Source organism: Occallatibacter riparius, from assembly GCF_025264625.1.
GTDB lineage: Bacteria > Acidobacteriota > Terriglobia > Terriglobales > Acidobacteriaceae > Telmatobacter > Telmatobacter riparius.
Window position 1 is genome coordinate 173,015 of record NZ_CP093313.1, and the last position, 57,671, is coordinate 230,685.

Here is a 57,671-nt window from a genome sequence, read left to right on the forward strand (position 1 = left end):
CATGGCCTTGCTCCGATCCCGACGGATGTTCGGCCTGGGTTAAAGGTGCAGACCCATTTGGCGGAGGTCGATCCGTTCGTTTCCGCCGAACAAAGAGCCCTATGGGCTGAATCGGCACAAGCGGCTGACCTCTGGATCGAGAACCATAGCTATTCAGATACAGGCCATTTCTTTACAGATTCCAACTCGATCGACTACAACGCCCCTGCCTCGGAACTCGCATGGAAACGAGCCTTAGATTTTCTGGATCGACTGTGATCAGCTTGCACGGTAATCGAGGTCTTGAAGGAATCTATCGAGCGATTACGACTTCAGCGCGAAGGAAGCTCAGCGCAGCGGTTGGCCGATGCCAAGCAGATTTCCCTCACTGTCTTTGAACCAGGCGCCCCTCTCACCGATCCCCCTGCTGGGATAGTTTCCTGCGATTTCAGCGATTCCATTCACGGTCTTAAGACCGGGAAGATCGTATGTTTCAAAAACGACGCCACGCGCCTTGAGTACTGCCATGGTCGCCTCGATATCATCAACTTCCCAGCCCATCTGGGTGTGGCTGCCCGATGCTTCTCCTGAAGATTCGAACAACACAAAGAAGCTGTTGCCGCTCCGGTAACGAAGGCCGCCGGGTCGCTGCTCAATTGGCTCCATGCCTAACTTGTCTGAATAGAATTTGCGAGCACGGTTCAAATCCCGCGCTGGGAGCCGGGTAGCCACATCACTCTCATTAAGCATCTGCACCCTCCTATCGCCAATTCCATCATCAATTAGAGGCCGCAGATCACGTGCCCGCTTTGTTGATATGAAGATCGCTGTAAAGCATCCCATTCAATTGTTGACTTCAGATGGGATGAGAAGGCCGGTCTCCGGCGGGATGCGTTAAGCTCCCAAGTTATCGACGCGCTCGAGGGCGCATGAGATAAGGAGACCGGCCATGAAGAAGGCTAGCACTACGGCATCGCGCCGGAGCGGAAAACTGCCCGATGGACAGCTGACCATCGGGCTGGATCTGGGTGATCGATCGAGTTTCTACTGTGTCCTGAACCGAGCAGGCGAGGTGATTCAGGAGGAGAGAGTCCCAACCAACCCGGAAGCGATGAGGAAGAGGTTCGAGAAGATGCCAGCGAGTCGGATCGCGCTGGAAACGGGAACGCATTCGCCGTGGGTGCGTCGACTGCTCACGGAGTTGGGACACGAGGCGATCGTGGCGCATTCGCGTAACGTGCGTCTGATCGGAGAGAGCCGGCGCAAGGACGACCGGCTGGACGCGCAGGCTTTGGCCAGACTGGCCAGAATCGACCCGAAGTTGCTCTCGCCGATCCAACATCGTAGCGCCCAGGCGCAGGCAGATCTGACGGTGATCCGGGGCAACCTGCAGTTGCGGACCCAACTCTTCAGTCGTAGACGAACCGAAGCCCTTCGGGTTGCGGCCGCGGATCCGCTCTCCAAAAGACTTCGTCAGCCTCGTGCCGCGCAGACCAGCGCCGTTCTTGCGCGGACTAAGGCGTAGCGCGCTGGCTCCCATGCTGAGTGCCCTTGAAGCGATCACCGCCAGGATTAGAGAGTACAACGTTCAGATCGAAACGCTGGCGGAACAGAGCTATCCGGAAGTCGCGCTGCTCAAGCAGGTGAAGGGCGTCGGCACGCTGATTGGGTTGACATACGTGCTGACGCTGGAAGACCCAAGGCGGTTTCGAAAGAGCCGCGATGCAGCCTGTTACGTGGGACTGCAGCCGGGCAGACGGAACTCCGGGCAGAGCGAGCCTCAGCTCCATATCACCAGGGAGGGAGATTCCTATCTGCGCATGGCGCTGGTGCAAGGAGCACAACACATCCTGGGTCCATTTGGAGAGGACTCCGATTTAGGGAGATGGGGACTGAAGCTGGCGGAGCGTGGAGGCAAGAGAGGCAAGAGACGGGCGATTATCGCCGTCGCACGCAAGCTGGCGGTACTGCTTCATCATCTCTGGATCAGCTGCGAGGAGTATGAGCCGCTTCACAATACGGGAAAGCGCAGACCGGTAGCGGCATAGTTCAGACAGGAAGCTTGAACGGAGCGAGGGAGTGCAAGCTCCTGATGCTCTCTCCGAATTGTTTCGGGACTGACAGCGAACACAAACTCAATCTTCGGTGACAGCTCTTTCAGAGCTCGAGACCGCAAATGGATGTCTAGTTCTGCAAGGATGCCCTATTCCGCTGACTCTGACCGGCATCCTCCCGGCTCATGCGCTCAATGGGGGTCTTGCGCGCCTCTGAACGATCGGAGAGGTAAGAGCAGATTGCCTTTTGACGGCCAGTCGAAGGTAATGCACTGGCCAAGGCCATCCGGCCCATCGAACAGCGTCGTTGCCACCTTCTCGTAGCGCGTCATTACATCGCTCCACGGGTTGTTGTAGCCATGTACGAACAAGCAGACATGCTTTTGCTCGTCAGGAGGTGTGGGGATGCCATCTTTGACGACTGGCGGGAACGTGTTCTGCACCACTTCCACCAGTTTCTTACGGAAATCATCCGAACCAACCGGCAGCCAATCGGCCGCCGAGGTCGAAGTTCCGCCGTCGCGAAGCACGCAGTAGCTGAGGGTTCCCATATCGCCGCCAAATTGGCCGTTTTCCTGAATGGTCCGATTCGTGATCAGCCAGCGCACACGTGCCTCCTCGTTCAAGGGATGTTGGGGAGTGTGACCCATCTTAAGCCGCCATCCGCAGCGATGCACAGAAAAATGAAATGCGCCTTTCTATTCCCTACTGCCTATTCCCTACTCCCCGTCTTCTACTCCCCGCTTCTGTACAATGTGCCCAAGCTGTTCCCTTACAGGAGCCCCCATGCGGCCGTCCTTCTCGCTCGGAATCGAAGAAGAGTACCAGACCGTCGACCCTGTCACGCGCGATCTCCGCTCCCACATCGAAACCGAGATGCTCGCGCAGGGCAAGATGCGCCTCGAAGAGCGCGTCAAGGCCGAGATGCATACCTCTGTCGTCGAAGTCGGCACCCGCGTTTGCCGCAACATCCAGGAGGCCCGCGAAGACATCTACGACCTGCGCCGCCAGATGATCAATCTCACCGAGGAGCACGACCTCAAGCTCGTGGCCGGCGCCACGCACCCATTCGCCGACTGGCGCACCCAACAGATCTACCCCGACCCGCGCTACCACCAGGTCGTCAAGGACCTCCAGCTCGTAGCCCGCGCCAACCTCATCTTCGGCCTGCATGTGCACGTCGGAATTGAAGACCGCGAGATGGCCATCCGGCTCATGAACTCCATGCGCTACTTCCTGCCACACATCATGGCGCTGGCCACCAACTCGCCCTTCTGGCTCGGTCTCAACACCGGCTACAAGGGCTATCGCGCCAAGGTCTTTGAGAACTTCCCCCGCACCGGCATTCCTGACGCCTTCTCCAGCTACTCCGACTTCGACCAGTACGTGCAACTCCTCGTCAAAACCAACTGCATCGACAACGCCAAGAAGATCTGGTGGGACATCCGCCCGCATCCCTTCTTCAACACCGTCGAAGTTCGCGCCTGCGACATCCCGCTGCGCGCTGAAGAGACTGTAGCCATCGCCGCGCTCATCCAGGCCACGGCGGCTTACCTATGCCGCCTGCACGAGAGCAACCTCGACTTCCGCCAGTACGCGCGCCCTCTGCTGATGGAGAACAAATTCCGTGCCGTGCGCTACGGCCTCGACGGTAAGCTCATCGACTTCGGCCGCCAGGAAGAAGTACCGCTGCGCGACCTCATCGAGGAATACCTCGTCCTCGTCGATCGCGAAGTCGACGAACTCGGCAGCCGCGAAGCCATCGAAGGCATCCGCAAGATCCTGCACACAGGCACCGGCGCAGATCGCCAGTTGAAAGTCTTCGAAGAAACCAACGGCGACCTCAAAGCGGTAGTCGACTACATGATCCAGGAAACCGCCGAAGGGCTTTAGCTATCACGGGTCGATAGCCTCCTGAGTCATACCGGTCGCATACTGCTGCTCTCCTGTAGCATCGGATCAGCCGTGCAGCCATATCGAACCTGGAGGGGAGAAGAATCAGTGACGAGAAACGAGGCATTGAACCTGGCCATCCATTGGATCGCGGCATGGAACGCCCATGACCTGGACCTGATCATGAGTCATTATGAGGACTCGGTGGAGTTGACTTCGCCCGCTGCCGCCCAGTTGTTAGGCACGCCGGATGGCACCGTGAAGGGAAAGGCAAATTTGAGAGCTTACTTTCAGCGAGGGCTGGAAGCCTACCCTGAGCTCACCTTTCACCTTGAGAATGTGTTGGCGGGTCTAAATAGCGTCGTCCTTTACTACGCGAACCAGAAGAAGACACATACGGCAGAGTTCATGGAATTTTCAGCGAGTGGAAAAGTGGCTCGAGTCATAGCCCACTACAGCGCGTAAACAGAGAGATCGCGCATATCAGACGCCTCGATTTCGAATCTATTGCCCCAACCCGCTCCCCATCACCAAGCACATATTCACACGGTTGTTACAGCACCTTCATCCGAACGAAAGATCTCCTCCTAAGAGTGTCTTTTGGAGGAGATTCCCCAAATGAACAGAACTCTGCGGTTCATCTGCGTCGCAGCCGCTATCGCTGTGGCTGCTACGGCTCTGCCGGCGCCCACCTTTGCCTTTGGCGACAACGGAAACGGAAATGCCTATGGCAAAAACAAAGACTATCCTTACGGCGCTGAGCAAACCAGCAGCCGTCCTTACTCCATCGGACTGTGGGGCGATCTTCCCTACTCCCAGTCGCAAGCCGATGCGATCCCGACGGTCATCCAGGACATGAACTCACAGGACCTGGCCTTCACCGTTCAAGACGGCGACCTGCGCCAGGGCAGCGGCGTTCCGTCCTGCGCCGACAACACCTCCAATGGCGTTGGTGGCGTCGTCGATAACGGCAATATCTATCAGCGCGGCCTAGCCTACTTCAACGCGTTGCGCGCTCCAGCCATCTTCACGACAGGCGACAATGACTGGACCGATTGCGACCGCAAGAGCCTGGGATCTGAGGCGAGGAACTCGCTCAAGATGCTCGACTACGAACGGTCCCTGTTCTTCTCCACCCCCTACACACTCGGCCAGAACAAGTTTCTTCAGGAAGTGCAGTCCGCGCCGACCTGCAAGGGCTTTCTCACCGGCACCGACGGGCCCACCGCCGATAAAACGCAGAGCGAAACCTACACCTACAAGGACGTTGCCTGCGTTGAAAACCGCCGTTGGATCGTGGGCAAGGTGATGTACGCAGTGTTGAATATCCAGGGCTCCTGCGACAACCTCTGCGACGACTACCCTGATCCCGTCGAGCACGGGGCACGCATTGCCGCGGACATCGCCTGGATGCAGAGCACCTTCCAGACCGCCATCGACCAGGGCTGCGTTGCGATCATGTTCATTTCGCAGGCGGACCCCGGCTGGGATGACACGGACGCGACTCGCGCGCCCACGCGTAATCCTCAGACCCTCGTTGAAGACGACTCCGCCAAAGCCACTGACGGCTACGGCGATTTCCTTCGCGCTCTCCGCACCCAGGTGATCGCTTTCGGGAAACCCGTCGCTTACGTAAACGGCGACTCGCACTATCTCCGCGTAGACAAGCCGCTGCTCGACACCACTGGCAAGCGCGTCGTGAATTTCACGCGCGTCGAGACCTTCGGCGACCACCAGCCCGCTCTCGGTGACGTGAACTGGCTCAAAGTGAACGTGGACCCCTCCAGCCGCGAGGTCTTCTCCTACGAGCCGCAGGTCGTAAACCGCGACGTTCTGGTTCCCTGAAACGGCTCCTGCACCTGACCACAAAGAAAATCGGCGAACCCGCCCTATGCGGTGTTCGCCGATTTCTTTTGAGAGACCCGCAGGCTCAGTCGAGGCTGATCCCAAGCGCATCCGCGGTGTGTGGCCCCACCTCGCCATCAGGTGTCAGTCCCTTTGCATTTTGGAATGCAATCACCGCCGCTTCCGTGTGGCTCCCGAAAACGCCATCACTCTTGCCCGGGTTGAAGCCGGCGTCGCTCAGGGCCTGTTGGATACGGGCGACAACAGGGTCAGTCGTCGTATCAGTCGTCTGCCTGTAGATCTTCGCAGGCGCGGCCAGCGCGGGAGCAGCCGGTGCCGCATCCGGATCTGCATAGGAGATGCCGGGAACCAGAATCCCAAAATCCCAGCGGCGGTTCGCCAGCGATCCCCTGATCACTCCGTCTGCCGATGAATGCGCTTCCACCGTTCCGCCGCGGCCATCGGAAAGCACAATGTGTCCGCCCAGCCCATTGGGAACTGCCAGGCGAAGAACCGCAGCGCCCGGAATCTTCGCTGCCTGCTCTACTGGAATGATCTTTCCGAATCGAGTCGCGTCCCGCCCCCAATAGCCGGTGAACGCGTCAGCGGTTGCGGGGTCTCCATCATCGCTGGCGCAGCCATAAAGAATGCCCGCGCTCTGAAAGACGGCCCACGAAACAAGCTCAGCGCAATCCCACGGGCCTCTCCAGTCGGGATTGTCTTTGGGCACGTTTGCGCCCAGATGGTAAGGATTGCCGACCTTTGTCGACGCAGTGTTTACAAGATCGCTTCCGGTCGCGGAAGACACTGGAATGGCAATGGCTCCCATGGATCCTCCTTGCTTTCGAGACTTGATTTTCAGACGAATGGACTTTGCGGCAGAGTGAGGCTCTGCTCGTTGTTTCAGCTTCTGCTCAACCAAATGCGCTTGCCTGGCTCCCCCGTGACTCGGCTGCGCCCCCAAGCCGGCATCGCATTCTTGAGTAGATGTACCCCATGCCCTCACTTTGTGACGAGGGCACGCCCTGGCTCGTACTGGGGAAAACTCAACGCTTGCGAGGCTGGAGACTTTTAGCAGCTAGTCTGCCTTTACCCCCAGCGCCGTCGCCGGCACCGTCACGCTGCCAATCCGCCCTGAATTCACATCCACCACAACCACGCGCAGCGATGCCACCGTAGTTTTCGGCTGCAGCGCGATTCGCTGGTCGAACGTCAGCCCCTCGCTCACGGCGTGCTGATATGTCGCCGGCTTCAAGTGCAGCCCAACGGTCTGCCCGGTCACGTGCGCCTTGCGTCCCGTCTCATCGCGCTGAATCAGGAAAATATCCAGCTTGCCTGACCACAACTGCTGCCCTGTCGCCGCGCCGTTCGCATGCGCAAGCTGCTGCTGCGTCAGGTCCAGATCTGTCCCCGCGACCGTCACCCGCAGCGCGTGCCCCGCCGCATCCGTCACCGGCTGGGCGCTCACCGCAATTTCCTGCGCATCGGTGGGCTCCCACACTGCCTGTGCGAATCGCTCCTTCAGCGTAGTGGGCTCTTTCTCGTACTGGTATCCCGTGCGGAAGCGCAGCGTAGCATCCTTGTGCCCCACCAGCTTCACGGTCAGACGGTGATACTGCCCGTCTGCGGCCTCGCTTGGCGTGAACCCCAGTAGATAGGTCGCCCGACTCTCCTCCTCAACGCCGTCCAGTTCGCCCAGAATATTGCTCGACCGCCGGAAAGCCTTGCCACCCGTAGCCTCCGCCACCTCGCGAAACACGCCCTGGATTGGCTTGATGTCCTGCTGCAACTGCGCCGTCAAGCGCCCGGCGCGCGGGTCGCGGTTCTGAGCAAAGGGATTCGCGTCAGGTCCGGCCGTCATCTCGGCCCCTTCCATCTGCTTCTCCAAACCGGGCGGTCTCTGGAAGGCCGGCGACAGCTCCACATTACGGTTGCCGATATTGGCATTGATCGTGCTCGCTTCCAGCCTTGACGCATCCAGCGGATACACGCTCGCATGTGCGTCGTTCATGGCCTCCTGCGTGCGCAGCGCGATCGGTTCAATGTACTTCGATTTCTTGTCCACTGAAACCGACATACGGTTCCAGTCCGCCAGCGCGTTGTCGCTCGTCACCCACACCACGCTCTTGTGCCCCGGCATCGGCGCGAGATGGCGTCCAATGAGCACCAGTACATCCAGCGCATTCGGCCCGGGATTGCTCCCCATCTCCCGCAGCTTCGGGTCTGGCGCCTGCATGTTCGACTGCGAATCCAGCGTAAAATTCCCGTTCACGCTCAGCATGTCTTCAGGGCTGTGGACATACTCCATCGTCTGCCGGTTGCGATCTTCCATATCGCGCGCATTCAGCAGGTCCTGCGCCGAGGGCATCCACTTCGCCAGTCGTGCCGCCACGCGCGCGTGATCCGTCGTGGCCTCTTCCAGCACCTGGTAGCCGTGATAGCGCATCACATACAGCGCCGCGCGCTCATTCGCCGGCAACTTCTTCAGGAACTCCAGCATCTGCCGCCGCGCGTCCACCAGGTCGTTCCAGATCAGGTTCGAGGGATCCACCACAAACACGAGCGTGTTCACCTCGCTGCCTGCTACCACCTTCTTCTCGTCGCGATTCGAAAACGTCGGCATCGCACCAGGCTTCTCCTGCGAAGTCGCGGCGGGTGTTGTCGCCCCTTCCCAATCCATCTGACTGAACGAGCGAAGGTCCTGCTTCACTCCGTTGTCGTAAACTTCAAAATCCTCCCGCTTCAGCCCCGTGATGGGATGTCCCTTCTTATCCAGCGCCACCACGTTTACATCCACAAGGCGCGCATTCAGGTGCAGCACAAACCCGCTCGACGCCTGCCCGGCCTGCGGTTCCGTCGCGCGCGCCGCGTTGTCCGGCAGCGCAGCCGTAGCAGTCGCCGAAATCTCCGACGCGTCTCCGCCCGTCACTCCAATCACTGCCTCGCCCGCCGGAGCCGCCACATCCGAAAGAACCTCATCCGCCGGTTGCCCATCAGCCTGCGTCGTCGTAGTGGCCGCAGCAGTCGGCAGCGTCGCATCGGGAGCCATCTTTGCCGTCTTCTCCTCCGCCTCGGTCAAAATGCGCGTGTCCCCGCGGAACAGGTGATACTGCCCGAACTCCGTGTGGTTCAGCAGCAGTTGCGGCGGCCCGTTCGCCGGGCGATTCACACCACTCCAGTCCGGCGCAAGCTTCAGAACGCGCCCAACCGAAATCGATACGCTCCGCGTCGGAGCCACATACACCTTCCCCCCCAACTCCACCGGTGCATACTCCACCGCAACGTCCGCGCGCGTCGTCGGATCCGTCGGCGCCAGATCCGCCTGCAACGCCAGCCGCACAATCGTGCCCGTCTGCGGATCCACCGCGATCTCCCCGTGGTACCCTGTCATCTCCTGGAACTCGTTCGTCTCCAGCCCGAACTTCAGCACCGTGCAGCAATACCGCACCTGGTAGTGCGACTTCTCGCGGCTCACCTGGTACCGGAACACTGCCACCGGGCCCGCAGCTCCCTCCTCCCAATGGCTCCACGCCAGCTTGTTATTGGCCGCGTCCAGCAGCACCTGCGTAAGAATCGGACCGAACACGCCCCACGTCCGCAGCCCCTGCTCTGGCCCCGTCTTCTTCGCGCTTGCTTTCTCCGGAACCGCCTCCACCCGTTCTTCGCCATTGCTGTACTGCAGCACCGCGTGCGTCAAACGCACCGCTCGCAATCCGCCAAAGTCCGCCGCCTTGTCTTCCGGTCCCGGAGCGCTCTCGAAATGCGTCACCGTGCGCGATGCGGAAAAATGCGGAAGCTGAGTCACGGTATCAGTGACATACTGCACGGTCAGCCCGAGGATACGGCGCTGCTCCGCCACATCCGGCGCGGCCTTGGCCGGAATCTCCCCCGCCGGCAAAGCCAGAAACGCCGCCCGGTCCGCCACACCCAGGAGCGTGCGCTGCGCCTTGGGCCCCTGCAGCCCCGCCAGCGCCTTCGCCAGGCGCGCTTGCGACAGCCGCTCGGTCAGCTCGAGGTCATAGATCTCTGCCGCGGCATCGGTGTCGGGCAGGTTCTGCGCCTGCGCCACCGCCTTTTCCAGCTCGTCCGCCGTAACTTTCTGGACCGCGAACGCCGGCACTGACCCCGCCAGCCAGGCACTTATGACTCCGATGAAGATTGCTCTGCGCATCGCGCCGCCCCCCGGAACGTATTCCACGGACCCATGCAGTTCCGCGCACCAGGAGGGGAAGAGGAAGGTGAGCACACCCCGGCGCCGCGAAATTTAGACACCGCCATTCTATGCCGGACTGTGCGCGTAGTTGTCACGATGTTGCGATCCGGCCGCTGCCGAGACTGAAAGATAGAAACAGAATGAAGCGAAAAAAGGCAATTCCCAACTTAGCCTCCGAGCCAGTCACCGCACCCACTTCATCCCTCGTCAACCGTGACCGCGATCACAGACCGCCGCATTCAGGCTCGTATAGCCTACCTTCAAAGGTAGTCTTGTAGCCACGGAGAAACCTGTATTAACTAGAACAGAACTGGGGTTACTAGAAAATTAGCTACCCCTCCCCCTGTTTTTGCTTCTCCTTACATTCGCCAAATTTTGCGTAACATTCTGATGATAAGAATCTTATTCATATTCTGAATATCATAGAGGTCCGACTTGGTCCGAAAACAAAGACCTCCACAAATTTACTGATGTATTAACATCTTTCCACCGCGCCCGGCGCTTAAAAACCCAGCTCGTGCACCACGCTTCGAATCCGCTCCGCGCTCGCCTGCAATCCCGTCTCCTCGTCCACCGTCATCGGAATCGGCAGCGGCGGCTCAATCCCGCGGCAGCTCACAATTCGCGGAACGCTCAGGCACACATCCTCCATCCCGCGAAAACCCTGCAACCGTCCGCTGACCGCGAGAACGCGACTCTCGTCGTACAAAATCGACTCCAGGATGTTCGTCACTGCCAGCCCCACTGCGTAGTTGGTCGCGCCCTTGCCCTGGATCACTTGGTATGCGGCCTCCTTCACGTTGCGGACAATCTCGTCCTTGTCCTTCGCCGCCAGCCGACCATGCCCCTGCACCGCCCACTGGTTCAGCGGAATCGACCCGATCGTCGCGCTCGACCACAGCGGAATCTCCGTGTCCCCATGCTCCCCCGCAATATACGCGTGCACATTCTGCACCGCGACGCCACAGTGCTTCGCCACCAGGTAGCGGAACCGCGAGCTATCAAGCACCGTCCCCGACCCGATCACCCGGTTCCACTCGAACCCTGTAATCTTGATCGCCAGGTCGGTGATCACGTCCACGGGATTCGTCACCAGCAGCAGCATCGCGTCCGGCGCCACCCGCACCACGTCAGGCAGAATCTTCTTGCAGAGATTCGCATTGGCCGCAGCAAGGTCCATGCGTGTCTCGCCCGGCTTCTGCTTCGCGCCCGCGGTCATCACCACCACATCGCAGTCGCGCAGAACCTCCACGTCGTCCGACCCATCCACCATGGCTTGTGGCGCGAACAAAAGCCCGTGGTTCAGGTCGAGCACCTCGGCATCCACCTTCGACTTCGCAATGTCGAACAGGCTGATGTGCCGCGCCACGCCGCGAATCATCGCCGCATACGCGATCGTCGCGCCCACGCTTCCCGCGCCGATAATCCCCACCTTGCGCCGCGTAGAGTTGCGCCCGCCATTCCGGTTCGGCGCAGACACCTCGCCCGCGCCCGCCAACACCTCTCCTGCCAATCCGCCGTTCTCGCTCGCCATATGTCGGTCGACCTCTCACCCCGAGTCTACTCAATGCAGCGCCGGTCTTCGTCGCGTCCATTTAATCTGGGAGCGCATACTCAGAGGACTTCATGGACATCCTTCTGCCCACGCTCGGCAGCGCCGGAGACGTGCATCCCGCCATCGCGCTCGCCACCGCCCTCAAGAGCCGCGGCCACAACGTCACCGTTATCACCAATGAATACTTCTCCGCGCAGATCGAGTCCGCCGGCCTCGGCTTCATCCACCTCGGCACCCTCGCTGACGCCGAGCGCATCATCGCCGACCCGCGTCTCTATAGCCCCACAAAGTCCTTCGACGTCATCGCACAGATGGTCATCCTCCCCAACCTCGAGCCGCTCTACCGCATCCTCGATACCCACCGCACACCCTCCACGGTCATCGTCGCCTCCACCATCTGCCTCGGCGCACGCATCGCCAGCGAAAAGCTCGGCATCCCCATGGCCACCATCCACCTGCAACCCTCGGTCATCCGCAGCCTGACCGACGCCGGCCGTCAGGGCCGCATTCCTATGGGCCCCTCCGCGCCGCTCTGGTGGAAGCGCTTCATTTACAAACTGATCGACGGCCTCTACATCGACCGCCAGCTCGCGCCTTCCCTCAATCGCTTCCGCACGTCTCTGGGCCTGCCGCCGATCAAGCGCATCTTTGCCGAATGGCTGCACTCTCCCCAGCTCGTCCTCGGCCTCTTCCCCGAGTGGTGGGGACCGATCCAGCCCGACTGGCCCGTCGCCCTCCGCCTCACCGGATTCGTCCTCCACGACGCCGCAGGCCACTACGATATCCCGCCCGAGGTGGAAGACTTCCTCGCCGCCGGCCCGCCGCCCATCGTCTTCACCCCCGGCTCGGCCGGAGCCAATCTCCACACTTTCTTCCGCGAGTCCGTAGCAGCATGCCGCCTCACCGGCCATCGCGCCATGCTCGTCACCAGCTTCCCAGATCAGCTTCCGCCCGATCTGCCGCCCAACGTGCGCGCCTTCCCCTACCTGCCCTTCAGCCAGATCCTTCCTCGAGCGGCCGCACTCGTCCACCCCGGCGGCATCGGAACCATCGCCCAGGCCGTTCGCGCAGGAATTCCCCAGCTCGTTGTCCCCTACGGCAACGACCAGCCTGACAACGCACTCCGTCTCGAGCGACTCCGCCTCGGCGTCAGCATCTACCCGGAGCGCTACAAGGCCGCCCGCGTAGCCCGCGCGCTGCACGCCCTGCTCGATTCTCCGGAAATCAAGGCCAACGCCCTCCGCTATTCCGCCCGCATCGACACCGACGCCGCCCTGAATCAGGCCTGCGACGCCATCGAACAGCTCAGCCAGCATCAGACACGCGCCTGATCGCCATCACCGCCCGTGCCATCTCGTTTGCGAGCGCACGGAATCACAGTTCTTTAGCCCGCTCGGGAATATTCCCTGCATTTCACGGTTATTGATCGCGGGAGATGTCGCGCGCTCGTGGATTGCCACATCCGGCCGTCATCTCGCTCAACTCTCAAATAAGGAGGGGGTCGCCGTGTCACGCAGAAATCTTCCCTTTGTGTTTCTGTGCTTCGTATTGGTGCAACTCGCAATTCTGCCGCGTGCGTTTGGGCAGGTGACTGACGATGCGCAGCCAAACGTCCGAGTCAATCCTGTCATCGAATGGAACCGGGAGCTCCTTGTCATTCTCCGTACGCCGGGGGCCCAGCCGGCGACGATCCACTCCACCCGAAGCTTTGCCATGCTGCACGCCGCCATCTTCGATGCGGTCAACGCCATCGACAGGTCCTATCACCCCTACGCACTGCATCTTTCGTATGTGCCGCGAAGGGCCTCAACCTGGGCTGCCGCGGACCAGGCTGCGCACGATGTCCTGGTCGCGCTATATCCTGCTTTTTCGCCCTCGCTCGATTTGGAACTCCAACAAGATCTCGACCAGCTCCCTAACGGCAAGAGGAAGACAGAAGGCGTCGCAGTTGGAGAAGCGGCCGCCGCCGCGATCATCGCTCTGCGAGAGGACGATGGATCTTCGGCGACATTCCCGCCTTTTGTACCCACCAGTCAGCCGGGAAGCTACCAACTGACACCGCCCAATTTTGCGCCCGCAGATTTCGTTCAATGGGCGAGCGTCAGACCATTCGCGATCGATTCTGCAAGCGAGTTTCGCCCCGCCGCTCCGCCCGATCTCACCAGCGACCGCTATACGCAGTCCTTCAATGAAGTGAAAGACTTTGGTTCCGCGGCAAGCACTCTGCGCTCGACGGATCAGACCCAGATAGGAAAATTCTGGAACGGCAACATTCAGGATTTCTGGAACGAGATCGCTCAGACAGCGGCCACTCAACATGAACTGGGCATCCTGCGGAGCGCGCATCTGTTTGCAGTTCTGAATTTCGCGCTGGCCGACACGGCAATCGCGTTCTTTGATGCAAAGTACACCTACGATCTGTGGCGGCCGGTGACAGCCGTCCAAATGGCCGATACCGATAATAACCCGGGCACCGAGGCGGACAGCACATGGCAGCCCCTATCGGTCAAGACGGCACCTGATCCGTCCTATCCCGGCGCACACAGCGCCGTCAGTGCGGCGGGCGGCTGGGTACTCCGCGAATTTCTCGGAAACGCGATCCGCCTCGACGTGACATCGGAGTCGCTCCCCGGAGTTACGCGGCACTTCAGCAGTTTTTCTGATGCGGTCGCGGAAGCCGGCGTGAGCCGTATCTATGCCGGCCAGCATTTTCGGTTCGACCATGAGGAAGGGTTGCATCTCGGCGATCGCGTAGCCCACGCCGTGACCCTGAGCGTCCTTCAACCGCGACGAGATTGGAGGTAGCTCTCGCAAGGGAGCTGCTTCTTGCATCGCTAACCCGTCAGGCCCGCAGGGCTATCGTCTATCGATTTTAGGCTCGTGCTACAGGCTGAGGACTGATAGCTGATGGCTACCTCACGGATGCCCCTGCGCGCCCGCGGCCACGTCAATCCCATGCTTCAGCAGCTTGAGAATCGACCCAAGGCTCTCCGTGGCGCCGCGCTTGCTACCCGGTAGGTTCACGATGATGGTGGCACCCTTCAGCCCGCAGACTCCGCGGGAAAGCCACGCGAACTGGTTCTGCGCCGCGCCCATCGCCCGCATCGCTTCGGCCAGCCCCGGCGCTTCACGGTCGATCACGCGCCGCGTAGCCTCCGGTGTGCGGTCGCGCGGGCCCAGCCCCGTTCCGCCGGTGGTCACAATCAGCGCCGCTCCGTCGTTTGCGAACTGCTCCAGCAGCACCGCAATCGTGTCCTCTTCATCGGGAACCAGCGCCGTCTCGACCGTAGCCTCCGGCCACTGCTCGTGCAGCAGTTCGACAGTCGCGGGTCCGGCCGTATCCACAGCCTCGCCCCGCGAACAGCGATCCGAGATGGTTACAACCGCGAGCAGCATACGCGTCACCTACTCCGCTTTTGCTCCAACTATTCCTATTGTGTGCAGCCACGTTTCCACCATCTGCGGCCATCCGGTCACCGGCAGTTTCTGCACCTTGCGAAGCCCGTATCCGTGCCCACCCTCAGCATAGATGTGCAGTTCCGCCGGCACCTTCGCCTTTTTCAGTTGCAGAAAGTAGTTCGTCGCATTCTCCACGTGCACCGGGTCGTCCTCGGCCTGCACGATGAATGTGGGCGGTGTCTGCTCCGTGGGATTGATCTCCGGATTGGTCTCCATGTTCTTTTCATCCAGCGCCAGGTACCCCGGATACACAACTACCGCGAAATCCGGACGGCAGCTCTGATCGTCGGCCGCGTCCACGCGATCATAAAGCCGCTTGTCGAAATGTGTGCTGATCGCTGCCACCAGGTGCCCGCCCGCTGAAAAGCCGAGCACACCCACCTTGGCCGGATCGATGTTCCACTCCTTCGCCTTCTGCCGCACCAGCCCAACTGCGCGCTGCGCATCCTGCAACGCCGCCGGCGACTTCGGATACGGCCCCGAATCCGGCACGCGATACTTCAGCAACACGCACGCGATGCCCGCGCCGTTCAGCCAGTCGCACACCTCCGTGCCTTCCAGATCAATCGCGAGGATGTGATACCCACCGCCCGGAAACACTACCACCGCCGGACGCGGCCCCGACGGCCCTCCGTCCTTCGGCGCGTAGTACGTGATCGTCGGCACCGAAACTTTCCCAAGCCGGATCAGCGGCTTGCCCGCGATCAGGTTGTCCTTGGCCGTAGTTGTATCGGCCTCAGGCGCTGCTTTCGGCGCATTCGGCACTACCGGCACGCCATTCGGCCAGATGGGAATCTGCGTGTGCCCCGCCGCTGGCTGCCAGCCCGATTGCGCGAACACCGAAGCACACGACAACGCCACCACTGCAAGAGCAAGACTGCGCATATACATCAGGAGATCTCCCGAAAGATGTCGCAGCGATCATTGCAGCACTACCAGCCTCGCCGCAAGCTGAAGCGCACTCTACGGCTGCCACTCTGTCACTACGGCTTTGCCCCCGGCGGCACCAGCAGCGTGAGCTTCTCGCTGGTCATCTCCATGCGCACCGGCGCGTGCCCCAGCACCTCGCCATCGGCCTCCACGAACAGCGGCCCCTGCGCATCCGGCGCGGCAACGCACTCCACGGCCTTCGCGGTAATCAGCTCCACGTCCTTTGAGAACGTCTGCCGCCCCGCCATCACCGCCAGCAAGAAACGAAGATAGCTCAGCCGGCTTCGCGTCTTGAACGCCACCAGCGAGAGCTCGTTGCTATGCAGCGTTGCTCCCGGCGCAAGCTGCCCCAGCGCTCCGCCAAACGACCGAATCCGGACCGCGAGAATCTGCGATGCATGCAACGTCGCTCCTCCGCCGTTGCCGTCGTCCACCCTCACCTCGAACAGCGGAAACGGGTGACTGGCCCAGATGCGGAACGCCTCAATCATGTAGAGCACGTATCCGAGCCGGCGCTTCAGCGCTGGATCCATCCTCGCCATCAGCAGCGCGTCCGGGCCCACGCCCGCGGCCACCGTAAAGTAGCGGCACTCCTGCGAGCCATCCTTGGCGCGATAGCTGATTCTGCCCACTGGCACCTCAACCGGCCGTGCCTCCAGCAGTCTCTGAATCGCCTTCTCCGGCGATCCCGCCAGGCCCAAGTCCGCCGCCAGCGCGTTCGCGGTCCCCAGCGGAAGCACCCCCAGCGCAACGCTCGTTCCCACCAGCCCCTGCAACACCTCGTGCACCGTGCCGTCGCCGCCGCACACCAGCACCGTGTCGCAGCCGTCTGCTACAGCTTTGGCCGCCATGGCCGACCCGCGTCCCGGCCCATCGATCACCAGGTGATCGACCTCCATGCCCGCCCCGGCCAGCGCAGACGCGGCCTTACGCACGGCACTTCTGCGCACCGGCGACACCGATCCCGAAGCTGGATTCTCAATTAGCGCAACTTTGCGCATGGATCTCTCGGCAGCCGTTCCGCCGGACAACTCAGCCACTTCCATTCCGCAACCCTTCTTGCTTCGATGCGGCAAGTCCCGCCCGAGCCCAGTCCAGGCCCGCGCCAGAATCCCGTGAACTTCGCCTGCCCCAGACACGTAATTCAACTACAATTGCTGCCCGGAAATCCAGAAAGGATGTCGGAAGTTCCGAATGTCCCATGACTCTCTGTGCACATAAGCTCTCCTCCCGCCTTCTTCCTGCCCTGTTGCTCGCCTCTAGCGCCTTCACCAGCACCGCCCTCTGCCAGAACAACCCGGCAGACACAACCAGCACCGCGCCCTACAAAAACGCCGCCCTTCCCGTCCCTGACCGCGTCGCCGACCTGCTGTCGCGCATGACGCTCGAGGAGAAAATCGACCAGATCAACTGGGGCTGGCTGCAGAAAGTTGACGTGGTCGATCCCACCAACACCTACACCGCTGAAAGCGCCCGCAAAGCGCTCGGCGCGGAGTGGGGCGGCGACATCCAGCTCACCCCGCGCAACGCCGCCATCCTGCGCAATGCCGTGCAGCGCTACCAGCTCGAGAAGACGCGCCTCGGTATCCCCGTCATCTTTCCCGGCGAAGCCCTGCACGGCTACATGGAATACGGCGCCACCAGCTTTCCGCAGGCCCTCGGCCTCGCCAGCACCTTCGATCCCGCGCTCGTCAAGCGCATCTTCACCGCTATCGGCGACGAGGCCGGCTCGCGCGGCTCCGGCCAGGTCTTCTCGCCCGTCCTCGACATCGCGCGCGACCCGCGCTGGGGCCGCACTGAAGAAACCCTCGGCGAAGACCCGTATCTCGTCTCGCGCATGGGCGTTGCCGCCATCACCGGCCTGCAGGGCGACACGTACCTCATCGATCGACACCACGTTCTCGCCACCGCCAAGCATTTCGCGGTGCACGGCGCCCCCGAAGGTGGCACCAATACCGCGCCCGGCAACTACTCTGAGCGCGTCATCCGCGACAACTTTCTCGTCCCCTTCCAGGCCGCCGTGCAGGAAGCCCACGTGGGCTCCGTCATGGCCTGCTACAACGAAATCGATGGCGTCCCCTGCCACGCCAATCACTGGCTGCTCGACAAAGTCCTGCGCCAGGAGTGGGGCTTCGACGGCTACATCTCCTCCGACGACAATGGCATTCAGATGCTGATGGACACGCATCACACCGCGCACGATATGAACGACGCGGCTCGCCAGGCGCTCGATGCCGGTGTCGACTTCGACGTCTCCGATGTCCCTGTCTATGCCCGCCTCGGCGATCAGGTGAAAGCCGGCGCCGTCTCCATCGCCCAGGTCGATCGCGCTGTCTCCCGCATCCTCGCCACCAAGTTCCGCCTCGGCCTCTTCGATCATCCCTACGTCGATCCCGACTATGCCGAGCGCATCAACAACGGCCCCGAGCATCGTCAGCTCGCGCTCGAGGCCGCGCGCAAGTCGCTCGTCCTGCTCAAGAATGACAAGAACATCCTCCCCCTCGACCTCGCCAAACTCAAGGCCATCGCCGTCATCGGCCCCAATGCGGCCGACCTCCACATCGGCGGCTACAGCCGCGATCCCGGCTTCGGCATCAGCGTGCTCGACGGCATCAAGGCCCGCGTCGGCGACAAGGCCAAAGTCCTCTATGAAAAAGGATGCAAGATTACCACAGCTCCTGAAGGCTTCAGAGGCTGGTGGGCCGATAACGTCGAGCTGGTCGACACCGCATCGCAGGCCGGCTCCATCAAGGCCGCGGTCGATGCCGCGCGCAAATCCGACGTAGCCATCGTCGTGGTCGGCGAAAACGAAAGTACCAACCGCGAAGCCTGGTCTGAGGGCCATCGCGGCGACCGCGACTCGCTCGATCTGCTCGGCGCGCAGAACGATCTCGTCAAGGCCGTCGTCGAAACCGGCAAGCCCGTCATCGTGCTGCTCATCAACGGCCGTCCGCTTTCTGTCAATTACATCGCCGAGCACGCCGCCGCCATCTTCGAAGGCTGGTACATGGGCGAAATGGGCGGGCAGGCATTTGCGGAAGCTGTCTTCGGTGACATCAATCCCGGCGGCAAGCTGCCCATCACCTTCCCGCGCACAGTGGGCGCGCTGCCCGACTTCTACAACCACAAGCCCAGCGACAATCGCAGCTACGAATTCAGCACGCGCAAGCCGCTCTTCGCCTTCGGCTCCGGCCTCAGTTACACCACCTTCAAGTTCGACAACCTCAAAGTCGAGCCGCAGCAGATCCTTCCCGGCGCAACTGCGAAAGTCACGGTCGACATAACCAACACCGGTTCGCGCGAAGGCGATGAAGTCGCCGAGCTCTATCTGCACCAGCGCGTCGCATCCGTTACTCAACCTGTCATGAAGCTCACCAGATTCGAGCGCCTCACGCTCAAGCCCGGCGAAAAGCGCACCGTTGAATTCAGCGTCACGCCCGACATGCTGAAGATCTGGGACATCAACATGCACCACGTCATCGAGCCCGGCGTCTTCAATCTCATGGTCGGCCCGAGTTCTGACGACACCAAAACCGTCAAGCTCACCGTCGCCGGACTCAACGGCGAAACCGGCAAGCCCATCTCCACCGCACCCATTCCGTCTAACTCCGAGTCAGGCATAGTCAGCACGTTCGATGACGGCAAGGTCGCCGCGAATTACGGCATGTGGATCGCCGCCGGCGACAGTATGAACGGCGGCAAATCCAAGTCGTCCATCGCCATTGTCGAGCCCGGCGCTCAAGCCAGCAAAGGCGCGCTGCAGATCAAAGGTGAAAACATCGAAGGCGGCCCGTTCATCTTCTCCGGCGCGCTCTACACGCCGGGCGCAACGCCCATGCAGCCCGTAAACCTCTCCAGCAAGAAGGGGATCAGCTTCTGGGCCAAGGGCGACGGCGGAACCTACACGGTACTCTTCCTTACCGAATCACGCAGCGGCCAGTCCGGTGAGATACCCGGAATGACGACCTTCGTCGCCGGTGCCGAATGGAAGCAGTACACCTTCCCGTTCTCCACCTTTGAAACCGACGGCAGCGACCTCACCGGCATCGGCTTCATCTGCATCACCGACCCCGGTAAATTCCAATTCGCCATCGACCAGGTCGAAATCAAATAACCCTCACATTCTCCGTGCTCCATCCTGTCGACTTTTTCTGTCGACAGGGTGGGAAAGCACAAATCTCGCCGTGCCCCATCCTTGCGATGTCTTTGCTTTTGTCGCAAGGGTGGGAGAGCACGAAGCCACCGAGAAATCGCACAAACAGCCGCCGCAACCCGCCAGGAACAACTTTTCCGGCATCCGTTTGCATCTTTGTTGAATAGGTGGGGCTGGCAGCAAGTTGAGCCGGCTCCACCGTCCAAGCGGAGAGCGCCATGGTCGTACTGTTCTTTATTCCTATTTTGATTCTCGCTATCGTGGCCGTGTTTCCGGCGTGGCCCTACAACCGCAACTGGAGCTACTATCCCAGCGGCGGCCTCGGTGCCATTCTGCTGCTGACCATCGTGCTCCTGTTTATGAATCGAATTTAAAGCAAGCTATTCTACGCGGCTAAATTACAGTTGGGCCCTCGCAACGGCGAAGCGATCGATGCACGGCTTCGCCTAAGCGAGATTCATATCGCCGGCAAAATCTTCCCCGTACAAGAACCAAACCCGATCCTCGGCAGGCCATCCTTTTCCGCAAACGCGCGGAAGATCACCTCGTCGCCATCTTCAAGAAACGTGCGCGTCTCGCCTGTCGGCAGCTTCACCGGGTCGCTGCGATGCTTCATCTCCAGCAGGCATCCTTCCGATCCCTGCTCCGGCCCAGAGATCGTCCCCGTCGCCAGCAGATCGCCCGCGCGCAGATTGCACCCGTTGCTCGCGTGATGCGTCACGAGCTGCGCAACCGACCAGTACAGATCGCGCAGGTTCCCCCTGCTCACGCGCATCGGCTCAATCTTCTCTTCACCCATCCGGCGCGACTGGATATACACCTCGAGCGAAACCTCGATCGCATCTCCGCCGCCAGCCAGATAGGGCAGCGGCGCAGGATCGCCTTCCGGCCGCGCCTGCATCGGCACTCGATATGGCGCGAGCGCCTCCAGCGGCACCACCCACGGCGAGATCGTCGTCGCAAAATTCTTCGCTAGAAACGGCCCCAGCGGCTGATACTCCCACGACTGCACATCGCGCGCCGACCAGTCATTCAGCAGGCACAGCCCGAACACGTGCTGCTCCGCACCGCCAATCGCAATCGGCTCGCCCAGCGCATTCCCCTGCCCGATGAAGATGCCGATCTCAAGCTCATAATCCAGCGAACGCGACGGCCCGAACGCCGGCTCATTTGCTTGCGCGGGTTTCGTCTGTCCGCTTGGCCTGCGAATGTCCGCGCCGCTGACCACAATCGACGACGCACGCCCGTGATACCCAATCGGTACATACTTGTAATTCGGCAGCAGCGGATTGTCCGGCCGGAAGAGCTTTCCCACCCGCGTCGCATGATGAATCGACGCATAGAAATCCGTGTAGTCGCCAATCTGCGCCGGCAGTTGCATCTCCGCGTCGCCCATCGGCACAAGCATCGCCGCGACCTTCCGCTGTGTCTCTGCGTCAGCACTCTCCGCCAGCAACTCCGTCACGCGCCGGCGCAGCGCAGACCATGCCCCCGGCCCAAGCGCCATCAACGGATTCAGCGTGGTGGCCGTGCACGCATCCACCACGTCATCCGGCAGGTCCGCCAGCAGGCTCTCGCTCGCCGCGCTTCGCAGATCAAATATCTGATCGCCAATCGCGACGCCAATGCGCGTCGTATGCGCGTGCGTGAAGACCCCATACGGCAGGTTGGCCAGCGGGAAATCAGTCTTCGCATCGTTCGCCGAAGCCACCCAGCTTTTCAAAGCCATCCCAGCGCCTCCAGATCCTGAACCGGCTCGGCAAACGAACACGAGCCAAAGCTAGTGAAGAATTGTCGCACCTCGCGAACCTGCCCTGCTGTCCACCGAAAATCGTGAACACCGATCTCGTCGTCTGTGATCGCAAACGCTGCTGCGTCCTGCTCCTCCAGGATCCGAACGGCACCCTCGACGCTCGCGCCAAAGCGCAAAGCCGCAGCAGCGCACAGCACGTTGAGGAAGCCATGCATTACGCCGCTCGGGCTGTCTTGTGCATACGTCAGCCGATGCTTTGAGCGCAGCGGGTGGTGCAGTCCCGCTGTCGCCTTGAACGCCACGCAACGATCGGCCAGCAGAAACATGCGCTCCGCAATTTGTCGCGCCGTCGGAAACGCGTCCGCCGTTACGCCGCCCATCCGCAGCTTGGCCCGCACCCCCACGGCCGCAATCGCGTCCACTGTCGAAGTGCTTCCCTCCGCGATCGGAATCTCGACGTAGCACTGGACCTCTTCCGGCAGCAGTTCACAGGTGCGCGCGATCCGCAGCGGCTCGCAACATTTGATTTCGACGGCCTCAATGCACTGGCCGGTGCTGCGATGTCTCGCGATTGCGGTGAAGTCCGCATCCGGCGCTGCCAGCACGATCAGCCGCAGGCCCGACAGCGCTTCACCAGCAGTCTCGCGCAATTCGCCGAGCCGCGCCAGGTCCACAATGAAGCCGGCCAGCATCCACGCATTTTTCTGCGAGCGATAGTCGAGGTAGTTGCGCACCGCCGTGCGCATGTCGAGCGAAGCCGGTGGAAACAGCCCCGCATAGTCAATGAGCCCTGAGAGCGCGGACGTAATCGCGTTCATGCGCCGTTCGATGCACCGCCAGGATTGAAATGTTTCTTGAGTCCCTGCCAGCATTCAAAGTACTCGTGCTGCAGAATTCGCGCATTCATCGCAAACTCCGTCGGCCGCACCGCCAGCTGCGTTTCGAACATGAATGCCAGCGTATTCCCCAGGTACTGCGGCTTCAGCTCCGCATTGCTGGCGCGCTCAAACGTCTCCGCGTCTGGCCCATGCCCCGCCATGCAGTTGTGCAGGCTGGCGCCGCCCGGCACAAATCCCTCCGCCTTGGCGTCGTACGCGCCGAACACCAGCCCCATGAACTCATTCATCAGGTTGCGATGAAACCACGGCGGCCGGAAGGTGTGCTCCGCCACCATCCACCGCGGCGGAAAAATCGCGAAGTCGCAGTTCGCCGTCCCCGACGTATGCGATGGAGCAGTCAGCACCGTGTAAATCGACGGGTCAGGATGATCGAACGAAACCGTGTTGATGCAGTTAAACAGCGCCAGATCGTATTTGTACGGCGCGTAATTTCCATGCCAGGCCACGACGTCCAGCGGCGAGTGATCGATGAACGCGTCCCACAGCCGCCCCAGAAACTTCGCCGTGATGTGGAACTCGCCCTCGCGATCCTCAAACGCTGCAACAGGAGCCTTGAAATCCCGCGGATTCGCCAGGCCATTCGCGCCGATCGGCCCCAGCTCCGGCAGCCGGAACGCGAGCCCATAGTTCTCGCAGATGTACCCGCGCGCCTGCTTCTCTTCCAGCACCACGCGAAACTTCACGCCCCGCGGAATCACGCATATCTCACCCGGCGCAACCTGCAAAATCCCAAGCTCCGTGTGGAACCGAACCACGCCCATCTGCGGCACGATCAGCAGCTCGCCGTCGGCCGTGTAGAAGAACCGGTCCTCCATCGAGCGATTGCACGCATAGAGATGAATCGCCAGCCCCACCTGCATCGCCGGATCGCCATTGCCGCCCAACGTCACGATGCCGTCGACGAAATCAGTCGGCGCATCAGGCACCGGCAGCGGATCCCACCGCAACTGGTTCGGTGACGTCGGCACCTCGTTGAACGGCCCGCTCCGAATCAGCTTCGCCTCCATCGGTTCATAGGGCCGATGCGTCACCGACGGCCGTATGCGATACGTCCAGGTGCGCCGGTTCACCGCGCGCGGCGCAGTAAACGGAGTGCCACTGAACTGCTCCGTATACAGCCCCAGCGGATGCTTCTGCGGCGCGTTCTGCCCTTCGGGCAGCGCTCCCGCCACAGCTTCCGTTGCGAACTCGTTGCCGAATCCCGACTGATATGCAGACCCGGCCGCTACCCGCTGCTCGGGCTCAAAGACTGCCGCGCTCGACTCGCTGCTCTGCTTCATGCATCGCCTCGTAGATCTGATCGAAACTGTTTACCGCGAACAGCACCTTCTGCAACTCATCCACCTTCACCGGTGTGTTGAGCACTTCATCCAGGCTGAAGTCGTGGATCGCGCAGCCGCCGTTGATCACGTTCTGGCACTCGCCCGCCGAGCTGATCACGCCGCTCCCATACGCCTTGATCTCGCCATCCTGCCGGATCAGCCCGAATTCAACGGTATACCAGAACAGCCGCCCCAGCTTCTCCAGAATCATCTGATCCTGGACGGCCGCGCACACGCGCCCGTAGTGCTCCAGAAAGTCTCCGAACACCCGGTGCGCATGCATCGGCACATGCCCGAACACGTCGTGAAAAATATCCGGCTCCGGCGTGTACTCGAGCGACTCGCGGCTGCGCAGCCACGTCGTCGTCGGAAACAGCCGGTTCGCCAGCATCTCGAAAAACGCCGGCGCGGGCAGAAATCCGCTCACCGGCGTCGAACTCCACCCGGTGCGCGGACCCAGCCGCTTCGTAATATCCGCAAGATTCGGCAGCCTATCCGGCTGCAGCCCAATAATCTGAAAGCCCTCAAGGTACTCGCGCGCCGCGTGCCTCTCAACATTGGGAAGCACGCGGCCCACAAGTTCCGCCCACACCGCATGTTGCTCCGGGGTGTACGCCGCGTACACCTGTTGAATTAAATATGGAGCAGCAGCGGTCAGCGTAGCGGTAGCCATAATGTTTCTCCTCGCACAGGATTAAAGGTTCCCGCGCAACTGCTGTTCGCGCTCAATCGCTTCAAACAGCGCCTTGAAATTTCCCTTCCCAAAACTGCGGCTACCCTTGCGCTGAATAATCTCGAAAAACAGCGTGGGCCTGTCCTCTACCGGCTTCGTGAAGATCTGCAGCATGTATCCCTCGTCATCGCGATCCACAAGGATGCCCAGCTTCTCAAGCTCCTCGATCGGCTCGTCAATCTTGCCCACGCGGTCCTGCAGCTCCGTGTAATACGTATGCGGCACACGCAGAAACTCCACGCCCTGCTCGGTCAGCTTTGTCACCGTGTGCAGAATGTCGCCAGTCGCCAGCGCAATATGCTGCACGCCCGGCCCCGGATAAAAGTCGAGATACTCCTCCACCTGCGACTTCCTCTTCCCCTCCGCCGGCTCGTTGATGGGAAACTTCACATACCCGTTCCCGTTCGCCATCACCTTCGACATCAGCGCCGAATACTCGGTCGAAATGTCCTTGTCGTCGAAGTGCTGATAGAGGCTGAAGCCCATTACGTGGGCGTAGAACTCCACCCACTTGTCCATCTCGTGCCAGCCCACGTTGCCCACCATATGGTCGATGTGAAGCAGGCCCACTGGCCGCGCAACATGATCCTCAGCGATGGCCACATACCCCGGCATGAACGGGCCGTTGTACTCGCCCCGCTCCACAAACGTGTGAATCGTGTCGCCATAGGTGCGTATGCTCGCCAGCACCACCTGCCCGTTGTCATCCTGCTTCACATGCGGCTCAGCCGCGCTGATCGCGCCGCGGCTCGTGGTCTCCCGCCAGGCCTTGCGCGCATCGTCCACCCACAGCGCCACCACCTTCACGCCATCGCCATGGCGATGCACATGCTCGGCGATCGGATCGCTCCAGCGCAGCGGTGTCGTCAGCACAAACCGCACCTTGCCCTGCTGCACTACGTACGAAGCGCGATCGCGCTGCCCTGTCTCGGGCCCCGCATACGCCACCAGCTTCATGCCAAAGGCCGAGCGATAAAAGTACGCAGCCTGCTTTGCATTGCCCACGTAAAACTCCACGTGGTCTGTGCCTTTCAACGGAAGAAAATCGCGTTGGGAATGGATGTGTTCTGCGGCGGAATGCGATGCAATAGAAGCCGATGCGGTTGTACCCATGTGTTGACCTCGCGCCGTAAGTGCAGGGGAGTGAAAGGGAAAGGGGACGCACTCCGGCTTTGCAAAGAATAGGCAACATCCAACATCAGCGAACAGGCCGGATCGAAGAAAATCCCGCCCGTTAGCCTAATGATCTTAGGGAGATCAGCGGCGAGGGTTTACGATTGCTGACGAGTTGCAGCGAGGATTACCGGCCATGTCCCATAAGCATCTGCCCAACGTCGTAGAGCTCGACGCCATCGCCTGGAAGATCATCGAAGCGCTCCAGCGCAACGCCCGCATCACCTTCGCCGAGTTGGGCCGCAAGGTCGGCCTCTCCACGCCCGCTGTCGCTGAACGCGTACACCGCCTCGAAGAAGCCGGCGTCATCACCGGCTATCACGCCTGTGTCGACGGCTCCAAACTCGGCGTGCCTATCCGCATCCTCATGCGCCTCACCATCCCCGGAGGCGACCTGCAGATCAGCCGCACCGTCACCGCCATTAAGGAGCTCGGCGAAATCCGCCGCTGTCACCGCGTCACCGGCTCCGAGTCCTTCATCCTCGAGGCCGACGTCGTCTCCATCCGCCACATGGAAACGCTTATCGACCGCCTCTCCGCGCTCGGCGCAACCTCGACGTCGACCATCCTCAGCTCCCCGGTCGAGCGCCGCGAATACACCGCCAAACAAATCGAAAGCTACGACAAGTTCCTCTAACTGCAACTTCTCCCAGTACCCGCCCGCCTTCCTTCTGCGCTTAGCTCATATTGGATCGAACACACAGGAGCCCGCGCATGCCCACGGACGAACTCGCCATTCACACATCCAGAAACGAAGCAAAGGCCATGGTCCTCGTGGGCCTGGCCGAGATCTGCCGCAAGATCGCCGACCACCCCGCTATACCCGACGACATGCGTGCACAGGCCGCCAACTACGTAAGGCAGTACGAGTTTCTTCTCCCCGTCAAAGGCCAGGCAAACTCTGACGAGCACTACTGGGGCGAGACGCTGCTCCTCCAGATCACCGGCTTTCTGCCGAAGATCCTCGAGTTGCAATCCTGGCCCGCCGTCCGGTAACCCGCCAGCAGGTCACCAGCTCACCGGCAGAAATGGCACCATTTCCTGTTCTTCGATAAACTGAATACAGGAATCTCCACCCATGGCATTTCCCCACGTTCCCCTCGCGACATCGGCCGTCTCCTCCATCATCGGCTTCATCGGAGTGATGATCTGGCGTATCCGCGAGACGCAGACCGCCGTCACGATCCGCAAGATCGTCATCCCTCCCATGGGCATGGCCACCGGCTTCTGCATGTTCATTGCGCCGCCCTTCCGGGTGCCGTGGCTCTGGGCGCTCATCGCGTTCGCCATCGGAGCCATCCTGCTGGCCTGGCCGCTGCTCGCCACCTCGCGCCTCATCCGCGACGGCGACGCCATCAAGATGAAGCGCAACGGCGCGTTCTTCGCCGTCGTCGTCCTCCTCGCCGCCATCCGCTACTTCGCCCGCGGCTACTTCGACACCATCATGACCCTCGAACAGACCGCCGCCCTCTTCTTCGTGCTCGCCTTCGGCATGATCCTCCGCTGGCGCCTCAGCATGCTTCGCGAATACCGCATGCTCACCGCGCAGTAACGTCTCGACGCATCGGCCAATAGGCTTCGCCCTTGGCCCCTTCCGGCAATTCATCACGAAGCAAAGCGATGACCGCACGCCCCAACTCGACAACGGGCGCGGTAGCCACTTCGTTTAAACCGCGGGTATAAATGCGAAGGTCATCCACAAAGGGCCAACTGACAATCTCCTCTGCAGGAATGCAATTTCTCCTCGCGACCGTATCGCAGGCTTTCTCTAGAAGCGAGATGACTGAACTCCGCTGCTCTGCTGACCAGTGCTCATCTAAGTGGAACCCGAAATCTCCGATAACGGCCCACACGCGCCAGTCCGATATAGCTTTGGACAGCCATTCCGTTTTTGCCTCCGCGCTCTCCTGCGCCGCGTCGATGAGGTGCTTCAGAAAGACGCCCACAGCAACGTCGAATGCCCAAAAACCCTTGGTTCCGAACTTGACGGCCTGAGACTTGCTCACGAACTTAATCTCCGATTTTCCTGCTTAACAATAACCTGAGGCGGTTCCCGCACGAAAAAAACGGGCCGGGACACGCGTCCCAGCCCAGGTGCCTTGTCGACGAAAGATGAAGCCTGGCATCTCACAACCAGGACTTCTCCGCGTCTGTCTTTGTTGAACCTTTAGGAGATTGCGCCGCGCTCGTTCGCCGGCACTTGGTTTGCAGGCACTGCGCCGATCTCCGTTACCCTCACTGAACCGGAAGTCAACGAATCGGGCGCGGCTGAAGCGGGGGCCTGCGCGGGCAAGCTGGCACGGACGCAAAGCGCGGCCAGGAACAGCAGCCACAGCACAAGAATCACCTTCCAGGTAATCCCGACATTGCGGGCCGGAGCGGCCAACGCGTGCGCTCGCACGTTTTGCTTTGGCTCCCTTTCAAGGAAATGCACGCTCCGCCGCCGGCATTCCCCCGCGGCCTGCGCACGCTCAAGCGGCGCGAACTGAATCCTGACTTGACGCATCGGACAATCGACCTCACACCAGAGTGGAGCGCAATGTCGGTTTGTGACATAGAGACAGGGAGAAGGGAAAAGGGACCAGGGACCAGAAAGGCAGGGACAAAGGGACAGGAGGGACAAGGGATGGGAGGGGTGGAGGGATGGAGGGGAGAGGTGTGGACAGGGAGTAGGGAATAGGGAGTAGGGAGTAGAAGATGCAGGGACAAAGGGACAGTTGGCTGATTTTGGGCAGGGATATCCTGTGTGGCTCGTTGGCGTGGGGTGAAGCGGCAGGGTGGATGGGTGGGTGAGGGGGCTCCTTTGTTTCGTTTCAGCAAGTCAGCGTCGCTTCGCGACCTCGCGAGTCAGCAAGTCAGCGCGGAAGGCGTGGCTGCTAGCTGGCGATGCCTGCCTTGGTGAGGGGGGAGGGGGTGGGGGGTGCCTTCTTCCAGGGAGCCAGGGGGTCCTGCGAGATGGCCTTGCCGTTGAGGATCTGTTCGAGCATGGCCTGGACCTGGTTTGTGTCGTCCTTTGAGGCCTTTGCAGGCGTCTGCCGGAGGGTTGCGGCAGGGGGGAGGGGGGTGGGTGTAGGAGTTGCGGAGTTACGGGATGGCAGAGTCGCAGAGTGGGTCTGCGAGGGAGCCGTTTTTGGTTCGTGGTCTCCCACATCTCCGGACGGTGAGGCTGTCCGCAGATATGGGGCACCCGCGGTCTGTGCGGGAACAGGGAGGGGGGTGGGGGTGGCTGTCGGTTGGGTTGAATGGGATTTGGATTGCTGTTGGGCGGTGCGGCGGGAGCCTACGGCGATCTGGGTGGCGTAGAGGAGTTTGGCAGCTTCGGCGGTGGTGAAGATTTCGAGGACGAGGCCGTGGGTGACGCAGGCCAGGAAGGCGTCGATGGTGGAGGGGGTCAGGAAGGGCATGGCGCGGCGGTACTCCGTGTTGACGCGCCGGAGGGATTCAGGGCTGTGGTCGTTGCGTGCGTCGTCTTCGGCGCAGGCTTTGTTGTAGGCGTCGAGACAGCGTTGTACGGCTTGTTCTGGTGTGAGGATCGTGGACATGTTGTAGTTCCTTTCGTGAGTTGAGTTGAGGCACCTGCGGTGCGGCCAACTGCGGCTTCGCCGCCAGGTTTGAGTGGGTTCGTGGTTTCCCACCCTGTCGCCAGCAAAAAGGCGACAGGATGGGGCACGGTGGGTTGGTGGTGAGTGAGGTTCCCGGTGCCCGGATTGGGTTTCGGGCAAAAGAAAGGCCCGCCGGTTTTGGCGCCGGCGGGCGTTGTTTTTCTGGTTAATTTAAGTGTGGCATATTTCGCACATAAATCGGCAATTTTCTTCGATTTGTATGTGGCTGATAGGAAATCTACTTACAAACTATTTTTCGAAAAAGGGCTTGACAAGTTTTTCCACACCACCTGCGGTGGGGCCAACCGCAGCTTCGCCGGCACCTGCGGTGCGGCCACTGCGGCTTCGCCGCGGGCTGATTTGGGTTTGGTGGTTTCCCACCCTGTCGCCAGAAAAAAGGCGACAGGATGGGGCACGGTGGACTCGTGGCTGAACCGGCGGTCTTCTACTCCCTATTCCCTATTCCCTGCCTTTCTGATCTCTGTTGCCTGTTCTCTGCTTTGCTGGACTTTATTAGTCCACTATGGTGGTCTGTTCATAACCCATGAACCGGATAGAAGCGTCTTCCCCCAAGGTCAACTCGCCTGCGCAGGTCCTTGTCGCCAGCCTCATCGGAACCACGATTGAGTTCTTCGACTTCTACATCTACGCCAACGCGGCCGTGCTGGTCTTTCCCCGGCTATTCTTCCCGTCCACGAACCCGGCCGCGGCAACCCTGGCCTCGCTGGCGACGTTCGGTATCGCCTTCGTGGCGCGGCCGATCGGCTCGGCACTGTTCGGTCACTTTGGCGACCGAATCGGCCGCAAGGCCACGCTGGTCATCGCCCTCCTGACCATGGGTTTATCCACGGTGGGGATCGGCCTGCTGCCGACCTATCACTCCATTGGCCTGATCGCGCCCCTATTGTTATCGCTGTGCCGGTTCGGCCAGGGTATCGGCCTGGGTGGCGAGTGGGGTGGCGCCGTTCTTCTGGCCATTGAGAACGCCCCGCCCAACAAGCGCGCCTGGTACGGGATGTTCCCGCAGCTTGGCGCGCCGGTCGGGCTGTTCCTTTCCGGCTGCGTGTTCTATCTGCTCACCCGCGGCCTCAGCGACCAGCAGTTCTTCGCCTGGGGATGGAGGCTGCCGTTCCTGGCCAGTTCCCTGCTCGTGTTTTTGGGCCTTTATGTACGGCTCGCCATCCACGAGACGCCGGCCTTCCGCAAGATTCTGGAGAAGGGCTCGCAGGTGAAGCTGCCCCTTATTGCCGTGATCCGCGGGCATTTCAAAGCTCTGGTGGCCGGAACTCTGCTTTGCCTTGCCACCTTCGTCCTGTTCTACCTGATCACAGTATTTGCGCTTTCCTGGGGAACGTCCCCGCAGGGCCTGGGCTATCCCAAGAGCCAGTTCCTGCTGATGCAGATCTTCGACGTGGGCTTCTTTGCGCTGTTCATCCCCATTTCGGCGTTGCTGGCCGAGCGCGGCCGCCGCTCCACCATGATGTGGATTACCGGAGCTATCTTCCTGTTTGGGTTGGTGATGGCTCCTATTTTCAGCGCTGGCCCGGGCGGCGCGCTGGGTATGATGGCGCTGGGCCAGTTGCTGATGGGCATGACCTACGGGCCGCTGGGGACAATTGTCTCGGAGCTTTTCCCGACGTCGGTGCGCTACTCCGGCAGCTCGCTGGCGTTCAACTTTGCGGGAATCTTCGGAGCGTCGCTGGCGCCCTATATTGCCACCTGGCTGGCGAAGAACTATGGGCTTCAATACGTCGGCTACTACCTTTGCGGGGCGACGGTGCTGACCATGATTGGCCTGCTCATGATCCGGGAGACCAAAGACGACGATCTGCACGCCTGAGGCACCTGCGGTGCGGCCAACTGCGGCTTCGCCGCGGGCTGGGCGGGGTTCGGTGGTTTCCCACATCTCCAAAACCGGGAGATGTGGGGCACTCGGGTTTTGTGCTGCTCGGAGCTTCCTTCCCCGGTCCCCAAAATGCGAGGGACCGGGGGCACCCGACGGTGCGGCGGGCTGCGGCTTCGCCGCCGGTTGGGCGGGGTTCGGGACTTCCTACCCTGTCGACAGGAAAAAGTCGACAGGATGGCGCTACGGGGTTCTTCGACCGGAATGGTGAGTGCGAGTGGGGGGACCGTTCGACTGCCGGTCCGACCCCGCTGCGATGGAAGGCCGACGCATCCCCTGTTAACTCAACGACTTCTATGCACTGTAAGTAACCTGTGAACATAGCCTCCCGCTGTGAGAAAATGGCCGCAACCGATGTGCCCCGGATCTGAGGCGTTGAAACGATGGATGTTCCCCCCGAGCCCACCTCCACAGTCAGGACCGAGGCCTCGTCGTCTCTAAGTGAGAGCGCCCGCCTGGTTCGGGACATCGCCGCCGGACAGCCGGACGCAGAGCGCCAGTTTGCGTTGCGCTATATGCCCCCGGTGAAGGCCATGCTGACGGCGCGCCTGCGCGACGCCGATCTGGCCTCCGATATCAAGCAGGACGTGATGATTGAGGCTCTTTGCGCGCTGCGGCGGGGCCAGATTCAGGATCCCGAAAAGCTGACGCAGTTTGTGCTGGGGATTGCCCGCAACTGCTTGAATAATTACTTCCGTAGCAGCAAGCGGGTGGCTGCCGTGGAGCTGCCCGACGACATTCCCGACCTTAAAAACGGCGCATTCCACCGTGAAGAGATCGATCAGGAAAACCGCGCGCTCCGCGCCATCGAGAACCTGGACAAGCTCGACAGGGCGATCCTGCAGATGACACTGGTGGATGGACTTAAGCCGGGCGTGATTGCCACGCAGCTCCACATCAATCCGGACGTGGTCAGGCAGCGAAAGCTCCGCGCGACGCGCCGCGTAATCGATTTTCTAAAGAGGGAGTCACAAAATTCTCCCGGGCGCCACATTCAACCAGGGAGAGCATCATGAGCAACTGCATCGGAGCCCCCGCGAGAGAATGGCTGGAGCAGTACGTCGAAGGAACTCTGCCCGAGGCTGAAGCGGAAAGATTTGAAAACCATTACTTTGAGTGCCCTGTTTGTCTTGGGGAACTCCAAGCACTGCAGGCGGCACAGGAAGCATTGCGCCGTCATCCGGTCGCGATCGAAGCGCCGAAGCGTTTTTTTGAGTGGCCCACTGTCTGGCGCCCGGTTGCTGGCTTCGGGGCAGTAGCGGCTGCTCTGATCCTCGGATTCTTTGGATACCGCGTGATGGAGCATGCTCCGCAGACCGGCGGCAATGTGGCGGTCACGCAGCCTGCGCCGAGTGCCGTTCCCCCGGTACAGCCGAGTGCCTCCCAGGGTCAGCCGACGACGCAGGTTGCCGATCTGGCGTCAATTGCCGACCTGAGGTTACCTCAGTATCAGCCACCCGTGCTCCGCGATGGATCTGCGGAAAGCGCCTTCGAGCACGGGATGAAGCAGTACATCGCGGGCGATTGCGCGGGCGCGACGCAGACACTTTCCCAGGTGGACAAGAGTGGGCCGGACGGCCTGGCGGCGCAGTTTTACTCCGGCGTGTGCAGGATACATTCGGGCGATCTGCGCGGAGCTGCGAGCATCTTGCGTCAAGTGGCCTCAGCAGGTGACTCAGCCTATGAGGAATCGGCGTATTATTACCTCGCGCAGATTGCGCTGGCCGAATCGAATGCGGCTGAAGCGCGGCGCGATCTGAATCATGTAGTTTCGCTGCGTGGCGACCTGGTTCACCAGGCACGCAAGCAGTTATCAGAGATTCCCCCGACTGCGGGTAAGTAGTTAATTAGAAAATTAGCCGCACTAAAGCTGTCTTTGATCGAGACGGCCGGCGTGCGTTTTGAGACTGGCGGTTATGAGGTTGTTGATCCCCGTGGCCCGTATCTCGCACATTATCGCCCTGGTTCCGGCGCTGGTGCTGCCGTGTCTCGCGCAGCAGCCCGCTACGCCGGCTGCCGGCAATGCGACCGCCCCTGCCGCTGAAGCTTCGGAGGCGGGGCAGGACATTGCCGCCGCTCGCGCGAAGCTGGCGAAAGTAGAAGCCGCAGGCAAAGGCGACACAGTCGAATTGGCGCAGGCACTCAATGACCTTATCTCAACTCAACTTGATGATTCACGGGCATCGAAGGAGACGCTTGAGTTGGCTGAGCGCGAGCTGAAGGTGGCTGAAGCCGCAGCGGGCAAGCGCAGCAAGGCTTATGTGGCCGCCCTCTCCGACGCCTCAGAGGTGAGGGTGGCGCTGGGCCGCCATGCCGAGGCACGGCCCTACGCTGAGAAGGCGCTGGAGATTGCGCAGAAGGAGTTTCCCGATGCGGAAGAGGGGATTAACGCATCGGATGAGCTAGCTTACGTTTGCCTGTATCTGAACGATCTGCAGTGTTCAAAGCATGCCGAGGAAGCGGCGATCGCAATTGAACGCAAGCCGGGGCCGGATCATGACTGGGACCTGGCTTATACGCTCTCAACGTATGCCGAAGTCCTGCGCCGCATGGGGGATGAAAAGGGATCGGGCGCAGCGGCGGAAGAGTGCCTGGCCGCGGCGCTGCGCTCCAAACCGGACGATCCGCACGTGGGCGTCTTTGAGAATTCGCTGGGCTCGCACTACATGCGGGCAGAGGATTTTCCGCACGCGATCGTTCATTTCAACGCCGCCTCCGAGCGCCTGAGCAAGACCTACGGGCCGCACAGCGCGTGGGTGATGGATGTAGCCGGCAACCTGGCAAGCGTGTACAGCCGGAGTGGCGATTTCAAGCAGGCCTGGCCGAAGTACGAGTTTGCGCTCCAAAACAGGAATTCGCCCTACGACGACAGGGCCGACCAGCACGCGGACTTCGCGCGGTCACTGGCTTCCGGAGGCAGCTTGCAGCGGGCGATTGATGAAGCCCTGGTGGCAAGCCGCATGGGACGTGAGAGCTTCACGCTTCAGGCGCGTGTGTTGCCGGAGCGGCAGGTGCTTGCATACGCGCAACGGCGCGCGAAAGGACTGGACACAGCGCTGTCAGTGGTTGCGCGCCATCCGGACCTGCCAACGGCCGCCGTATATGACGAGATGGTGCGGTCGCGCGCGCTGGTTGCGGATGAGATGGCGCGGAGGCAGCGGAATCTGAATGCCTCAAACGATGCTGAGACTGCGCGCCTGATAAGCGAATTGAACGGAGCGCGTGCCGATCTGCTGGAGTTGGAGCGGCATCCGGAGAAGTCAGGCGGGGATGCGGCGATCTTCGCTGCGCGCACGCGGATGGAGAAGATTGAGCGCGAGCTCGCCGAACGCGTTGCCGTCGTACACGAGGACGAGGCGGTCAACTCGGCCGGACTTGAGGAGTTGCGGCATGCCCTTCCGCCACATTCCGTACTGGTTTCGTACTGGGCATTCAGCCGCCGCGTTGTGGACAAGGTGGACTCGCACCACTTCGACACACCCGCTTATCTCGCCGTGGTGGTGCAGCCGGAATCGCCGAACGCACGAGTCATCGACCTGGGCGATGCCAAGCCAATTGAAGACGCGGTCAACCGCATGCGTGCCTCAGCAAACGCGGAAGCACACGGCGGCGGTGTAGGCTCCGCACGCAATGAGCGCGCATATCGGGAGGCGGGCGCAGATCTGCGTAAATTGGTTTGGGATCCGCTGCACGCGAGTGTGGGTAGCGCCGAGCTGGTCATCCTGGTTCCTGACGGCATGCTCGATCTGGTTCCGTTTGCTTCGCTGCCCGACGGCGCAAGCTATTTGGCGGAACGCAAGCAGGTCATTCACACGATATCGAGCGAACGCGATTTGCTGACGCAGTATCAGCCGGTGCATCGCTCGGGGCTTCTGGCTTTTGGCAGCCCGCAGTTTGATGTCGCTCAGAATAACCTTGCCCAGAACACGCCGCCGCCGCCGTCGGCTGAGCGGCTTCGCAATGCGTCGATCCCCTGCGATGCGCTGCAGCAGGTGGAGTTCGGGCCGCTGGAAGGCGCGGCTTTGGAATTGCGCGAGATCGATTCGACGTGGCACCGCTGGAATCCCGCTGAACCAGCCGCGCTGATCACCGGCGACCAGGCTACGCGCGCACGGTTCCTTCAGGATGCGCCGCGCTATCGCGTTCTGCACGTGGCGACGCACGCGTTCGTGCTCGACCGCAGGTGCGGGGACGACAATCCGCTGCTGCACTCGGGTCTGGTGTTTGCAGGCGCCAATCGCGATCGCGGAGCGTCGATTTTGACCGCGCAGGAGATTGCCTCGCTGGATTTGAGCGGCGTGGAATGGGCTGTGCTTTCGGCGTGCAACACCGGCACGGGCGTGCTGATTGATGGCGAGGGCGTGCTAGGGCTGGAGCGGGCCTTCCGCATTGCCGGCGCTCGCAACGTGGTGATGACGCTTTGGCCGGTTGACGATCGGATTACGGCGCGGTTCATGCGGCATCTTTATGGGGAACGGCTGGAGCAGCATGCGTCAACCGCTGAAGCTGTGTGGGACTCGACCCGCAAGATGCTCGACGAGCGGCGAGCGGCGGGCAAAAGCACGCATCCGTGGTACTGGGCGGGCTTTGTGGGGTCGGGCTGGGACCCCGATGAATCCGCATCCGAGTCTCTCGCGAGAAAATAGTGGAATGACCGCGAAAGCCCCGTTCAGGTTCTCGATCTTCCTTCTTGCCTTTGCCCTCGTTGCTGCGAACATTTGCGCGCAGGATTCGGCAGGCGATATCCGCCCCGCTCCTTATCAGACCGCGTGGCAGGATCTCGAATTCGGCGTCATCATTCACTTCTCTACGAACACGTTCCTCGATCGCGAGTGGGGTGATGGCACCGCTGCGCCATCGACGTTCAATCCGACTGCGTTCGATCCCGATCAGTGGATGAAGGCTATTCATGATTCGGGCGCGAAGTATGTGGTGCTGGTGGCGAAGCATCATGACGGTTTTTGCCTCTGGCCCACGCAACAGACCTCATACAGCGTGAAGAACAGCCCCTGGCGCGACGGCAAGGGCGACGTTGTGGGCGAGGTGGCGAAGGCGGCGCGCAAGTATGGCTTGAAGTTTGGCGTGTATCTGTCGCCGTGGGATCGCCATGATCCGCGGTACAAGGATTCTGCTGCATACGACCGCTACTACAATGATGAGCTATCGGAACTGGCCTCGAACTACGGGGACCTCGTGGAGTTCTGGCTCGATGGCGCGGGCAGCGAAGGCCACGTTTACGACTTCAAGAAGATCATCGAGACGCTGCGCACGTATCAGCCCAACACGATCGTCTTCGCCGACACAGGCCTGTTCGAGTATGGCGATGCGCGCTGGGTGGGGAATGAGGCCGGCGTGGTGAGCTATGAGAACTGGAACGTGATCGACAGGCACGGCTATCGGCGCTGGCGTCCCGTTGAATCCGACACGCCTCTGCGCAAGCTGCACTGGTTCTGGCATCCGAATGATGAATCGTCGCTGAAGTCTCTGCCCGAACTGCTCGACACCTATGACAAGACGGTCGGGCGTGGAGCGCAACTCATGCTGGGCCTCGCGCCGGACAACCGCGGCCTGCTCCCGGAGAACGACGTGGCGCGGCTGAAGGAATTCGGCGAGGCTCTTCAAAAGCGCGCGCAGGGCAACTTGGCACTGCATCACGGAGCCGGCGGCGATAACGTCTCCGCTGCGTCCGATGGCAATCCTGATACGTTCTGGTCAGCACCTGAGGGATCGCACCATGCCGTGCTGGAACTTTCTTTCGATCACCCCATCACCTTCGATCACGCGCTTACGATGGAATGGTTGAACGATGGCCAGCACGTGCAGAAGTACGCGATTGAAGTGTGGAACGACAAGCAGCGCGCCTGGACACCGGTCGCGAGCGGCGAGGCTATCGGTCACAAGAAGATCGACGCGTTCACGGCTGTGACCGCATCGCGCGTGCGGCTCAATATTCTTTCCAGTACCTCTGAGGCGCACATTCGCGAATTTCAGCTCTTCAACTGGAGTGCAGTGCAGTAAAACGGATGTGACGTTGTTTTCGGGCAAATACCCATGAATGGTCGAATCCTCTCTGCGTGCCTCTGCCTCTCTGCTTTCACCTGCGCTGCCGCACTCGCGCAGCAAGCAGGTGTTCCCGATCTCAGCAAGCGGCAGACGGCCGCGCCGGGGGATGCTCCTGCGGACGCAGGCCCGCTGGCAAGCGACTTGTCGCCGGCGATGACGAAGCGTGACATCGCCAAGGCGGTGCAGCGTGTTGCCGACTGGCAACTGCAGCGGCTTCCCGCGGAAGCGCAGTACGACTGGACCTTCGCCGCGCTGTATGCGGGGATGATGGCGGTACCTACGGACGTCTCCGGCGACAAGTACCGCACAGCGATGCGGCGCATTGGAGATGAGCTCGCGTGGCAGCCTGGACCGCGCATTTTGCATGCCGACGATCAGGCTGTGAGCCAGATGTACCTTGAGCAGTACATGCTCACAAAAGACGAGCGCATGCTGGCGCCCACGCGCACGCGCATGGATGCGGAAATCTCCACTGCCGACGACGGCACGAAGCCGCTGTGGTGGTGGTGCGACGCGCTGTTCATGGCGCCGCCGGTGCTCGCCGATCTGGCCGCGATTACCCACGACGACAAGTACTGGCAGTTCATGGATCATCAGTGGCACATCACCGACAACCTGCTCTATGACAAGGACGAGCATCTGTTCTCGCGCGATCTCACCTTCATGGACAAGCGCGAGAGGAACGGCCGCCGGATCTTCTGGTCGCGCGGCAATGGGTGGGTGATGGCGGGATTGGTGCGCGTGATCGATCGCATGCCGGCTGACTCACCGCTGCGCGCGAAGTACGTTGCGCGCCTGCAGCAGATGGCTGCAGCGGTCATCAAGGTGCAGGGAGCCGACGGCCTGTGGCGTCCAGGGCTGCTTGATCCAGACTCGTATCCGCTACCCGAAATTTCAGGCAGCGCATTCATCACCTACGCGCTGGCATATGGAGTAAACCACAAACTGCTTCCAGCCGCGACCTATTCGCCGGTAATTCATAAAGCGTGGGCGGGAATGTTGAAGCACATCTTCGCCGACGGGCGGCTGGGGTGCATTCAGCCGGTGGGCGCCGCGCCCGCGCCATTGAGCCAGACTTCGAGTTACGTCTATGGCGTTGGTGCGTTTCTCATCGCGGGGTCTGAGATGTACAGCACCGCGCGCTGAGGGTCTCGCTTCGTGTTCAGTTAATGCGTGTTGGCGCGACTCGAAAGATTCATGGTTCCGGGCGCGAATCTTTGCGTCTATATAATGTAAGTGTCTGCTCCCCAATTGTCAGGCCTCTGTCAGCGGACTTGCAGACGCTTCATCGCTCGTTGACTTCATGAAGTTGCGACCAACCATCTTCGGGATTGTCGTCTCCATGCTGTTCCTGTTAGTGCCCTCGCTCAGGGCGCAGGACGGACTGCGAGGAGCGCTGTCTCGCGAAGCTACGATGGTGCATCAGCTGCTGGGCTTCGAACAGCACCTGGCGGCAGCCGACTTCGACAACGACCAGCTACCCGATGGAGCGCTTCTTCTGCCGGCCGGGTTCTCAAGCGGCGAGAGATCGTTTCGTGTCGAGCTTCACATCACGTCGGGCAATGGTGGAGTCATCACCTTCTCCACCGCGGAGCGCGGCCTCTCGATTTCGGCGCTCGACGTAAACCGCGATGGTGCGCCGGACATCGTCATCGAGAAGGCGTTCACGCATCAGCGGCTTGATGTATATCTGAACGACGGGCACGGCGCTTTCCACAAGGGCCGGCTTGAGGATTTCACAGCGCCTGATCCCTCGGCGCCGAAGTGGCAGTCAAGCACAGAGCAATTCTCTCCATCTGTCTGTCTCCCCGCGACACGCAGCTCTGAAGCAGCAGGTATACAAAACGCGTGTGCCGCCTACCTGGACGATACACGTGACTGCGGGCTCTCGTTCGATGCGCCGCGGGTGCAATCGCCGGCCAGCGCAGCTTCTCCATCGCGCGGGCCTCCTTCTCTGTTGGCTCTATAGCTTCTTCCAACTCACACAAATCCTGAGGACCTGTCAGGTCCTGCGCGTGTGTCATGGCGAGCCGATGCTGCGTCGGTGTGTCGTGCCGCAACGCTGAACCCTCGAGAGAGACAAATGAAAGAGAACTGCATATTCCTCAGCCGTGCAGGCTTGCTGGTCGCGGCCTCACTGAGCATGGGCATCACTGCGTGCCATCAACAGCCCTCTGCGTCGGCCTCAAGCGGCAGCTCACAAGCATCGGAAGAGCCGGTCCGCTATGTTGCGGCTTCAGAGCAGGCGGTGGAGGACCAGTTGGACCTGAGCGCGAAGGTGCAGGCCGATCCTGCGAAGTCGTACCGCGTGTTCGCACCGGCCAGTGGACGATTGCTCGGCATCCAGGTGAAGCCGGGCGACATTGTGAACCGCGGCGAGACGCTGGCGACGATTGACAGCGCCGATGCCGCGGCTGCGCAGTCAGACATGGCGAAGGCCGAGATTGAGGCCGAACGGGCACAGCGCGCGGCAGATCGCGAGAAGGTGCTCTTCGATCACGGCGCCATCGCAGAGAAGGACTACATCGATACGAAAGCGGCTGCCGATTCCGCGCAGGCAGAGCTGGCGCGATCGCGGCGGCGCCTGGAAGTGCTGGGGATGACGCCGGGGGCAAAGACCGATCGGATCCCGCTGCTCTCGCCTAGCCGCGGCATCGTGTTGACGGTGAGCGCCGCTCCGGGGGAATTCTCAAAGTCGCTCGATAACTCCGACCCGCTGCTGACCATCGCCGATTTGTCGACGGTGTGGATTTTGGGCGATGTCTTTGAGAAGGACATTGCCAAGGTTCAGCCCGGCACGAAGGTGACGGTCACAGTGGACGCCTTCCCAGGCAAACAGTGGGACGGGCGGATCGAATCGGTGTCGGGTGCGCTTGATCCGGTGACGCGCACGCTCAAGGTCCGCGTAGCTTTGCCGAATGCGGGCGAGAAGTTGAAGCCCGAGATGTTTGCGGCGATTCACGTGGATCTCGGCAACCACAAGGCGATCGTTGTTCCATCGACGGCTGTCATTCATGAAGGGCAGTCGACGGTTGTCTACGTTGAGGTGAACGGCAAGCCCGAGCAGCGCAACGTGACGACGGGTCGCGCGGTAGATGGGAAGGTTGAGATCACCGCGGGGCTTGAGGCCGGGCAGCAGGTTGCAGTGAATGGCGCGGAGCTTCTGACCGGAGGAGCGAGCCAGCCATGAAGGCACTGATTGCGACGATTCTTCGCTATCGCGTCATCGCGTTGATCGCGATGGGTGCGTGGCTAGCTGCGGGAACGTGGGCCGTGTTGCGACTCGACATTGAAGCGTATCCTGACCCATCGCCACCCCTTGTGGATGTCATCACGCAGAACCCGTCGTGGTCTGCGGAGGAGATGGAGCAGCAGGTCACAGTGCCGATTGAAACGGTGCTCAATGGCATTCCACATCTTGAGTATGTCCGCTCAACGAGCCTCTTCGGTCTAAGCGATGTGAAGCTCTACTTCGATTTCGATTCCGATTATTATGCCGACCGGCAGGAGGTATTGAATCGGCTTCAGACGGTGACGCTGCCGACCGGACTGCAGCCGCAGCTATCGCCGTGGTCCGCGGTGGGCGAGATTTATCGCTATCAGTTGAAGGGGCCAGCCTACAGCTTGAACGAACTGAAGGCAACGCAGGACTGGTTTGTGGTGCGCGAGTTGAAGCAGGTGCCGGGGACCATCGACGTGAGCACCTTTGGCGGAACGACGAAGCAATACCACGCCGACATCGATCCCAATCGACTGCTGCAGTTCAACGTCACGCTTCCGCAGATCATCACCGCGATTACTTCGAGCAATCAGAACGTGGGCGGTAACTATCTGCAGATTGGCGACCAGAACGTGAACGTGCGCGGAATAGGACTGCTGGGCGGCATCAAGGAGATGGGGGCGGTGCTCATCGCCGAACATAACGGCGTGCCTGTTTACCTGCGCGATGTGGCGGATATTAAAGAGGGTTTTCAGCCGCCACTGGGGCGCGTGGGACGGAACAACGAGTCGAACATTGTGAAGGGCACGGTGCTGCTGCAGCGCGGTGAGCAGTCGCTGCCTGCACTGAAGGGCCTGCGCGAGAAGGTGAAGGCTCTGAACTCGGGAATTCTGCCACCCGGGATGAAGATCGACACGATCTACGACCGCACTACGCTGATCGACACTACAACGGAGACGGTGTGGCACATCATTCTCACTGGCCTCGGGCTGGTGACGTTGCTGCTGCTGGTGTTTCTCGGCGACTTTCCGCTCGCGATGGTGACGGCACTGACGATTCCGTTCGCGATTCTGTTCGCGTTCGGGTTGATGTCGGCCACGGGGCACTCTGCGAATCTGATCTCGATTGGAGCGATCGACTTTGGCATCATCGTCGATTCGGCAATTGTGGTTCTCGAAAATATCTACCGTCGCCTGCACGAGGCTACGAGCGATGAGCATCGGATCGATCTCATTGCAGAGGCGAGTTCGGAGGCAGCCAAGCCGGTGCTCTTCTCCACGCTCATCATTCTGGTGGCGTTTATTCCGCTGTTCACGATGAAGGGCGTGCCGGGGCGGATCTTTGCGCCGATGTCGTTGACCTACAGCTATGCGCTTACTGGGGCGCTGTTGTTTGCGCTGCTGTTCGCGCCGGTGCTGGCGTCGTTCCGGCGCAAGGTACGCAGCGGGCACACGGCCGATCCGCGGCAAGTGCGCTGGCTCAAGCGGCACTACGAACGCATTCTTCTGCGGGTGGTGCGAAACCCGAAGAAGGTGCTGGCGGCTTCAGTGCTGCTGCTGATCGCGGCGCTGGCATGCTTCGGGGTGGTCGGAGGTGAATTCATGCCGCCGCTGGAAGAGGGCAACCTGTGGATCCGTACTACCGTGCCGCAGGATATTTCTTTGGATTACGCGGTGAAACTGGCCGATGATATGCGACACATCCTGGGCTCGTTCCCCGAAGTGAAGCAGGTGGTCTCACAGGTGGGCCGGCCTGACGACGGAACGGATCCTACAACTTTCAACAACATTGAGTTTGAAGTGGATCTCAAGCCACCGTCGGAATGGAAGACGGTCCACAGCAAGGATGAGTTGATCGATGAGATGAACAAGGCGCTCGGCAAGTATCCGGGAGTGTCATTCAACTTCTCGCAGAACATCCAGGACAACGTGGAAGAAGCGATGTCAGGCGTGAAGGGCGAGAACTCACTCAAGCTTTTTGGCGATGATATCGAGGTGCTGGCGGGCACGGCCAAGAAGATTATGGACGTGATGGGCAAGGTCCCCGGCATCACCGATTTGGCGGTATTCAAGGAGACAGGGCAGCCGAACCTGATTATCTCCATCGATCGCGCCGCGGCAGGGCGCTACGGGTTGATGGCTTCGGATATCAACGCCGCGGTTCAGGCGGCGATCGGCGGAACTGCTGCGACACAGATTCTTGAGGGCGACAGGCGCTTTGACTTTGTTGTGCGCTACCAACCGCAGTATCGCGAGAACGTGGACGCGATGCGCAATATTTTGCTGGCAACTGCGGACGGGAGCCACGTGCCGCTGGGCGAGGTTGCCAGCATCGGATTCCGCGAAGGCGCGTTCATGATTTATCGCGAGAATGGGCGGCGCTATATTCCGATCAAGTTCAGCGTCCGCGGGCGCGACCTGGCCGGCACCATTGCGGATGTGCAGGGAAGGCTCGAACGCTCAGTCAAGCTACCCGAGGGATACCACTTTGAATGGGCCGGCGAGTACGACAGCCTTCGCAAGGAGCAACGCCGGCTCGCCATCATTATTCCGATCACTGTGGGGGTGATTCTGGGTTTGCTGTACGTTTCGTTCAACTCCCTACGGGACGCGCTTGCGGTGATGTCGGTGCTGCCCTTCGGCATCGCGGGCGGTGTGTTGTCGCTGCTGATCTCGGGCACGCCGTTCAGCATTTCGGCGGCGGTGGGATTTGCGTCAGTCATCGGAGTAGCGACGCTGGGCGGATTGGTCTTCGTTGCCGGCATTCGGCGCGCCGAGGCGCATGAACACGGGATGGAGCATTCCATTGTCCGCGCCAGCGTGGGCGAAATGCGTGCGGTGCTGATGGCGTGTCTGGCAGCGGGCCTGGGCCTTCTTCCCGCTGCGGTATCGCACGGTATCGGAGTGCAGGCGCAGCAGCCGCTGGCGCGCGTTGTGGTGGGGGGAATGGTCACTACCACCTTCGCGATTCTGATTGTCGTTCCCGTGATTGCAACACTCGGACTGGTCACTACTGGCGCCGTGGAAGGAGAGGCATAACCCATGATCAAGGTATTTGGAGTGTTCTCTTCCTCATTGATGCGAGTGGGCGTTCTGGCCGGTTGTGTTGGCGCTGCCATTACCGCGCACGCACAGCAGCCCGCCTACACGTGGGAACAGATCCACGATCTGTTTCTGCGATCGAATCCGATGTTACGGGCGCAGGAGCAGAGTATTGTCTCGAATCGCGCGGCGGAGATCACTGCGGGCCTGCGGCCGAATCCTACGTTGCAGAACGACACCACGTCTTCGACGGTTGGGATTTACCAAGAGTTTGAGATCGGCGGAAAGCGCTCGGCGCGGCTGGGTAGCGCCAAACTGGCCACGCAGATTTCGCAGACCGACTCGGCGGACACGCGCAGGACGCTGACGCTCAGCTTGCGGCAGGCGTTCGTTTCGGCGCTGCAGGCCAAGTCAGATCTCGAATTTGCACACGACAACCTTGCGAACTATCAGAAGACTGTGGACATCGATAACGAGATGTTCCAGCACGGCGAGATCTCGCGGGCGGACTTCTTGCGGATTCAACTGCAGATGATGCAGTTCCAGACCGACCTTGACGATGCGACGCTGGAGATGAAGGCGGCGAAGGCTGCGCTGAGAGGATTGCTGGGCGCTGCGAACCTACCGCCGGATTTCGAGGTTGAAGGCGAACTGAAGGCGCAGCCGTTCGACAAGGATTTGACGGAGCTTGAGAAGCAGGCGATCGAGAATCGCCCCGATCTCAAATCAGCTGAAACGGGCCGGGCGAAGGCCGCGGCCGACCTGCGGCTTGCAAAGGCAAATGCATGGCCTGATCCGACGATCGGCCTTTCGTACCTGCACACCGGAAACGAGATTGGGCGGCCGGATTGGTTCCAGCCCTTCTATCCGAAGGGAAGTTCGTCGAATGCAATGGGGATTGGGATCTCTTCGATTCCGATTCCGATCTTCAATCGCAACCAGGGTGAGGTTGCGCGGGCACAGTCGGAACAGGTGCGTTCGCAACTGCTGGCTGATGCGTCACGAGCGCAGGTGGTTCAGGATGTGGAGTCGGCCTACGCTGCTTTCACGTCCGCGCGCGAACGCCTGCACATGTATGAGCAAACCTACCTTGGCTTTGCGAAGGAATTGCTGGATATCGAGGAGTTCTCATTCCACAAGGGTGGCGCTTCGATTCTGGACTTTCTGGATGCGCAACGCACGTATCGAGCGACCCAACTGGCTTATCGGCAACAGCTTGCTTCCTATCTGAATGCGTTGGCGCAACTCCAGACGGCGGCGGGGATCGACCTAACGCCGTAACTTCCCTGCCCTGCCTGGCGGCTGTTATCGGTCACTGAGCTGGGAACGGGCGTACGTCTTCGGGGCTCGAAATGTCGAATCCCATCTTTTTGCATTGACAACAAACCGACCGGTCAGTATTGTCTTGACATGCTGCAGTGCTGCCCTCTCTGTTTGTCCTCTGGGCCGGTCGGCAGCGCACATCTCAGACTCAATTGTGAAAGGTGAATTGCTTCATGAAGGTCCTCCTCGCTTCCGCCGCGCTCCTGTTTGCCACCTCCGCCTTTGCCGCGCCGGCCAGCCTTACAGGCGACTGGTCGATCCACAACAACATTGCCGGAAACGAGAGCGATCAACCGTGCAAGCTGGTACAGACAGATAACACGATCGCCGGCACGTGCAAGACTGCCGACGGCGGCGACACACCTGTGACCGGCAGCATCGACGGCAATAAGGTGACCTGGAAGTTCGACATGGACTACAACGGTACCGCCCTCACGCTGACCTACACGGCGACGCTTGACGATTCGGGCAAGGTGGCCGGCAGCGTTGAGGTGCAGCCCTTTGGTGTCAGCGGCGACTTCACGGCGACTCCGGCGAGCGCCAAGTAATCGGACCGACTCGGAACTGCTAAGGCTGCTTGGAAGCACCGCCGTTGGGTTTACTGCCGGCATGGCAGGGGGCATGGAGGGGCCTGCCGGTGACGATCTGGTTTGCCTCGTCCATGCCGGGCAGCTCATCGAAGTTCCAGCGCGGGGGAAGCGCGAAGACGTAGCGCTTGTTCTGGCCAAGCTTCTGCGGCGGGACGGGCGCGGCGCTCACCATGAGCTCCTCTTGCTGGACCCGCTTCCACTGGGCCTTGGTAAAGACGAGGATGGGGATGTCTTCGCGGGGATCGGCGTCTGTCCAATGCGGACTGCGGATCAGCAGCCTGGGACCGGATGCTGCAGCACCGACGCTCGTCGCGGAGCTCTGCCACTTCTGCTCGATGACTTTATAGCCGGCCCACTGAGACGGCAGATCGAAGCAGAATCCATACTGTGCGTTGTTATAAACGGTTTGACCGGGATTGGGCGGCGTTACGGGGGTCCTCTGCTCATCCGCGCGCAACGCTTGTGCCGAAACGGGCAGCGAGAGGGCCATTACCGCCAATGCGAGCAGGATCGCTCTTCTCATAGCTTGAGGTTACGCCCGGAGGCACGGAAGGTTCCACGCGCGGGCGATTGTGCGGGCGGGGTCTGGATGGAAGTGGCTCATTTGCCTCAGAATGTTGGTATCTCGTTCCAGATGGGAAAAGATGATGCCAAACCGTGGTCGCCTGCAAGCAACCGTATTGAGCCTTTTCGTGGCTCTATCGCTTCCAGTTTTCAGCCAGACGAAATCATCGAGCGACGCGGGCGCAAAGCGTCCATGGATGGACACGTCGCAACCGATCGATAAGCGCGTGGATGCGTTGATTGGGCAGATGACGCTCGAAGAGAAAGCGCAGCAGATGCGCGATCATGCGCCGGCTATTCCGCGGCTGGGCGTGCCCAAGTATGACTGGTGGAACGAGGGGCTGCACGGCGTCGCGTTCTCAGGGTACGCGACCAACTTTCCGCAGGTGATCGGGATGGCGGCGACCTGGGATACGCCGCTGGTGCACCAGATGGCGGAGACGATCTCGACCGAGGCCCGCGCCAAGTACAACCAGGCAATGCGGCAGAACCAGCACGAGGCGTTCTTCGGGCTGACGTTCTGGGCGCCGAACATCAACATCTTCCGCGATCCGCGCTGGGGCCGCGGGCAGGAGACCTACGGCGAAGATCCTTTCCTCACCGGGCGGATGGCGGTTGCGTTCGTGAGCGGGATGCAGGGCAGCGATCCCGCACACTTCAAGGTGATTTCGACGCCCAAGCATTTTGCGGTTCACAGCGGACCGGAGAGCACTCGGCATCGGGCGAACGTCGATGTTTCGAATCACGATCTGGAAGACACGTATCTGCCGGCGTTTCGAGCAGCAGTGACCGAGGCGCATGCGCAGTCCGTGATGTGCGCTTACAACTCGATTGATGGCGCACCGGCGTGCGCGAACGACATGCTGCTGAAGGATCATCTGCGCGATGCGTGGCACTTTGATGGATATGTTGTGAGCGACTGCGCAGCGGTGGCCGACGTATTCACCGGCCACCATTATGCAGCCGATATGCCGCATGCCGCCGCCGCTGCGGTGCGCTCGGGGACTGACCTCGAATGCGGCTACATGGAAGGGCAGGCGTTTCCTTCGCTGGTGGATGCGGTGCACCAGAATCTGATCACCGAGGCGGAGGTGGATCGCGCCTTGCATCGGCTGTTCGCGGCGCGGTTCCGGCTGGGGATGTTCGATCCGCCGTCGAGCTATGCGTATGGCCGCATCGGCATGGACGAGAACAACACGCCGCAGCATCGGCAGCTTTCGCTGAAGGCGGCGCGTGAGTCGATGGTGCTGCTGAAGAATGAAGGCGCGCTGCCGCTCAAGGCGGGCGTGAAGAAGATCGCCGTGATTGGGCCGACGGCAGAGCTGGTGCAGTCGCTGCAGGGGAACTACAACGGGCCGCCGCCGAACCCGGTGTATCCGCTGAATGGGATCGAGAAGCGCTTCAAGGGTGTGCAGGTTGCGTACGCGATGGGATCAACGCTGGCCCAAGGCTTCGCCATGCCGATCGAGCACACGGCGCTGCATCCGGCGGCGGGAAGCAGTGAGTACGGACTGAAGGGCGAGTACTTCGCTTCTCCGGATTTCAGCGGTTCGCCGGTGCTCACGCGTGTGGATCGCAACGTGAACTTTAACTGGGACAAGGTGGTTCCGGTGAAAGGGCTGCAGCGCAATAACTACTCGATTCGGTGGAGCGGCATGTTTGTGCCGCCGGCGCCGGGCGACTACCGGCTGGGCGTGCGGATCAATTACTGCTACGCCTGCGAGAATGCGGAGGAGTTTCGGCTGTATGTCGATGACAAGCTCATGGCGAAGAGCGGCGCGAAGAGCGCAGAGCGCGGCGAGGTATTCGAGTCGCCGATTCACCTCGACAACACGAAGCCGCACGCGATCCGGCTCGAGTATCTGCACAAAGAGGGCACGGCGGGAATCGATTTGACGTGGCAGGCTCCAGCCGAGGTGCTTCGCGAGGAAGCGGTGCAGCAGGCAAAGGGTGCCGACGTTATCGTCGCATGCATGGGGCTTTCGCCTTCGCTTGAAGGCGAGGAGATGCCGGTGAAGCTGGAGGGATTCTCAGGTGGAGATCGCACCGAGATTACTCTGCCGGATGCGCAGGAGGAGTTGATAAAAGCGCTGGTCGGAACGGGGACGCCGGTTGTGGTGGTGCTGCAGAACGGGTCGGCGCTCGCGGTGAACTATGCAGCGGAGCATGCGGCGGCGGTCCTCGAGGCTTGGTATCCGGGCGAGGAAGGCGGCACTGCGATCGCGGAGACTCTGGCGGGCGATAACAATCCTGCGGGACGGTTACCGGTTACGTTCTACAAGTCACTGGCGCAATTGCCGTCGTTCGACGACTACGGGATGAAGGGCCGGACATATCGGTATATGACGGAAAAGCCGCTGTACGGATTCGGGTATGGGTTAAGCTACGCGACGTTCAGCTATGGCGACATCAAGGTCGCGGCGAATTCCGTGAAGGCCGGCGAGCCGGTTCGCGTTCAGACGCAGGTGACGAATACCGGCAAGGTGGCGGGCGATGAAGTTGCTGAGTTGTATCTTGCGCAGCCGCAGACGGAGGTTTCGCCGCGGATGGTTCTGGCGGGGTTCAAGCGCATTCATCTTGAGGCGGGGAAGTCGGCGAATGTCGATTTCGAACTGGACCCGCGGACGCTGTCAGAGGTGGATGCGGATGGCAAGCACGTGATCATGCCCGGCGAGTACAAGGTGTACGTGGGAAGCACGCAGCCGGGGGATCAGACTCGGACGGCGACGTTCACGGTGAACGGCAAGGCTGAGTTGCCGAAGTAAAGCAATCGGGACAAACAAGACGGCTCGCGCTGATTGCGCGAGCCGTTTTGTTTTGCGTATCCGGAACCGCAGATTCCCTGCGGGAATGACAGAAAGAAAAGCAAAGGCATCGGGCTGGGTGGGGCTCGTTGCTTTCCCACCCTAAACGCAAACGACGCGTTTAGGATGGGGCACGGGAGGTCTGGGACCTAGCGTGCGGGGACGGCTGCTACTTCTTTGAAGGCGAGCTTGGGCTTGCCTTCGCGGTCGAAGAGGAGCGGATAGGAGGTGCGCCCGCGGACCGGCCAGTTGTTGAGCCATGATCCGGCGTCGGTGACGCCCCACAGAGTGACGCGGGTTACGGCATCGCGGTGCTTCCACCAGACGGCGAAGAGGTCGGCGTAGCGCTTTGCGAGTTGCTGCTGGACGTCTTCGGGCAATCCGTTGGGATAGGGGTTAAGCTTGGGATTTTCTTTGATGTTGAGAGAAACGTCGGCGGTGTGTCCCCAGGCGGAGGGCAGCACGTCGATATCGAGCTCGGTGATGGCGACTTTGACGCCGGCGGCGGCGAGTTCCGTGACCATGGCATCTTCGTCGGCCGCGGTTGCGCCGTCGAGGTGCAGGTGCGCCTGATTGCCGACGATGGCGACGGGAACTCCCGCTGCCTTGAGCTTCTTCACGATCTCAATGGCGCCCTTGCGCTTGGCGGGAGTTTCGAGGTTGTAGTCGTTATAGGTGAGCTGGACGCTGGGGTCGGCTTCGTGGGTATACTGGAACGCCTTCACGATGTAATCTTCGCCGATGATCTTCATCCAGGGCGACTGGCGGAGCGTGCCGTCTTCATTGAGGGCTTCGTTCACAACGTCCCAGCTGCCGATCTTGCCCTTGTAGCGGCCCACGACGGTAGCGATGTGGTCATGGAGCCGCTGGAGCAGCGCGTCGCGGGTGATCGGATTGCCCTTGTCATCCTTGAAGACCCAGGCGGGCGTTTGCGCGTGCCAGCAGAGGGTGTGGCCCACGATGAACAGGTGATGCTTTATGCCGAAGTCGACATACTTGTCGGCCATGGTGAAGTCGTACGCATCGGGCTTGGGATGAATTACCTCCCACTTCATCACGTTCTCAGGCGAGATGGAGTTGAACTGCTCGACAATGAGCTTGTCGCCCTCAACGTCTTTGCCGGTGATCTGGGCCGTGTTGATGGCGGCACCCACTACGAACCCGCCGTGGAAAGCATCCTTGAGCGTGGTTGGTGCAGGAGCCTGGGCGACGGCGGCCAAACTGAACAAGCATGCGGTTGAAGCTATGAGTAGATTGCGGTACTTCGGCATTTGATTCACTCCGATGGTTTATGCAGAAAAGCTTTTGCGGCGTTCGGCCAAGTCTTGCGAGATGGTGAGGTTCAGGTTCCTATCGATGCCATAGAAGAGCAGGCTTACGGCTGCGGCAAGGAACGCTGCGCCGGAGTAGACGGACGCGGTGAGGCGGATGCCGAGCAGCGCATGCTCGGTCTGAACGGCGTTCGATTGATAGCCGTAGAGCGAGAGCAGCCAGCCGGCGACGGCAGCGCCAATGGCCAGTCCTACCCAGAGGGCGAAGACCACAGCGGACGTTACGGTGCCCGTGGCCCGGCGGCCTGTCTTCCATTCGCCGAAGTCGGCCACGTCGCCCATCATGGACCAGAGCACCGGACCGGAGCAGCCGAAGAGGAACTGGCGCACCACTTCCAGCGCAATGATGGCAACGGTCGCCGAGGCGGGCAGGAAGAAGAGCGCAATGGCGCAAATACCGACCAGCAGCATGCTCCAGAAGAAGACCGTCTTCTTGCCGAGTCTTTTGGTGAGCGCGGTGGAGCAGGTGACGCCGACGAGCAGAGAGGCCAGTCCGAAGCCGTTGAACCAGCTGAAGAGGATCTCGTTGCCGGCGCAGTATTTGAAGTAGGGCAACATGACGTTGCCGCGGAGCACGAGGGCGGTGAAGTAGAAAACCGTCGCCAGGAAAAGGGCGATCCACGGGCCGTTCTTCATCAGGTCGGAAAGGTCTTGGGAAACTGAAGACTTCTGCTTGGGATCGGGCTGAATGCGCTCCTTGGAGACGGCGAAGGCGATGAGGAAGAAGATGATGCTGACGCCGAGGAAGCTGCCCATGGTGAGCTGATAGCCGCGCGACCGGCTGCCGTGGCCGAGGTACTTGACCATCGGGATGGCGAGCGCTTGAACGATGAAACCAGCGAGGTTGGCGAAGAACTGGCGGTAAGTGGCGATGCTGTTGCGCTCGTTGGGATCGTCGGTCATGACGCCGTTGAGCGAGGCATAGGGCACGTTGTTAACCGTGTAGACGAGTCGCAGAAGCAGGTAGGTAACCCAGGCGTAAGCGAGCTTGCCGCCCATGCTGAGGTTGGGCGTGGTAAAGGTGAGGATGCCGATGACGCCGAAGGGCACGGCGGTCCAAAGCAGCCAGGGGCGGAAGCGGCCGGAGCGGGTATTGGTGCGGTCGGCGATGACGCCCATGACTGGATTGAGGAAGGCCATTCCGAGGCCGATGACTAGGAACATGGTTCCGGCCTGGGCGGGGGTGAGGCCGAAGGTGTCGGTGTAGAAGTCCACCTGCAGGGCCAGCATGGCCTGAAAGATGAAGTTGGCCGCCATGTCGCCCAGGCCGTAGCCAAACTTCTCTGAGAATGAGAGTTTTCCGCTGTTGCTGCTCATCGGTCTCCTGCTTCCTCTACCCCGCGCCGTGCGGGAAAGACGGCCACGCGAAATCGGCTCGGCGCAGGCCGATTTTCGAACTGCGCTGCCGCCGTAGCTTTGATTCGTAGTCACGCAACTATATCGCTTTACTAGGAAGGCTGGCTACTGCGAAAATGGCTGCGGCATTCTCCCGGGAGAAAGCAAATTCGAAGCGAGGAAATACCGTGACCAAACCTGCGACCCTGAACTGCCATGTCGGCTTCAATGCACAGCATTCGCCCATGGGCGCGTTCATGAGCTTTACCTGCGGAAACTTCGGGACGCGCGGCGGCATTGGGCTGCAGATTGGGCAGCCGGGCGACCAGGAGGTCTTTATCGGCTTCAAGGACGGCGACCGGTACTCCGATGCGACGCTGAAGTGCCTGCCGTTCTATACGGCTGCTGTAGACCGCTCGGCCGATGCGTTCCTGGTTGAGCAGGCCGGCCCCGCGGAACAGAATGTGAAGCCGGATGCGGTGGCGTTCACCGAGAAGGAGATTGCGCGCGCTTACGGATGGGCGAGCGACCGCTGGGTTGCCGATGGGCTGAGCTTCACGGTGTATTCGCCGTTTGGGGCGATTCCTGATCCCGCGGTGGATGATGAGCAGCGGATGCGCGAGGGACTGCTGCCCGCGGTGATTGCGCGGCTGGAACTCGACAATACGGCTGGCAAGGAAACGAAGACTGCGATGTTTGCGCTAAATCATGCGCGGACGGGCAGCCGGATTCTTAATGACGATCTGGGCAGCGGGCGTGTGGCCTGGGCTTTCCGCCGCGAGGCGGGTGGGGCGGCCGAGCTGCGGGATTTCACATCGTCAGAAGAAGGCTCAAAGATTGATGCGGAGCCGTTCATCTTCATGCGCTGGTCGGCGAGTGACGGCGTGCGGGAGCGCTACAACCCGGTGCACCTGCTGGGGTCGTGCCCGGGATTCGGATTCGAAGTTCCGGCGGGCAAGAAGTACGGCATCACAATCGCGCTCGGGTCGTATCTTGAGGGCTTCCAGACGAACGGGCTGGATGGGCGCTATCTGTATACCCGCTATTTCAAGGGACTGGGCGATGTGCTGAAGATGGCACTGGACAATTCGGCGAAGATGATTGCCTCGGCGGAAGCGCTCGACAGCAAGCTCGCAGGCACGGCACTCTCGGAAGATCAGAAATTCATGATTTCGCACGCGACGCACAGCTATTACGGCAGCACGCAGTTGCTCGAAATTGGCGAGCTGCCGTTCTGGGTGGTGAACGAAGGCGAGTACTGCATGATGAACACGCTCGATCTGTCGGTGGATCACGTGTTCTGGGAGCTCGAGCACAATCCGTGGCTGGTGCGGAATCTGTTGGACAACTTCGTACGCCTCTACAGCTACAACGACGAGGTGAAGGTCTACAAGTCAGAGTTTGCGCCTTCGACCGAGACGATGCAGATGGATCCCTCGCAGACGCCGCCTCCGCCGGATGAGGCACAGCTCAAGCGTCCTTACGAAACGAAGCCCGGCGGCATCAGCTTCTGCCATGACATGGGCGCGCACAATAACTTCTCGCCCAAGGGCCGCAGCAGCTACGAGCTTGCGAACCTGACGGGATGTTTCAGCTACATGACGGTGGAGCAGCTCTGCAACTGGTCGCTCACCGCCGGTTGTTACGTCGCCAAGACACGCGACCTTGAGTGGCTGAAGGCGAACAAGACGGTGGTGGATGCGTGCCTGGCGAGCATGATTCATCGCAGCGGCGACGTGGGCTTTGCGCAGTTCGACAGCACACGCTGCATCGGCGGGCAGGAGATCACGACGTACGACTCGCTGGACCACTCGCTGGCGCAGACGCGGAATAACGTCTATATCGCTGTGAAGTCGTGGGGAACGTACAAGGCTCTGGCGCTCATGTTCCGCGAGCTAGGCGATGCGGCGAGCCAGGCGAAGTGCGAAGAGCTGGCTGCCAAGGTGGCCGCCGTGGTTGCGGACCAGGCTGTAGACGGCGTGCTTCCGGCAATCTTCGAGAAGTCGAACCCCGGATACGGCTCGCGCATTCTGCCCGCCATCGAGGGCTGCATGTATCCGCTGTACTTTGTGAACACCGGGTTTGCGGGCTGCACGCTGGACCAGGTCTACAGCTCGCCTGCGGAGAAGCGCATGTTCGATGTGCTGGAAGAGCACACACGCAATCTGCTGCTCGATCCGGAGCGGCGCAATCTGTTTGCGGATGGCGGGATCAAGCTGTCGTCGACCAGCAACAACTCGTGGATGAGCAAGATCTCGATCTTCATGCACGTGACGCGCAAGGTCTTCCACCTGGACGAGGACCCGAGGGTGGCCGAGGTGCTGCGCAACGCCGATGCCGCGCATGTGAAGTGGCAGACCGAGGGCAGCTCGTACTGGGCATGCTGCGATCAGATCGTTTCGGGTGAAGGCAAGGCAAGCCGCTACTATCCGCGCATCATCACAAGCGCGCTGTGGATGGAGTAGCCGGACTGCGGGGCGCATGCCGATGACGGCGTGCGCCTGAACCCGTTTCGATTTCGCTGAACTCAAGCCTCGCATCGGCGGTTAGAATCTTCTCTGAATCGCGTGGTCACATTCAGGAAGAGGGCAGCGCCAAATGGTCAAACGGGGACGAGGGAGAAGGACGGCGGGTGCGTGCCTGCTCGCTTTGTTGCTTGCGGGAACGGCGGGTTTGGGCCAGCAACAGACTTCTGGCGACGAGCATGCGACCGCCAGTGCAAGCGCGGGACATTATGAGCTGCACAATCGAGCCGTCGCGGCGGGCTTCGTCACCAAAGGCGAGCACATTGACGAGCTGCTGATTACGGACCGGCTGCACAATGCGCTGATCCCGATTCCGCAGCCGTTCGCGATCCTGATGAAGGACGGGACGATCTACCGGGCTGAGAATGTCGCGATCGCCGGCCAGGTGGCGCAGGAGGAACTCGCGCCGCGGCCGGCGGCATCGCGCATGTCCGATCGCATTCATGGGCAGCAGATCGATGTGCCGTTGGAGACGCCGGATCACGCGCTGCACCTGACGTGGTCGCTGGTGCTGCGGGATGGGTCGCAGTACATCCGTCAGTCGCTGACCATCGCGGCGGCGGATCATGCTGCGGCGATAAGCCGGGTGCAGCTCATCGACCTGGCGCTCGCCCATGCCCAGGTGGCGGGGTCGGTGGAGGGATCGCCCATTGTTGCCGACAATCTGTTCGCGGGGTTCGAACACCCCATCTCGCACAGCAAGGTTACGGCGGGGCGGGCGACTGCCTGGATCGACCGGGATCTGCCGCTCAAGGCGGGGCAGTCCGTTACGTACTCGGCAGTGATTGGTGTGGCGCGCGAGGGGCAGATGCGCCGCGACTTCCTCGCTTACGTCGAACGCGAGCGCGCGCATCCCTACCGCACATTTCTGCATTACAACTCGTGGTTCGATCTCGGGTTTGGCAACGACTTTGATGCGCAGGGCGCGGTGGATCGCGTGAATGCCTTTGGGCGCGAACTGAAGGAAAAGCGCGGCGTCACGCTCGACTCGTATCTCTTCGATGACGGGTGGGATGGGCATCATTCTCTGTGGAAGTTCAACGCCGGCTTCCCTGACGGCTTCACGCCGGTGAAGCAGGCGGCCGAGAAGTACGGCGCCGAGCCGGGCGTGTGGATGTCGCCGTGGGGCGGCTACGGGAAGGCCAAGCAGGAGCGTATTGAATTCGGTAAGTCGCAGGGATATGAGATTGTCGCGGGTGGATACGCGCTCTCCGGGCCGAAGTACTATGCGGCCTTCCGCGATGTGGCGCTCGACATGATGCGCACGTACGGCGTGAACCAGTTCAAATTCGACGGCACCGGGAATGTCGACTCGGTGTTCCCGGGCAGCCAGTTCGACAGCGACTTTTCGGCCGCCATTCATCTGATCGACGAGTTGCGCGCGGCCAAGCCTGACGTGTTCATCAATTTGACCACGGGAACATGGCCGTCGCCATTCTGGCTGCGGTATGCCGACTCGACTTGGCGCGGCGGGGATGATGACAATGCCACCGGAGTGGGGCCCTATCGGGAGCGCTGGATCACGTATCGCGACGCTGAGACGTATCAGAACATCGTGCAAGGCGGCCCGCTCTACCCGCTCAATTCGCTGATGCTGCACGGCATCATCTATGCGAAGCAGCATCCGCATCTAAACAAGGACCTGGATAACCGTTTCCGGAACGAGGTGCGGTCGTATTTTGGCACCGGGACTCAACTGCAGGAGATGTACATCACGCCGGAGCTTCTGACAGATCAGAACTGGGACGACTTGGCCGAGGCTGCGAAGTGGGCGCGCGACCGGCAGGAGGTGCTGAAAGACACGCACTGGGTGGGGGGCAATCCCGCGTGGCTCGAGGTCTACGGCTGGGCTGCGTGGACTCCGGCGAGGGCGACGCTGGTGCTGCGCAATCCGAGCGACAAGCCCCAAAGCATTAAGCTGAAGCTGGCGGATGTTTTCGAGCTCCCCGCCGGCGCCGCGCAGAACTACACGGCCAAGAGCCCGTGGAAGAGCGATGCGGCCCGGCCCGCCATGGACTTGAATGCGCGGGCGGAGCATGAGTATCGCCTGGAACCCTTTGAAGTGCTCACGCTGGATATGACCGCACGGTAAGCGAAATCAAACTCAACTCCCTGAATGGAAGGAAATGATGCAAGCACCTACTCTTCTTGTGATGGCGGCCGGCATGGGCAGCCGCTACGGTGGACTGAAGCAGATTGATCCTGTCGGTCCCGCAGGTGAAACCATCATCGATTACTCGATCTACGATGCGATGCGCGCCGGATTCGGCAAGCTGGTCTTCGTGATTCGCAAAGATATCGAAGAGCCGTTTAAAGAAACGGTCGGCGCGCGGTTTGAGAAGCGCATCCAGGTTGAGTACGCCTTCCAGGAGCTCGACAAACTGCCTGCCGGCTTTACGGTGCCTGAAGGCCGCACCAAGCCCTGGGGGACCACCCAGGCGGTGCTGATGGCGGAGGACCTGATCCACGAGCCGTTCGCTGTGATCAATGCTGACGACTTCTACGGCGCCGAGAGCTACCAGGTGCTGGCCGATCATCTGAAGTCCGGCACAGCTGACTACTCCATGGTGGGCTTCATCCTGCGGAACACGCTTTCCGATTTCGGCTCGGTGGCTCGCGGCGTGTGCCGCGTGAGCTCTGACAATTTCCTGCAGCGCATTGAGGAGCTGACCAACATTGAGCGCGACGGCAACGGCGCGAAGAATACCTCTCCCGATGGCACCGTGACGAAGCTCAGCGGTGACGAGCCGGTCTCAATGAACTACTGGGGGTTCACTCCGCAGATCTTCCCGCAGATCCGCCAGGTCTTCGAGCGCTTCCTTGAGAAGAACGGCAAGGAGATGAAGGCGGAGAGCTACATCCCGATGGCGGTGGGCGAGTTGGTTTCTGATGGAGAGGCGAAGGTCAAGGTGCTGCAGTCGCGCGATCCGTGGTTCGGCGTGACTTATCGCGAGGATCGGCCGCGCGTGGTCGACAGCATTCGCGCGCTGGTGGATGCGGGCAAGTATCCGAATCCGCTGTGGTCATGAGCGCCGAGACAGCCAACGAGGCGCCGGCTCACGAGGCCGGCGCTGTTCTCGCCGATGTCGCCGGCAAGTTTCAGATCGCCGGCGCTTTCCGAGCTGCCGAACCCTTCGGCAATGGTCTGATACATCGCTCATACCTTGTTACGGCTGATTCGGGCGCGCGATACATCTTGCAGCGCGTGAACACGCGCGTGTTTTCGCAGCCTGTGGCGCTGATGGAAAACATCGACCGCGTCACGGCGCACTTATCCAAACTCGCCGCACAGGCAGGCAGGCGGGCGCTCCAACTCGTGCCTGCACTCGAGGGGCGCTCGTGGTGCGTGGATTCTGCGGGCATCTACTGGCGGATGTATCGGTACATCGACAACACACGTACAGCGGAG

48 protein-coding genes (2 of these 48 running past the window's edge) are annotated in these 57,671 nt (G+C 61.1%); 29 read left to right on the top strand and 19 right to left on the bottom strand.

Translation table 11 applies throughout. The features are described 5' to 3' along the window. Positions 1 to 258, top strand: the 3' portion of a protein-coding gene (locus tag MOP44_RS27950) for a dienelactone hydrolase family protein (protein ID WP_390905462.1). Its footprint begins 33 nt before the window's first position; only the last 258 of its 291 coding nucleotides appear in the window; its start codon lies beyond the left edge, outside the window; its stop codon occupies positions 256 to 258. 69 nt (positions 259 to 327) lie between these two features. Here MOP44_RS27950 and MOP44_RS00600 read toward each other — a convergent pair whose 3' ends face one another. Next, the gene (locus MOP44_RS00600; protein ID WP_260793952.1) at positions 328 to 729 is read right to left on the bottom strand and encodes a VOC family protein; all 402 of its coding nucleotides are present in this window, start codon (positions 727 to 729) and stop codon (positions 328 to 330) included. Between the two features lie 199 nt (positions 730 to 928). Between MOP44_RS00600 and MOP44_RS00605 the strand changes: the two genes are divergently transcribed. Beyond that, positions 929 to 1,504 (top strand): IS110 family transposase, encoded by a 576-nt coding sequence (locus tag MOP44_RS00605; RefSeq protein ID WP_260793953.1) that lies wholly within the window; start codon positions 929 to 931, stop codon positions 1,502 to 1,504. A gap of 13 nt (positions 1,505 to 1,517) precedes the next feature. Continuing rightward, complete coding sequence (locus MOP44_RS00610) at positions 1,518 to 2,027, top strand: transposase (protein WP_260793954.1); 510 nt, start codon at positions 1,518 to 1,520, stop codon at positions 2,025 to 2,027. A 197-nt stretch (positions 2,028 to 2,224) separates the two neighbouring features. On the opposite strand, the gene MOP44_RS00615 is transcribed toward MOP44_RS00610, so the two are convergent. Beyond that, on the bottom strand, positions 2,225 to 2,641 hold the full coding sequence (locus MOP44_RS00615; protein WP_260793955.1) for an alpha/beta hydrolase: 417 nt from the start codon (positions 2,639 to 2,641) through the stop codon (positions 2,225 to 2,227). Positions 2,642 to 2,819: 178 nt separating this feature from the next. Between MOP44_RS00615 and MOP44_RS00620 the strand changes: the two genes are divergently transcribed. The 3 genes from MOP44_RS00620 (at position 2,820) to MOP44_RS00630 (ending at position 5,771) form a co-directional block, all read left to right on the top strand. Then, complete coding sequence (locus MOP44_RS00620; protein ID WP_260793956.1) at positions 2,820 to 3,926, top strand: carboxylate-amine ligase; 1,107 nt, start codon at positions 2,820 to 2,822, stop codon at positions 3,924 to 3,926. 108 nt (positions 3,927 to 4,034) lie between these two features. Continuing rightward, on the top strand, positions 4,035 to 4,391 hold the full coding sequence (locus tag MOP44_RS00625) for a nuclear transport factor 2 family protein (protein WP_260793957.1): 357 nt from the start codon (positions 4,035 to 4,037) through the stop codon (positions 4,389 to 4,391). A 153-nt stretch (positions 4,392 to 4,544) separates the two neighbouring features. Continuing rightward, positions 4,545 to 5,771, top strand: coding sequence for a hypothetical protein (locus MOP44_RS00630; RefSeq protein ID WP_260793958.1), 1,227 nt, complete (start codon positions 4,545 to 4,547; stop codon positions 5,769 to 5,771). 85 nt (positions 5,772 to 5,856) lie between these two features. On the opposite strand, the gene MOP44_RS00635 is transcribed toward MOP44_RS00630, so the two are convergent. The 3 genes from MOP44_RS00635 to MOP44_RS00645 all read right to left on the bottom strand — a co-directional run bounded on the left by MOP44_RS00635 (position 5,857) and on the right by MOP44_RS00645 (position 11,518). Beyond that, positions 5,857 to 6,600, bottom strand: coding sequence for a peptidoglycan-binding domain-containing protein (locus MOP44_RS00635; protein ID WP_260793959.1), 744 nt, complete (start codon positions 6,598 to 6,600; stop codon positions 5,857 to 5,859). A 249-nt stretch (positions 6,601 to 6,849) separates the two neighbouring features. Further along, the gene (locus tag MOP44_RS00640) at positions 6,850 to 9,942 is read right to left on the bottom strand and encodes a VWA domain-containing protein (protein WP_260793960.1); all 3,093 of its coding nucleotides are present in this window, start codon (positions 9,940 to 9,942) and stop codon (positions 6,850 to 6,852) included. Positions 9,943 to 10,486: 544 nt separating this feature from the next. Beyond that, positions 10,487 to 11,518 (bottom strand): L-lactate dehydrogenase, encoded by a 1,032-nt coding sequence (locus MOP44_RS00645; protein WP_260793961.1) that lies wholly within the window; start codon positions 11,516 to 11,518, stop codon positions 10,487 to 10,489. A gap of 92 nt (positions 11,519 to 11,610) precedes the next feature. On the opposite strand from MOP44_RS00645, the gene MOP44_RS00650 reads away from it, so the two are divergent. Together MOP44_RS00650 and MOP44_RS00655 are read left to right on the top strand one after the other, a co-directional pair. After that, entirely contained in the window at positions 11,611 to 12,870 is a 1,260-nt protein-coding gene (locus MOP44_RS00650) for a glycosyltransferase (RefSeq protein ID WP_260793962.1), read from the top strand. A gap of 175 nt (positions 12,871 to 13,045) precedes the next feature. Next, complete coding sequence (locus MOP44_RS00655; protein WP_260793963.1) at positions 13,046 to 14,344, top strand: vanadium-dependent haloperoxidase; 1,299 nt, start codon at positions 13,046 to 13,048, stop codon at positions 14,342 to 14,344. 111 nt (positions 14,345 to 14,455) lie between these two features. On the opposite strand, the gene MOP44_RS00660 is transcribed toward MOP44_RS00655, so the two are convergent. The 3 genes from MOP44_RS00660 to MOP44_RS00670 all read right to left on the bottom strand — a co-directional run bounded on the left by MOP44_RS00660 (position 14,456) and on the right by MOP44_RS00670 (position 16,974). Next, entirely contained in the window at positions 14,456 to 14,935 is a 480-nt protein-coding gene (locus MOP44_RS00660) for a MogA/MoaB family molybdenum cofactor biosynthesis protein (RefSeq protein ID WP_260793964.1), read from the bottom strand. 9 nt (positions 14,936 to 14,944) lie between these two features. Beyond that, a complete protein-coding gene (locus tag MOP44_RS00665; protein ID WP_260793965.1) occupies positions 14,945 to 15,883 on the bottom strand; it encodes an alpha/beta hydrolase in 939 nt (312 codons plus the stop codon). A 98-nt stretch (positions 15,884 to 15,981) separates the two neighbouring features. Then, positions 15,982 to 16,974 carry a diacylglycerol/lipid kinase family protein gene (locus MOP44_RS00670; RefSeq protein WP_260793966.1) on the bottom strand — a complete coding sequence of 331 codons (993 nt, stop codon included), beginning with the start codon at positions 16,972 to 16,974 and terminating at the stop codon, positions 15,982 to 15,984. 155 nt (positions 16,975 to 17,129) lie between these two features. Between MOP44_RS00670 and MOP44_RS00675 the strand changes: the two genes are divergently transcribed. After that, complete coding sequence (locus MOP44_RS00675; protein WP_260793967.1) at positions 17,130 to 20,042, top strand: CIA30 family protein; 2,913 nt, start codon at positions 17,130 to 17,132, stop codon at positions 20,040 to 20,042. Between the two features lie 257 nt (positions 20,043 to 20,299). After that, positions 20,300 to 20,455 carry a DUF3309 domain-containing protein gene (locus MOP44_RS00680; RefSeq protein ID WP_260793968.1) on the top strand — a complete coding sequence of 52 codons (156 nt, stop codon included), beginning with the start codon at positions 20,300 to 20,302 and terminating at the stop codon, positions 20,453 to 20,455. 83 nt (positions 20,456 to 20,538) lie between these two features. On the opposite strand, the gene fahA is transcribed toward MOP44_RS00680, so the two are convergent. From fahA to hppD, 5 genes are read right to left on the bottom strand one after another with little or no spacing between them, the layout of a single operon-like run. Beyond that, positions 20,539 to 21,810, bottom strand: coding sequence for a fumarylacetoacetase (gene fahA, locus MOP44_RS00685; RefSeq protein WP_260793969.1), 1,272 nt, complete (start codon positions 21,808 to 21,810; stop codon positions 20,539 to 20,541). Beyond that, on the bottom strand, positions 21,801 to 22,652 hold the full coding sequence (locus tag MOP44_RS00690) for a hypothetical protein (protein WP_260793970.1): 852 nt from the start codon (positions 22,650 to 22,652) through the stop codon (positions 21,801 to 21,803). The genes fahA and MOP44_RS00690 overlap by 10 nt, the downstream gene beginning before the upstream one ends. Beyond that, positions 22,649 to 24,013, bottom strand: coding sequence for a homogentisate 1,2-dioxygenase (gene hmgA, locus MOP44_RS00695; RefSeq protein ID WP_260793971.1), 1,365 nt, complete (start codon positions 24,011 to 24,013; stop codon positions 22,649 to 22,651). Before hmgA ends, MOP44_RS00690 begins: the two co-directional genes overlap by 4 nt. After that, positions 23,976 to 24,728, bottom strand: a complete 753-nt coding sequence (locus tag MOP44_RS00700) for a phenylalanine 4-monooxygenase (RefSeq protein ID WP_260793972.1) — start codon at positions 24,726 to 24,728, stop codon at positions 23,976 to 23,978. The genes hmgA and MOP44_RS00700 overlap by 38 nt, the downstream gene beginning before the upstream one ends. Before the next feature lie 21 nt (positions 24,729 to 24,749). Beyond that, positions 24,750 to 25,901 (bottom strand): 4-hydroxyphenylpyruvate dioxygenase, encoded by a 1,152-nt coding sequence (gene hppD, locus MOP44_RS00705; protein WP_260793973.1) that lies wholly within the window; start codon positions 25,899 to 25,901, stop codon positions 24,750 to 24,752. Between the two features lie 196 nt (positions 25,902 to 26,097). Between hppD and MOP44_RS00710 the strand changes: the two genes are divergently transcribed. The 3 genes from MOP44_RS00710 (at position 26,098) to MOP44_RS00720 (ending at position 27,513) form a co-directional block, all read left to right on the top strand. Then, a complete protein-coding gene (locus tag MOP44_RS00710; protein ID WP_260793974.1) occupies positions 26,098 to 26,598 on the top strand; it encodes an Lrp/AsnC family transcriptional regulator in 501 nt (166 codons plus the stop codon). A gap of 77 nt (positions 26,599 to 26,675) precedes the next feature. Then, entirely contained in the window at positions 26,676 to 26,957 is a 282-nt protein-coding gene (locus MOP44_RS00715; protein ID WP_260793975.1) for a hypothetical protein, read from the top strand. 82 nt (positions 26,958 to 27,039) lie between these two features. Then, positions 27,040 to 27,513, top strand: coding sequence for a CcdC family protein (locus tag MOP44_RS00720; protein ID WP_260793976.1), 474 nt, complete (start codon positions 27,040 to 27,042; stop codon positions 27,511 to 27,513). Here MOP44_RS00720 and MOP44_RS00725 read toward each other — a convergent pair. From MOP44_RS00725 to MOP44_RS00735, 3 genes are all read right to left on the bottom strand, one after another. Next, positions 27,500 to 27,967, bottom strand: coding sequence for a hypothetical protein (locus MOP44_RS00725; protein ID WP_260793977.1), 468 nt, complete (start codon positions 27,965 to 27,967; stop codon positions 27,500 to 27,502). The two genes, MOP44_RS00720 and MOP44_RS00725, sit on opposite strands and share 14 nt — an antisense overlap. A gap of 161 nt (positions 27,968 to 28,128) precedes the next feature. Then, a complete protein-coding gene (locus MOP44_RS00730) occupies positions 28,129 to 28,467 on the bottom strand; it encodes a hypothetical protein (RefSeq protein ID WP_260793978.1) in 339 nt (112 codons plus the stop codon). A 370-nt stretch (positions 28,468 to 28,837) separates the two neighbouring features. After that, the gene (locus MOP44_RS00735; RefSeq protein WP_260793979.1) at positions 28,838 to 29,503 is read right to left on the bottom strand and encodes a hypothetical protein; all 666 of its coding nucleotides are present in this window, start codon (positions 29,501 to 29,503) and stop codon (positions 28,838 to 28,840) included. Positions 29,504 to 30,107: 604 nt separating this feature from the next. Between MOP44_RS00735 and MOP44_RS00740 the strand changes: the two genes are divergently transcribed. The 11 genes from MOP44_RS00740 (at position 30,108) to MOP44_RS00790 (ending at position 45,661) form a co-directional block, all read left to right on the top strand. Then, positions 30,108 to 31,403, top strand: a complete 1,296-nt coding sequence (locus MOP44_RS00740) for an MFS transporter (protein ID WP_260793980.1) — start codon at positions 30,108 to 30,110, stop codon at positions 31,401 to 31,403. Between the two features lie 446 nt (positions 31,404 to 31,849). Next, positions 31,850 to 32,482 (top strand): RNA polymerase sigma factor, encoded by a 633-nt coding sequence (locus MOP44_RS00745; protein ID WP_260793981.1) that lies wholly within the window; start codon positions 31,850 to 31,852, stop codon positions 32,480 to 32,482. Continuing rightward, positions 32,479 to 33,309: a zf-HC2 domain-containing protein gene (locus MOP44_RS00750; RefSeq protein ID WP_260793982.1), complete on the top strand. Its 831-nt coding sequence runs from the start codon at positions 32,479 to 32,481 to the stop codon at positions 33,307 to 33,309. Before MOP44_RS00745 ends, MOP44_RS00750 begins: the two co-directional genes overlap by 4 nt. Positions 33,310 to 33,382: 73 nt before the next feature. Then, positions 33,383 to 36,112: a CHAT domain-containing protein gene (locus MOP44_RS00755; RefSeq protein ID WP_260793983.1), complete on the top strand. Its 2,730-nt coding sequence runs from the start codon at positions 33,383 to 33,385 to the stop codon at positions 36,110 to 36,112. Between the two features lie 4 nt (positions 36,113 to 36,116). Beyond that, complete coding sequence (locus MOP44_RS00760; protein WP_260793984.1) at positions 36,117 to 37,484, top strand: alpha-L-fucosidase; 1,368 nt, start codon at positions 36,117 to 36,119, stop codon at positions 37,482 to 37,484. A gap of 33 nt (positions 37,485 to 37,517) precedes the next feature. After that, entirely contained in the window at positions 37,518 to 38,675 is a 1,158-nt protein-coding gene (locus MOP44_RS00765) for a glycoside hydrolase family 88/105 protein (protein ID WP_260793985.1), read from the top strand. Positions 38,676 to 38,832: 157 nt separating this feature from the next. Continuing rightward, positions 38,833 to 39,498, top strand: coding sequence for an FG-GAP repeat domain-containing protein (locus MOP44_RS00770; protein ID WP_260793986.1), 666 nt, complete (start codon positions 38,833 to 38,835; stop codon positions 39,496 to 39,498). A 114-nt stretch (positions 39,499 to 39,612) separates the two neighbouring features. After that, positions 39,613 to 40,719, top strand: a complete 1,107-nt coding sequence (locus tag MOP44_RS00775) for an efflux RND transporter periplasmic adaptor subunit (protein ID WP_260793987.1) — start codon at positions 39,613 to 39,615, stop codon at positions 40,717 to 40,719. Then, on the top strand, positions 40,716 to 43,787 hold the full coding sequence (locus MOP44_RS00780) for an efflux RND transporter permease subunit (protein ID WP_260793988.1): 3,072 nt from the start codon (positions 40,716 to 40,718) through the stop codon (positions 43,785 to 43,787). The genes MOP44_RS00775 and MOP44_RS00780 overlap by 4 nt, the downstream gene beginning before the upstream one ends. Positions 43,788 to 43,790: 3 nt before the next feature. Beyond that, positions 43,791 to 45,071 (top strand): TolC family protein, encoded by a 1,281-nt coding sequence (locus tag MOP44_RS00785; RefSeq protein ID WP_260793989.1) that lies wholly within the window; start codon positions 43,791 to 43,793, stop codon positions 45,069 to 45,071. A gap of 215 nt (positions 45,072 to 45,286) precedes the next feature. Next, positions 45,287 to 45,661 (top strand): hypothetical protein, encoded by a 375-nt coding sequence (locus MOP44_RS00790; RefSeq protein ID WP_260793990.1) that lies wholly within the window; start codon positions 45,287 to 45,289, stop codon positions 45,659 to 45,661. A 19-nt stretch (positions 45,662 to 45,680) separates the two neighbouring features. Here the strand turns inward: MOP44_RS00790 and MOP44_RS00795 are convergent, their stop codons facing one another. Beyond that, positions 45,681 to 46,226, bottom strand: a complete 546-nt coding sequence (locus MOP44_RS00795) for a hypothetical protein (protein WP_260793991.1) — start codon at positions 46,224 to 46,226, stop codon at positions 45,681 to 45,683. Between the two features lie 169 nt (positions 46,227 to 46,395). Between MOP44_RS00795 and MOP44_RS00800 the strand changes: the two genes are divergently transcribed. Further along, positions 46,396 to 49,032 (top strand): glycoside hydrolase family 3 protein, encoded by a 2,637-nt coding sequence (locus MOP44_RS00800; RefSeq protein ID WP_260793992.1) that lies wholly within the window; start codon positions 46,396 to 46,398, stop codon positions 49,030 to 49,032. A 188-nt stretch (positions 49,033 to 49,220) separates the two neighbouring features. Here MOP44_RS00800 and MOP44_RS00805 read toward each other — a convergent pair whose 3' ends face one another. After that, positions 49,221 to 50,342 (bottom strand): endo-1,4-beta-xylanase, encoded by a 1,122-nt coding sequence (locus MOP44_RS00805; protein ID WP_260793993.1) that lies wholly within the window; start codon positions 50,340 to 50,342, stop codon positions 49,221 to 49,223. Positions 50,343 to 50,360: 18 nt separating this feature from the next. After that, entirely contained in the window at positions 50,361 to 51,719 is a 1,359-nt protein-coding gene (locus MOP44_RS00810; protein ID WP_260793994.1) for an MFS transporter, read from the bottom strand. Between the two features lie 206 nt (positions 51,720 to 51,925). On the opposite strand from MOP44_RS00810, the gene MOP44_RS00815 reads away from it, so the two are divergent. The 4 genes from MOP44_RS00815 to MOP44_RS00830 all read left to right on the top strand — a co-directional run. Further along, positions 51,926 to 54,202 carry a glycoside hydrolase family 52 protein gene (locus MOP44_RS00815; protein WP_260793995.1) on the top strand — a complete coding sequence of 759 codons (2,277 nt, stop codon included), beginning with the start codon at positions 51,926 to 51,928 and terminating at the stop codon, positions 54,200 to 54,202. Between the two features lie 133 nt (positions 54,203 to 54,335). After that, positions 54,336 to 56,354, top strand: coding sequence for an alpha-galactosidase (locus tag MOP44_RS00820; RefSeq protein ID WP_260793996.1), 2,019 nt, complete (start codon positions 54,336 to 54,338; stop codon positions 56,352 to 56,354). 34 nt (positions 56,355 to 56,388) lie between these two features. Continuing rightward, positions 56,389 to 57,291, top strand: coding sequence for a nucleotidyltransferase family protein (locus tag MOP44_RS00825; protein WP_260793997.1), 903 nt, complete (start codon positions 56,389 to 56,391; stop codon positions 57,289 to 57,291). Then, positions 57,288 to 57,671: the 5' portion of a phosphotransferase enzyme family protein gene (locus MOP44_RS00830; protein ID WP_260793998.1), read on the top strand. The gene runs 720 nt beyond the window's last position; 384 of the gene's 1,104 nt are visible here — the first part of the coding sequence; its start codon is at positions 57,288 to 57,290; its stop codon lies beyond the right edge, outside the window. Before MOP44_RS00825 ends, MOP44_RS00830 begins: the two co-directional genes overlap by 4 nt.

Bases quoted from the DNA above. Each gene is read 5' to 3' on its own strand.
- MOP44_RS00600 (WP_260793952.1), bottom strand. From the start codon at position 729: ATGCTTAATGAGAGTGATGTGGCTACCCGGCTCCCAGCGCGGGATTTG.
- MOP44_RS00605 (WP_260793953.1), top strand. From the start codon at position 929: ATGAAGAAGGCTAGCACTACGGCATCGCGCCGGAGCGGAAAACTGCCC.
- MOP44_RS00610 (WP_260793954.1), top strand. From the start codon at position 1,518: ATGCTGAGTGCCCTTGAAGCGATCACCGCCAGGATTAGAGAGTACAAC.
- MOP44_RS00620 (WP_260793956.1), top strand. From the start codon at position 2,820: ATGCGGCCGTCCTTCTCGCTCGGAATCGAAGAAGAGTACCAGACCGTC.
- MOP44_RS00630 (WP_260793958.1), top strand. From the start codon at position 4,545: ATGAACAGAACTCTGCGGTTCATCTGCGTCGCAGCCGCTATCGCTGTG.
- MOP44_RS00635 (WP_260793959.1), bottom strand. From the start codon at position 6,600: ATGGGAGCCATTGCCATTCCAGTGTCTTCCGCGACCGGAAGCGATCTT.
- MOP44_RS00640 (WP_260793960.1), bottom strand. From the start codon at position 9,942: ATGCGCAGAGCAATCTTCATCGGAGTCATAAGTGCCTGGCTGGCGGGG.
- MOP44_RS00645 (WP_260793961.1), bottom strand. From the start codon at position 11,518: ATGGCGAGCGAGAACGGCGGATTGGCAGGAGAGGTGTTGGCGGGCGCG.
- MOP44_RS00650 (WP_260793962.1), top strand. From the start codon at position 11,611: ATGGACATCCTTCTGCCCACGCTCGGCAGCGCCGGAGACGTGCATCCC.
- MOP44_RS00660 (WP_260793964.1), bottom strand. From the start codon at position 14,935: ATGCTGCTCGCGGTTGTAACCATCTCGGATCGCTGTTCGCGGGGCGAG.
- MOP44_RS00665 (WP_260793965.1), bottom strand. From the start codon at position 15,883: ATGCGCAGTCTTGCTCTTGCAGTGGTGGCGTTGTCGTGTGCTTCGGTG.
- MOP44_RS00670 (WP_260793966.1), bottom strand. From the start codon at position 16,974: ATGGAAGTGGCTGAGTTGTCCGGCGGAACGGCTGCCGAGAGATCCATG.
- MOP44_RS00675 (WP_260793967.1), top strand. From the start codon at position 17,130: ATGACTCTCTGTGCACATAAGCTCTCCTCCCGCCTTCTTCCTGCCCTG.
- MOP44_RS00680 (WP_260793968.1), top strand. From the start codon at position 20,300: ATGGTCGTACTGTTCTTTATTCCTATTTTGATTCTCGCTATCGTGGCC.
- fahA (WP_260793969.1), bottom strand. From the start codon at position 21,810: ATGGCTTTGAAAAGCTGGGTGGCTTCGGCGAACGATGCGAAGACTGAT.
- MOP44_RS00690 (WP_260793970.1), bottom strand. From the start codon at position 22,652: ATGAACGCGATTACGTCCGCGCTCTCAGGGCTCATTGACTATGCGGGG.
- hmgA (WP_260793971.1), bottom strand. From the start codon at position 24,013: ATGAAGCAGAGCAGCGAGTCGAGCGCGGCAGTCTTTGAGCCCGAGCAG.
- MOP44_RS00700 (WP_260793972.1), bottom strand. From the start codon at position 24,728: ATGGCTACCGCTACGCTGACCGCTGCTGCTCCATATTTAATTCAACAG.
- hppD (WP_260793973.1), bottom strand. From the start codon at position 25,901: ATGGGTACAACCGCATCGGCTTCTATTGCATCGCATTCCGCCGCAGAA.
- MOP44_RS00710 (WP_260793974.1), top strand. From the start codon at position 26,098: ATGTCCCATAAGCATCTGCCCAACGTCGTAGAGCTCGACGCCATCGCC.
- MOP44_RS00715 (WP_260793975.1), top strand. From the start codon at position 26,676: ATGCCCACGGACGAACTCGCCATTCACACATCCAGAAACGAAGCAAAG.
- MOP44_RS00720 (WP_260793976.1), top strand. From the start codon at position 27,040: ATGGCATTTCCCCACGTTCCCCTCGCGACATCGGCCGTCTCCTCCATC.
- MOP44_RS00730 (WP_260793978.1), bottom strand. From the start codon at position 28,467: ATGCGTCAAGTCAGGATTCAGTTCGCGCCGCTTGAGCGTGCGCAGGCC.
- MOP44_RS00735 (WP_260793979.1), bottom strand. From the start codon at position 29,503: ATGTCCACGATCCTCACACCAGAACAAGCCGTACAACGCTGTCTCGAC.
- MOP44_RS00740 (WP_260793980.1), top strand. From the start codon at position 30,108: ATGAACCGGATAGAAGCGTCTTCCCCCAAGGTCAACTCGCCTGCGCAG.
- MOP44_RS00745 (WP_260793981.1), top strand. From the start codon at position 31,850: ATGGATGTTCCCCCCGAGCCCACCTCCACAGTCAGGACCGAGGCCTCG.
- MOP44_RS00750 (WP_260793982.1), top strand. From the start codon at position 32,479: ATGAGCAACTGCATCGGAGCCCCCGCGAGAGAATGGCTGGAGCAGTAC.
- MOP44_RS00755 (WP_260793983.1), top strand. From the start codon at position 33,383: ATGAGGTTGTTGATCCCCGTGGCCCGTATCTCGCACATTATCGCCCTG.
- MOP44_RS00760 (WP_260793984.1), top strand. From the start codon at position 36,117: ATGACCGCGAAAGCCCCGTTCAGGTTCTCGATCTTCCTTCTTGCCTTT.
- MOP44_RS00765 (WP_260793985.1), top strand. From the start codon at position 37,518: ATGAATGGTCGAATCCTCTCTGCGTGCCTCTGCCTCTCTGCTTTCACC.
- MOP44_RS00770 (WP_260793986.1), top strand. From the start codon at position 38,833: ATGAAGTTGCGACCAACCATCTTCGGGATTGTCGTCTCCATGCTGTTC.
- MOP44_RS00775 (WP_260793987.1), top strand. From the start codon at position 39,613: ATGAAAGAGAACTGCATATTCCTCAGCCGTGCAGGCTTGCTGGTCGCG.
- MOP44_RS00780 (WP_260793988.1), top strand. From the start codon at position 40,716: ATGAAGGCACTGATTGCGACGATTCTTCGCTATCGCGTCATCGCGTTG.
- MOP44_RS00785 (WP_260793989.1), top strand. From the start codon at position 43,791: ATGATCAAGGTATTTGGAGTGTTCTCTTCCTCATTGATGCGAGTGGGC.
- MOP44_RS00790 (WP_260793990.1), top strand. From the start codon at position 45,287: ATGAAGGTCCTCCTCGCTTCCGCCGCGCTCCTGTTTGCCACCTCCGCC.
- MOP44_RS00795 (WP_260793991.1), bottom strand. From the start codon at position 46,226: ATGAGAAGAGCGATCCTGCTCGCATTGGCGGTAATGGCCCTCTCGCTG.
- MOP44_RS00805 (WP_260793993.1), bottom strand. From the start codon at position 50,342: ATGCCGAAGTACCGCAATCTACTCATAGCTTCAACCGCATGCTTGTTC.
- MOP44_RS00810 (WP_260793994.1), bottom strand. From the start codon at position 51,719: ATGAGCAGCAACAGCGGAAAACTCTCATTCTCAGAGAAGTTTGGCTAC.
- MOP44_RS00820 (WP_260793996.1), top strand. From the start codon at position 54,336: ATGGTCAAACGGGGACGAGGGAGAAGGACGGCGGGTGCGTGCCTGCTC.
- MOP44_RS00825 (WP_260793997.1), top strand. From the start codon at position 56,389: ATGATGCAAGCACCTACTCTTCTTGTGATGGCGGCCGGCATGGGCAGC.